Annotated in this window: 54 protein-coding genes, 1 tRNA gene and 1 pseudogene (1 of these 56 running past the window's edge); 44 read left to right on the forward strand and 12 right to left on the reverse strand. The window is 45.0% G+C overall.

Features of this window, described 5'->3' with window-relative positions; genetic code table 11:
• Positions 1–75 precede the first annotated feature (75 nt).
• The 9 genes and pseudogenes from ICN36_RS09085 (at position 76) to ICN36_RS09125 (ending at position 10491) form a co-directional block, all read left to right on the forward strand.
• Positions 76–1217: pseudogene (locus tag ICN36_RS09085) on the forward strand (IS3 family transposase).
• A gap of 398 nt (positions 1218–1615) precedes the next feature.
• Complete coding sequence (locus tag ICN36_RS09090) at positions 1616–2182, forward strand: phasin family protein (RefSeq protein ID WP_216228056.1); 567 nt, start codon at positions 1616–1618, stop codon at positions 2180–2182.
• A gap of 505 nt (positions 2183–2687) precedes the next feature.
• Positions 2688–3860 (forward strand): ABC transporter permease, encoded by a 1173-nt coding sequence (locus ICN36_RS09095; RefSeq protein WP_216228057.1) that lies wholly within the window; start codon positions 2688–2690, stop codon positions 3858–3860.
• Entirely contained in the window at positions 3860–4636 is a 777-nt protein-coding gene (locus ICN36_RS09100) for an ABC transporter ATP-binding protein (RefSeq protein WP_216228058.1), read from the forward strand. The genes ICN36_RS09095 and ICN36_RS09100 overlap by 1 nt, the downstream gene beginning before the upstream one ends.
• On the forward strand, positions 4633–5559 hold the full coding sequence (locus ICN36_RS09105) for an MlaD family protein (protein WP_216228059.1): 927 nt from the start codon (positions 4633–4635) through the stop codon (positions 5557–5559). Before ICN36_RS09100 ends, ICN36_RS09105 begins: the two co-directional genes overlap by 4 nt.
• Positions 5556–6182, forward strand: a complete 627-nt coding sequence (locus tag ICN36_RS09110; protein ID WP_216228060.1) for a membrane integrity-associated transporter subunit PqiC — start codon at positions 5556–5558, stop codon at positions 6180–6182. Before ICN36_RS09105 ends, ICN36_RS09110 begins: the two co-directional genes overlap by 4 nt.
• Positions 6183–6186: 4 nt before the next feature.
• Positions 6187–7188, forward strand: a complete 1002-nt coding sequence (locus ICN36_RS09115; protein WP_216228061.1) for a tripartite tricarboxylate transporter substrate binding protein BugE — start codon at positions 6187–6189, stop codon at positions 7186–7188.
• 34 nt (positions 7189–7222) lie between these two features.
• Complete coding sequence (locus ICN36_RS09120; protein ID WP_216228062.1) at positions 7223–8008, forward strand: SDR family oxidoreductase; 786 nt, start codon at positions 7223–7225, stop codon at positions 8006–8008.
• Complete coding sequence (locus tag ICN36_RS09125) at positions 8005–10491, forward strand: ABC transporter permease (protein WP_216228063.1); 2487 nt, start codon at positions 8005–8007, stop codon at positions 10489–10491. The genes ICN36_RS09120 and ICN36_RS09125 overlap by 4 nt, the downstream gene beginning before the upstream one ends.
• Before the next feature lie 23 nt (positions 10492–10514).
• Here ICN36_RS09125 and ICN36_RS09130 read toward each other — a convergent pair whose 3' ends face one another.
• The 4 genes from ICN36_RS09130 to ICN36_RS09145 are packed head-to-tail and all read right to left on the reverse strand — an operon-like array spanning position 10515 to position 12728.
• Entirely contained in the window at positions 10515–11051 is a 537-nt protein-coding gene (locus tag ICN36_RS09130) for an RDD family protein (protein WP_216228064.1), read from the reverse strand.
• Positions 11052–11059: 8 nt separating this feature from the next.
• A complete protein-coding gene (locus ICN36_RS09135) occupies positions 11060–11689 on the reverse strand; it encodes a DUF3106 domain-containing protein (RefSeq protein ID WP_216228065.1) in 630 nt (209 codons plus the stop codon).
• 14 nt (positions 11690–11703) lie between these two features.
• A complete protein-coding gene (locus tag ICN36_RS09140; RefSeq protein WP_216228066.1) occupies positions 11704–12162 on the reverse strand; it encodes a DUF3619 family protein in 459 nt (152 codons plus the stop codon).
• A complete protein-coding gene (locus tag ICN36_RS09145) occupies positions 12159–12728 on the reverse strand; it encodes an RNA polymerase sigma factor (RefSeq protein ID WP_216228067.1) in 570 nt (189 codons plus the stop codon). Before ICN36_RS09145 ends, ICN36_RS09140 begins: the two co-directional genes overlap by 4 nt.
• 193 nt (positions 12729–12921) lie before the next feature.
• Between ICN36_RS09145 and ICN36_RS09150 the strand changes: the two genes are divergently transcribed.
• The 6 genes from ICN36_RS09150 (at position 12922) to ICN36_RS09175 (ending at position 19639) form a co-directional block, all read left to right on the forward strand.
• Positions 12922–14709 carry an acetolactate synthase 3 catalytic subunit gene (locus ICN36_RS09150; RefSeq protein WP_216228068.1) on the forward strand — a complete coding sequence of 596 codons (1788 nt, stop codon included), beginning with the start codon at positions 12922–12924 and terminating at the stop codon, positions 14707–14709.
• Positions 14709–15200, forward strand: a complete 492-nt coding sequence (gene ilvN / locus ICN36_RS09155) for an acetolactate synthase small subunit (protein ID WP_216228069.1) — start codon at positions 14709–14711, stop codon at positions 15198–15200. Before ICN36_RS09150 ends, ilvN begins: the two co-directional genes overlap by 1 nt.
• 50 nt (positions 15201–15250) lie before the next feature.
• Positions 15251–16267 (forward strand): ketol-acid reductoisomerase, encoded by a 1017-nt coding sequence (gene ilvC, locus ICN36_RS09160; RefSeq protein WP_215358996.1) that lies wholly within the window; start codon positions 15251–15253, stop codon positions 16265–16267.
• 59 nt (positions 16268–16326) lie between these two features.
• Positions 16327–16974, forward strand: coding sequence for a phosphatidylserine decarboxylase (locus ICN36_RS09165; RefSeq protein WP_216228070.1), 648 nt, complete (start codon positions 16327–16329; stop codon positions 16972–16974).
• Positions 16975–16999: 25 nt separating this feature from the next.
• Positions 17000–17863 (forward strand): CDP-diacylglycerol--serine O-phosphatidyltransferase, encoded by an 864-nt coding sequence (gene pssA / locus ICN36_RS09170; RefSeq protein WP_216228071.1) that lies wholly within the window; start codon positions 17000–17002, stop codon positions 17861–17863.
• A gap of 228 nt (positions 17864–18091) precedes the next feature.
• Positions 18092–19639: a 2-isopropylmalate synthase gene (locus ICN36_RS09175; protein ID WP_216228072.1), complete on the forward strand. Its 1548-nt coding sequence runs from the start codon at positions 18092–18094 to the stop codon at positions 19637–19639.
• 35 nt (positions 19640–19674) lie between these two features.
• Here the strand turns inward: ICN36_RS09175 and ICN36_RS09180 are convergent, their stop codons facing one another.
• Positions 19675–20268 (reverse strand): YSC84-related protein, encoded by a 594-nt coding sequence (locus ICN36_RS09180; protein WP_216228073.1) that lies wholly within the window; start codon positions 20266–20268, stop codon positions 19675–19677.
• A 216-nt stretch (positions 20269–20484) separates the two neighbouring features.
• Here ICN36_RS09180 and rpsO point away from each other — a divergent pair, with 216 nt between their 5' ends.
• The 22 genes from rpsO (at position 20485) to ICN36_RS09290 (ending at position 41406) form a co-directional block, all read left to right on the forward strand.
• Positions 20485–20754, forward strand: coding sequence for a 30S ribosomal protein S15 (rpsO, locus tag ICN36_RS09185; protein WP_068323724.1), 270 nt, complete (start codon positions 20485–20487; stop codon positions 20752–20754).
• Positions 20755–21022: 268 nt separating this feature from the next.
• Positions 21023–23176, forward strand: a complete 2154-nt coding sequence (pnp, locus tag ICN36_RS09190) for a polyribonucleotide nucleotidyltransferase (protein ID WP_216228074.1) — start codon at positions 21023–21025, stop codon at positions 23174–23176.
• A gap of 24 nt (positions 23177–23200) precedes the next feature.
• Complete coding sequence (locus tag ICN36_RS09195) at positions 23201–24199, forward strand: NAD(P)H-quinone oxidoreductase (protein ID WP_216228075.1); 999 nt, start codon at positions 23201–23203, stop codon at positions 24197–24199.
• Positions 24200–24217: 18 nt separating this feature from the next.
• A complete protein-coding gene (gene tpiA, locus ICN36_RS09200; protein WP_216228076.1) occupies positions 24218–24976 on the forward strand; it encodes a triose-phosphate isomerase in 759 nt (252 codons plus the stop codon).
• A 21-nt stretch (positions 24977–24997) separates the two neighbouring features.
• Positions 24998–25342: a preprotein translocase subunit SecG gene (gene secG / locus ICN36_RS09205; protein ID WP_216228077.1), complete on the forward strand. Its 345-nt coding sequence runs from the start codon at positions 24998–25000 to the stop codon at positions 25340–25342.
• 98 nt (positions 25343–25440) lie between these two features.
• A tRNA-Leu gene (locus ICN36_RS09210) sits at positions 25441–25525 on the forward strand.
• A 109-nt stretch (positions 25526–25634) separates the two neighbouring features.
• Entirely contained in the window at positions 25635–25994 is a 360-nt protein-coding gene (locus ICN36_RS09215; protein ID WP_216228078.1) for an NADH-quinone oxidoreductase subunit A, read from the forward strand.
• A 5-nt stretch (positions 25995–25999) separates the two neighbouring features.
• The gene (locus ICN36_RS09220; RefSeq protein WP_011902891.1) at positions 26000–26482 is read left to right on the forward strand and encodes an NADH-quinone oxidoreductase subunit B family protein; all 483 of its coding nucleotides are present in this window, start codon (positions 26000–26002) and stop codon (positions 26480–26482) included.
• Positions 26483–26485: 3 nt separating this feature from the next.
• Complete coding sequence (locus ICN36_RS09225; protein WP_216228079.1) at positions 26486–27085, forward strand: NADH-quinone oxidoreductase subunit C; 600 nt, start codon at positions 26486–26488, stop codon at positions 27083–27085.
• A 3-nt stretch (positions 27086–27088) separates the two neighbouring features.
• The gene (locus ICN36_RS09230) at positions 27089–28342 is read left to right on the forward strand and encodes an NADH-quinone oxidoreductase subunit D (protein WP_216228080.1); all 1254 of its coding nucleotides are present in this window, start codon (positions 27089–27091) and stop codon (positions 28340–28342) included.
• A 23-nt stretch (positions 28343–28365) separates the two neighbouring features.
• Positions 28366–28872: an NADH-quinone oxidoreductase subunit NuoE gene (gene nuoE, locus ICN36_RS09235; protein WP_216228081.1), complete on the forward strand. Its 507-nt coding sequence runs from the start codon at positions 28366–28368 to the stop codon at positions 28870–28872.
• A complete protein-coding gene (gene nuoF, locus ICN36_RS09240; RefSeq protein ID WP_216228082.1) occupies positions 28869–30167 on the forward strand; it encodes an NADH-quinone oxidoreductase subunit NuoF in 1299 nt (432 codons plus the stop codon). Before nuoE ends, nuoF begins: the two co-directional genes overlap by 4 nt.
• 32 nt (positions 30168–30199) lie before the next feature.
• Positions 30200–32512 (forward strand): NADH-quinone oxidoreductase subunit NuoG, encoded by a 2313-nt coding sequence (gene nuoG / locus ICN36_RS09245; protein ID WP_216228083.1) that lies wholly within the window; start codon positions 30200–30202, stop codon positions 32510–32512.
• Between the two features lie 8 nt (positions 32513–32520).
• The gene (gene nuoH / locus ICN36_RS09250) at positions 32521–33594 is read left to right on the forward strand and encodes an NADH-quinone oxidoreductase subunit NuoH (protein ID WP_216190393.1); all 1074 of its coding nucleotides are present in this window, start codon (positions 32521–32523) and stop codon (positions 33592–33594) included.
• Positions 33595–33605: 11 nt separating this feature from the next.
• Positions 33606–34097, forward strand: a complete 492-nt coding sequence (gene nuoI, locus ICN36_RS09255; protein WP_215390996.1) for an NADH-quinone oxidoreductase subunit NuoI — start codon at positions 33606–33608, stop codon at positions 34095–34097.
• A 20-nt stretch (positions 34098–34117) separates the two neighbouring features.
• On the forward strand, positions 34118–34765 hold the full coding sequence (locus ICN36_RS09260; protein WP_216228084.1) for an NADH-quinone oxidoreductase subunit J: 648 nt from the start codon (positions 34118–34120) through the stop codon (positions 34763–34765).
• On the forward strand, positions 34762–35070 hold the full coding sequence (gene nuoK / locus ICN36_RS09265) for an NADH-quinone oxidoreductase subunit NuoK (RefSeq protein WP_216228085.1): 309 nt from the start codon (positions 34762–34764) through the stop codon (positions 35068–35070). The genes ICN36_RS09260 and nuoK overlap by 4 nt, the downstream gene beginning before the upstream one ends.
• Positions 35071–35072: 2 nt before the next feature.
• On the forward strand, positions 35073–37133 hold the full coding sequence (gene nuoL, locus ICN36_RS09270; RefSeq protein ID WP_216228086.1) for an NADH-quinone oxidoreductase subunit L: 2061 nt from the start codon (positions 35073–35075) through the stop codon (positions 37131–37133).
• Between the two features lie 24 nt (positions 37134–37157).
• Positions 37158–38624, forward strand: coding sequence for an NADH-quinone oxidoreductase subunit M (locus ICN36_RS09275; protein WP_216228087.1), 1467 nt, complete (start codon positions 37158–37160; stop codon positions 38622–38624).
• A 10-nt stretch (positions 38625–38634) separates the two neighbouring features.
• Positions 38635–40134, forward strand: a complete 1500-nt coding sequence (gene nuoN, locus ICN36_RS09280) for an NADH-quinone oxidoreductase subunit NuoN (protein WP_216228088.1) — start codon at positions 38635–38637, stop codon at positions 40132–40134.
• Between the two features lie 121 nt (positions 40135–40255).
• On the forward strand, positions 40256–40855 hold the full coding sequence (locus tag ICN36_RS09285; protein ID WP_216228089.1) for an NUDIX hydrolase: 600 nt from the start codon (positions 40256–40258) through the stop codon (positions 40853–40855).
• A gap of 65 nt (positions 40856–40920) precedes the next feature.
• Positions 40921–41406: a DUF1178 family protein gene (locus ICN36_RS09290; RefSeq protein ID WP_216228090.1), complete on the forward strand. Its 486-nt coding sequence runs from the start codon at positions 40921–40923 to the stop codon at positions 41404–41406.
• 70 nt (positions 41407–41476) lie between these two features.
• On the opposite strand, the gene ICN36_RS09295 is transcribed toward ICN36_RS09290, so the two are convergent.
• Entirely contained in the window at positions 41477–42997 is a 1521-nt protein-coding gene (locus tag ICN36_RS09295; protein WP_216228091.1) for a CoA-acylating methylmalonate-semialdehyde dehydrogenase, read from the reverse strand.
• Positions 42998–43153: 156 nt separating this feature from the next.
• Here ICN36_RS09295 and ICN36_RS09300 point away from each other — a divergent pair, with 156 nt between their 5' ends.
• Entirely contained in the window at positions 43154–44275 is a 1122-nt protein-coding gene (locus tag ICN36_RS09300; RefSeq protein WP_216228092.1) for an NADH:flavin oxidoreductase/NADH oxidase, read from the forward strand.
• A 75-nt stretch (positions 44276–44350) separates the two neighbouring features.
• Positions 44351–45292, forward strand: coding sequence for a tripartite tricarboxylate transporter substrate binding protein (locus ICN36_RS09305; RefSeq protein WP_216228287.1), 942 nt, complete (start codon positions 44351–44353; stop codon positions 45290–45292).
• Between the two features lie 7 nt (positions 45293–45299).
• Here ICN36_RS09305 and ICN36_RS09310 read toward each other — a convergent pair whose 3' ends face one another.
• A complete protein-coding gene (locus ICN36_RS09310; protein ID WP_216228093.1) occupies positions 45300–46610 on the reverse strand; it encodes an amidase in 1311 nt (436 codons plus the stop codon).
• Between the two features lie 78 nt (positions 46611–46688).
• Between ICN36_RS09310 and ICN36_RS09315 the strand changes: the two genes are divergently transcribed.
• On the forward strand, positions 46689–47351 hold the full coding sequence (locus tag ICN36_RS09315; protein WP_216228094.1) for a SprT family zinc-dependent metalloprotease: 663 nt from the start codon (positions 46689–46691) through the stop codon (positions 47349–47351).
• A 50-nt stretch (positions 47352–47401) separates the two neighbouring features.
• Positions 47402–48493, forward strand: a complete 1092-nt coding sequence (locus ICN36_RS09320; protein ID WP_216862075.1) for a tartrate dehydrogenase — start codon at positions 47402–47404, stop codon at positions 48491–48493.
• Positions 48494–48510: 17 nt separating this feature from the next.
• Here ICN36_RS09320 and dnaQ read toward each other — a convergent pair whose 3' ends face one another.
• The 5 genes from dnaQ to ICN36_RS09345 form a co-directional block, all read right to left on the reverse strand.
• Positions 48511–49221, reverse strand: a complete 711-nt coding sequence (gene dnaQ / locus ICN36_RS09325; protein ID WP_216228095.1) for a DNA polymerase III subunit epsilon — start codon at positions 49219–49221, stop codon at positions 48511–48513.
• Complete coding sequence (locus ICN36_RS09330; protein WP_216228096.1) at positions 49221–52319, reverse strand: efflux RND transporter permease subunit; 3099 nt, start codon at positions 52317–52319, stop codon at positions 49221–49223. The genes dnaQ and ICN36_RS09330 overlap by 1 nt, the downstream gene beginning before the upstream one ends.
• On the reverse strand, positions 52316–53626 hold the full coding sequence (locus tag ICN36_RS09335; RefSeq protein WP_216228097.1) for an efflux RND transporter periplasmic adaptor subunit: 1311 nt from the start codon (positions 53624–53626) through the stop codon (positions 52316–52318). Before ICN36_RS09335 ends, ICN36_RS09330 begins: the two co-directional genes overlap by 4 nt.
• A gap of 110 nt (positions 53627–53736) precedes the next feature.
• A complete protein-coding gene (rnhA, locus tag ICN36_RS09340; protein WP_216228098.1) occupies positions 53737–54210 on the reverse strand; it encodes a ribonuclease HI in 474 nt (157 codons plus the stop codon).
• Positions 54211–54240: 30 nt separating this feature from the next.
• Positions 54241–55065: a class I SAM-dependent methyltransferase gene (locus ICN36_RS09345; RefSeq protein ID WP_216228099.1), complete on the reverse strand. Its 825-nt coding sequence runs from the start codon at positions 55063–55065 to the stop codon at positions 54241–54243.
• A 6-nt stretch (positions 55066–55071) separates the two neighbouring features.
• On the opposite strand from ICN36_RS09345, the gene gloB reads away from it, so the two are divergent.
• The 3 genes in view from gloB to ICN36_RS09360 are tightly spaced (at most 32 nt apart) and all read left to right on the forward strand, a layout consistent with a single transcriptional unit that may run on beyond the window.
• Positions 55072–55881, forward strand: coding sequence for a hydroxyacylglutathione hydrolase (gloB, locus tag ICN36_RS09350; protein ID WP_216228100.1), 810 nt, complete (start codon positions 55072–55074; stop codon positions 55879–55881).
• Positions 55881–57317 carry a transglycosylase SLT domain-containing protein gene (locus tag ICN36_RS09355; protein WP_216228101.1) on the forward strand — a complete coding sequence of 479 codons (1437 nt, stop codon included), beginning with the start codon at positions 55881–55883 and terminating at the stop codon, positions 57315–57317. Before gloB ends, ICN36_RS09355 begins: the two co-directional genes overlap by 1 nt.
• A gap of 32 nt (positions 57318–57349) precedes the next feature.
• Positions 57350–57671, forward strand: partial view of a propionate--CoA ligase gene (locus ICN36_RS09360; protein WP_216228102.1) — the 5' end (the start) only. It continues 1562 nt past the right edge of the window; 322 of the gene's 1884 nt are visible here — the first part of the coding sequence; its start codon is at positions 57350–57352; the stop codon falls past the right edge of the window.

Below are 57671 nucleotides of genomic sequence, written 5' to 3' on the forward strand. Positions count from 1 at the left end.
TGAACTGACCTGATTTTTAGTACCACTCCAAAAGAGAGGATTTTTGATAATCTCTCACTTAAAGGAGTGCTAAATATGGCAAAAGGCCAACGTCTCAAACCCGAGCAAATCGTCACCTTATTGCGTCAAATCGATGTTCTTACAACGAATGGCAAAACCCTAGCCCAGGCCTGTAAAGAAGTGGGTACGGTTGAGCAAAGCTATTACCGTTAGCGCAAGATCTACGGCGGTATGAAAGTCGATCAGGCAAAGAAGTACAAAGATCTGGAAGTGGAAAATACCCGCTTAAAGAAGCTCGTAGCGGACTTATCGCTACGAGAGGTGATGCTCAAGGAAGTTATTAAGGGAAACTTCTAAGCCCTACTAAACGCAAAACAGCTGCTCAGGTGTTGCTGCAGAAATACTCAACATCAGAGCGCTTAGCTTGTGAATTAGTAGGGCTCTCCAGAGCAGCGTATCGCTATATGCCACTGCCTAAAGATGATGAAGAGCCCCTACGAGCTGAGGTCATCCGCATGGCGAGCACCTATGGCAGATATGGTTATCGATTGATTGCTGGGATGATGCGTAATAGCGGCTGGGGACAAGCGACTACTGCAAGGGTTGCTCGCATCTGGCGAGAGGAAGGCCTGAAGATCCCACAAAAGCAAGCTCCTAGGGGCAGACTCTGGTTTAACGATTGCAGTTGTATGAGGCTGCGAGCGACCCACCCCAATCATGTGTGGAGTTATGACTTTGTCTTTATCAGAGATGCTTATGGTGGCAAGATCCGCATGCTCACCCTGATTGATGAGTTCACCAGGAAATGCTTAACGATCCACTGTGCCAGAAGAATTGGCTCGATCCAAGTGATTGAACAACTGGCCAACGCCATGATTACTCACGGCATCCCCGAGCACATCCGAAGTGATAATGGCCCAGAATTTATTGCTAAAGAGCTGCGTAGTTGGTTATCTGGCATTGGAGTAAAGACAGCCTACATTGAACCGGGCAGCCCTTGGGAGAATGGCTTTTGTGAAAGCTTTAACGGCACCTTTAGAGATAACCTTTTGGATGGGGAGATCTTTTATAGCCTAAAAGAAGCCCAGATCATCGTGGGGAAGTGGGTCAAGCACTATAACCATGTCAGGCCCCATAGCGCTTTAGGTTACAGGCCACCAGCACCCCAAACCCAAGTACCCAAACTATTGCAGAATCAACCCATGTTGCTGCAATGATTTACTATAGAAAAACTCTCTTTGGTAGTGGATCTAAATTGACAGCAGTTCACCTCGCCTATGATGCAATGACAAAAAAGTGGCCATGTTCTTTTAAATAAGATTGATTTCTTAGCTTTGGTCTACTCTGTCCTCTAGTATCAAGGATCAGCAAACCCCACCATATAGGATTTCTTTAACTGACTCAATTAGGCCAAGAAGCACCTAATTGATCAAATTAACTCAGGCGTCTCCAATCGGCCATGATCCACCTACCCAAGATTACTTTGTTTGGCTACCTATGGGCTGTAAGTCTTCTGGTGGTCACACTAGTTGACTGTATTGCTATTGACTTAATATCACTCCAATATAAGCTCTCGTGACAAACGATTGGTTTTACTACCCCTTAGGAGGGTCTTATGTATCAAGCAAATGAAAAATTAGTTCAAGCCCATCATAAATCAATGGAATCAGTTCATGCTTTAAGTCAACACGCTTTTGAGAATAATCAAAGTTTGGCTCAAATTCACTATGATGTAACTAAAGAAATGCTTGCAATGGTTCAAGAAAAATCAGCAGAAATTCTCAAGCTAAAAGACCCTAAAGAAATTATGACCATGTTTAGTGCTCATGCTCTTCAAGAGGCATCCGCTGGTGTTGTTGCATATCAAGCTAAAGTGAATTCAGTATTGCGTAAAAGTCATCATGAGTTAGTTGAAATGACTGATTCTGCAATTGAGCATGCTAAAGAGCGATTAAATGACTTGGTGGACGAAGCTTCTGCTAAAGCTCCCACGGGCTCTGAGGCATTTACAGCCTCTTTTAAGGCTGTATTTGAGGCTGCGCTCCAAGGCTTTGATCAAGTTCGCTCATCTGTACATACTGCTTATGCTAATTTAGAGAAGAGTGCAGATGGCGCATTAAATTCGAATGAACATGTTGTTCAGACAGCCACTAAAGCTCGCAAAGCAATCACCGCTTCTTAATCTCAATATTGATAAATGAGATAGCCACCTTCGGGTGGTTTTTTTACTTTTGGGTGAACGACAGCAATGGGTCGGACTCAGTCATCCGTGATCAAGTAGGCCGACAGACCGCTTTGAGACTGAAAGGAGTCCAACACACCTGTGATTTGTCGAAGAGATTAATGGCGAGATTGAAGCTGAAAATTATTCTTAAATCCGGCAATCACTTACTCGAAGGCAGTGAGAAAATTCGACTCTAAATTTGTGCAATAGAACATATGCCAAACCAATATAAACAAGGGGTTACAAGCGATCAGTACTCAATTCTATTGCACAATCTCAAGTCTGTAACTCATTGATTTATATAGATATTATGCCACTCCGATGTAGGGGCTACGAACCAAGGGGTCGTGGGTTCAATTCCTGCCAGCCGCACCAACCTTTATAGGGCCTAGTTGAAAAACTGGGCCCTTTCTCTTTTTAGGCTTTTCTCAGTGCTTTCATAGAGATACCTTATAGTCTGCATATGAGCACTTCTGACGCCATTTCTACCGTTTCTGACGCTCCAGTGGCAGTTTGGTCACAGGTCGACGCCGATAGCGCCAAAGTGCTTATTAGCGGCAATGTCAACGTCTACTCCTTGGGCAATGTATGGACCCAAATCCGCAACTCTCAAGATGCATGGTTAAAACAGGGTGAAGGCAAAAGTAAGTCCCTTACTTTTGATGCAAGCAAAGTCACTTTTTTAGATGGTGCAGGCATTGCATTTTTAATTGGAGTTCAAGAGGCCCAAACAACAGTCGGTGCAAAGTTCGAGCTTGTGGGCTTGGATCAGCGTTATGAGCCTTTATTGAACGAATTCAACCCGATAAGTAATTTATTTCCCGTTCCCGCTGTTAAGCCCAAAAGAAGTTTTGTGGTGAGTACCGGAATGGCTGTTCAGAATTTAATTGATGATGCTGTTGGTCTCATTTCATTTACTGGACATCTTGCCTCTGATTTATTTTGGTCCATTCGCCACCCAAATCAAGTGCGCTGGGGTGATTTTGTGAATGCTGCAGTAGAGGCGGGTATTGCAGCACTACCCATTGTTGGCCTAGTAGCGTTTTTGATTGGTGTCATTCTTTCTTTCCAGGCGGCTATTGGTGTGCAGCAGTTTGGAGCCGTATCCTTCGTGGGTCCCTTGGCGGCCTTAGGAATTGTCCGGGAAATGGGCCCATTAATTACTGCCATTTTGTTGGCAGGACGTTCCTCAGCTGCCTTTGCTGCTGAAATTGGCACGATGACTGTTAATAGTGAAGTAGACGCACTTGTTTCTGGTGGTTTAAGTCCAATTCGTTTCTTAGTTGTGCCACGTGTTCTTGCAGGTATTTTGGTTGCGCCGATTTTGACTTTATTTGCTGATATCGTCAGTATTTTTTCTTCGATGTTGACGATGTTGATATATGGCGTCCCTTTTATTAATTTCTATAACGGCATGCTTTCAGCAGTAGATATTGAAGATATTGGGTCTGGATTAGTTAAAGCTACTCTTTTTGGAGTCGTTGTTTCTGCAGTCGGTTGCCTACGCGGCATGCAAACCGGAAATGGCGCGGCTGCGGTTGGTATTTCAGCTACGCGAGCTGTAGTAAGCAGTATCGTATTGATCGTGTTGGTCGACGGTATTTTTGCCTTCGTTTCCTACAAGACAGGTTTCTGATGGATACGCCAGAAAAATCCCCATACGCGATCGATGTTCAAAACCTCACCGTAGGTTATGGCTCCAATGTGCTTATGCAGAATCTGAATTTCTCAGTCAATTACGGTGAAATCTTTGTGATTCTGGGTGGTTCGGGTTGCGGTAAATCCAGCTTGTTAAAAAACTTATTCGGTCTTTACCAGCCTTTGTCTGGCAATGTTCTGATTGAAGGCCAAAATATTACGACCGCAATGGGGGCGCAGCGCCAGAAGATCATGACAAGCTTTGGCGTGATGTATCAACAGGGCGCCTTATTTGGTTCCATGAACTTGCTGGATAACGTTACCCTGTTTATGCAGGAATATACCCAGCTGACACAAGTCCAAATGGATTTATTGGCCCGCTGCAAGCTTGATCTTGTTGGTCTATTGCCTTATGAGTCTTATATGCCAAGCGAAATAAGCGGCGGTATGCAAAAGAGGGCGGCGATCGCTCGGGCGATGGCACTTGATCCCAAAATACTATTCTTAGATGAGCCATCTGCTGGCTTAGATCCAATCACCTCTGCTGATCTTGATAGCACCATTCAGGATTTATCAAAAAATCTCGGAATTACCTTTGTCATCGTTTCCCATGAGCTGGCGAGTATCTATGCTATCGCCGACAAGGTCATCATGCTTGATAAGGGCGCCAAAGGAATCATTGCCCAGGGTGACCCTAAAGTTTTGCGCGATACCAGTAAAGATCCACGAGTGCATCAATTCTTCAATCGTATTATGAGCAAGGACGCAGCATGAGTAATAACTCAAATCCCAATTATTTTCGCTTAGGCGTTTTTGTGCTTGCAGCAATTGGCGTACTGATTGCTGTGATTCTCATATTTGGTGGAGGCAAAATCTTCCAAAAATCGTTCATGGTTGAAACTTACATAAAACAGTCTGTAACCGGTTTAGATACTGGAGCAGCAGTTCGCTTTAGGGGAGTGAAGATTGGTCAGGTAACGATGATTGGCTTATCTGGGGATATTTATGAAAAGGACTTACCTTTTCATGATCGTCGCCAGTACGTTGTCGTGCGAATGCAAATTTTTGGTGATAAAGTTAATGAAGGCCAAATTAGTGAGTTTGTAAAAAATAATTTACGTGCACGCGTAAAGTCTATGGGTATTACGGGCGTGAATTACATCGAGTTTGATTTCGTTGCGCATGCATCTGATACTCCCGCGCTTTCTTATTCCTGGAAGCCCGAGTACCCAGTAATCCCATCTATGCCAAACCAAGCGGATGAAATTATTTCTGGAATACAGAAATTAATTAGCGCACTTAATGATATGAACATCGATGGTACACAGAAAAAATTGGATACATTGTTAGGTAATCTAAATGTACTCATGGCAGGTGATGGCAAGGGTAACGAGGGGGCGATTGAGTCTGTAAAACAGTTGAACCTCATCATGGCTCGTATTGCTAAGGCGACCGATGAGGAAGAGCTTGGGATTCTGATGCGTGAATTGGTGGCTGCCACCACCTCATTGCGTCAAACTATCACTAGTGTTCAAGGTGATACCGAGTTGACAATGACAAACATTAAGCAAGCTAGCGAAAATTTAAATGAATTTAGTCGCATTGCTAGCCAGTCGCCCTCAAGCCTGATTTGGAGCGATCCACCAGCAAAAATTACGCCTAATAGCGCTGCTGGCCAGTCGGGAGCGAATAAATGATTAGGCGTATTTTATTTTTCATTGCCGTGTTGGGCTTGGTGTCTTGCTCATTACCCACTAGGCCACCAGTAGGGCCAACTGCCTGGATGGTGTCCCCGGAACGAACAGCGGCTCCTCGAGTAGCTCGGACTGATATATGGCTAAAGATGGGCTCTGTATCTGTTACGCCACCGTTTGACGGTAGATCTTTGGTTTACCGTACTGGGGATCAGCGCTACGAAAAAGATTTTTATAACGTCTACACCACCATTCCGGCAGAAATGATTGGAAATGCTGAGCGTCAGTGGATGAATAAGGCAAATATTTTCTCTGCTACAGTAGGTCAAGGTAATAGCCTTTTCCCTTTCTATTTTTTACAGGCGACTGTTGAAGAGTTTTATGGGGACTATCGCAATAAACCTGAGGCTGTAGTTAGTGTTGAGTTTTTCCTAAGTGCCACTAGCGCTGGAAAAGCAAGCCCCTTGATTGGTGCGAATCGATATACGAAGCGCATCGCCCTTAAAGACAGCACACCAGAGGCTTTGGTATTGGGTCAGCAAGAAGCTTTGGCCCAGATCTTTAATGAATACGAGGCACAGCTCTACAAATATGCTGGCAATTTACCAAAACCTTTAGGACAGTAATTTTATGAAATTGTTTATATCTCAATTTGTGCTGAGAAAGATTGCCTCTACAACATTCCTCTCTTTGGCAGCTAGCTTTATTAGCATTGCAAGTGTCAGTGCGCAAAGCTTTCCAAATAGACCTATTAGGTTGGTTGTGCCATTTGCGCCAGGAGGCAGTACCGATATTATTGCTCGTGCGGTAGGCGATGCTTTAGGGCGTCAATTAGGTCAACCAGTCATTGTTGAGAACAAGGCGGGTGGTGGAGGTTCTGTAGGCGCCCTAGAGGTCATGCGCGCACCTAAAGATGGTTACACCATAGGTATGGCTACGGTTTCCACAACAGCAGCAAACCCAGCTATTAATCCTAAAATTGGCTACGATCCCATAACGGATTTCACGGCTATTAGTAATATTGCAGCAACACCAAACATCATCGCAGTAAATCCTTCTTTCCCGGCTAAGGACTTTAAGACCTTCATGGAGGTATTAAAGGCTAATCCTGGCAAGTATTCTTATTCAAGCTCCGGTACGGGTGGCATTGGCCATCTCCAAACTGAGTTGTTTAAAAGCTTGACAGGTGTTTTTATCGTCCACATCCCGTATCGCGGTGCCGGTCCTGCATTGGCCGACACAGTAGGCGGACAAGTTTCCATGATCTTTGATAATTTGCCATCTTCGTTGCCCTTTATTAAGGATGGAAAATTAGTTCCAATCGTAATTGCTGCTCCAAAGCGTTTAGCGCAATTACCAAATGTGCCAACTTTTGCTGAAGTTGGCTTAGCGCCTGTCAATCGAATGGCCTATTACGGTCTGCTAGGTCCAGCTGGTATGCCTAAGGATATTGTGGATAAGTACACCGCGGCTTTGCAAAAGGTAGTTACTGATCCCGCTGTTAAAAAGCGTATTGAAGATACAGGCTCACTTATTAACGTGAACGGCTCTGAGGCTTTTGCAAAAGAAATTAAGGCTGAGTACACCGTTTATAAAGAAGTAGTTGCTAAGCAAAAATTACAGTTAGATTAATAAAGATAAATAATTAGAGTCAATTGGAGACACAATGGATTTAGGATTAAAAGGTAAAGTGGCCTTAGTAATTGCTTCTAGTCGCGGCTTGGGGCAAGCAATGGCAGTTTCATTGGCTAAAGAAGGCGTCAAAGTTGCCGTCACCGGCCGCAATGCTGAAGGTTTGCAGCAATCTGTGCGGTTAATCGAAGCTGCTGGTGGACAAGCCCTTGCGCTCAATTGGGATCTTTCCGATGCATCCGTGATTGATGGATTGGTATCTAGGGTTGAAAAAGAATTAGGCCCCATTGATATTCTGATCAACAACACTGGTGGACCACCGCCAACACCAGCGGCCGGTCAAGACCCAGCACTCTGGCTAAAAAGCTTTAACGATATGGTGCTTTCACTTATTGCTATTACGGATCGCGTGTTGCCTGGCATGCGTCAGCGTAAATGGGGCCGCATTATTACTAGCACCACCTCAGGCGCTATTGCGCCTATTAAAAATTTAGCCATTTCTAATACCTTACGTGCAGCACTGCTTGGTTGGTCCAAAACCTTGGCGGCGGAAGTGGCTGCAGAGGGAATCACCGTGAACGTCATCATGCCTGGTCGAGTTGCTACTGACCGCCTGCGTCAGTTAGACGAGGCACGTGCAAAACGTGAAGGTATTGACTATGAAGCGGTAGTTAAAGCAAGCCTTAGCCAGATACCAATGGGAAGATACGGTGATCCTAAGGAGTATGGAGATGCTGCAACATTCCTAGCCAGTCAAAACGCATCTTTCATTACAGGTACTGTCATGCGTGTTGATGGCGGCCAAATTCAGGCAATTTGAGTCAGTTCATTCTTCGTCTATTGGGGGCTTTGCGGCGCGACGTCCGTTCAAGCGAGTTGGCTTGGTTGCTAGTTGCTTTAACGCTCTCAGTTACAGCGCTTTCTAGTGTTAGTTTTTTAGCGGACCGCATGCAAAGGGCATTTGCTTTTGATGCCCGCCAACTTCTAGCTTCAGATTTATTGATTGTTTCTGATCAACCATTGCCTAATCTATTTTTAGATGAAGCAAAGAGCAAAAATTTACAGCTAGCCCAGACGGTTGTATTTCCGAGTATGGCAACTGTCGGGTCGCATAGTAAATTAGCGTCACTAAAAGCGGTAAGTCCTCAATATCCTCTTCGTGGGGCTTTGCGGGTTCAAACAAATGACCTTGCCATGCCGCTCACCTCGGGCCCTGAATCAGGTTTTGTTTGGCTAGATCCGGCCATGTTGGCCAGCCTGCATGCGACAGTGGGGGAGTCTATTGCGCTAGGTAAAAAGACCTTTACTATCGGCGGCATCCTTGAGCGAGAGCTAGACCGCGGCGCTGGATTTATGAACTTTGCTCCCCGAGTCATGATGTCGCTTGCAGATTTAAGTGATACAGGTCTCATTGGTCTTGGCAGCAGAGTGACATACCGTCTTCTTTTGGCTGGTACTGACGAGCAAATCAGTGCTTATGGTTCTTGGGCAAATCAATCTATTGAAAAAGATGGCCTTAAAGGTATTCGGATCGAGACCCTAGAAAATGCACAGCCCATGATGCGCAAAACATTGGAACGTGCGGATCGATTCTTATCATTAATTGCTTTATTAACTGCTATGGTGGCAGCAGTGGCTATAGCGTTGTCTGCGCATCGCTACACACGCAAGCAGTCAGATGCTTGCGCAGTGCTTAAATGTCTGGGCGCAAGCTCTGGCATGATTTTGAAACGTCAGGCTCAGTCCCTAATTGGGCTGGGGCTTATTGCAGCCATCTTGGGATCTCTTTTGGGGTACTTTGGGCAGTACATATTGACACTCCTTTTAGGTAATTTAGTCTTAGCAGAATTACCACCAGTATCTTTTTGGCCTGTGTTGTGGAGTGTTCTTGTGGCTTGGTGCTTACTACTTGGTTTTGCAGGCCCTGCAATCTTTAGCTTAGTCAAAGTTTCACCAATCAGACTCATTAGAAAAGAATTTGACGGCATTAGTATTTCCAATTTTTGGACTGCTTTGTGTGGTTTGGGTGCTGGAGCATTCTTAATTATGTTTGCGGCACGCGATTGGAAATTGGCTTTGTGGACTTGCCTCAGTTTTAGCGCTGCCATTGCAATCTTTGCATTTGTATCTTGGGGGGCACTACGCATTCTGAGTAGGATACGTACCCAGCGCTTTGCATTTGGCTTTGTTATCCTTTCTCAAGGGCGAAGGACAGGGTTAGCGGTAGTGCAAATTACAGCTCTTGGCATAGCGCTGATGGCACTCATACTCGTTCTACTATTGCGATCAGACTTTTTAAGTGCGTGGCAGGGCAATATACCCACTGATGCACCCAATCGCTTCATGATTAATATTCAGGCCGATCAAAAACGGGGGCTTACACAGTCACTTGAGAATGCTGGTATTTCAAGTCCAGAGTTTTATCCGATGGTGCGTGGCCGCTTGATAGACATTAATGGTAAGGATGTAACGCCCAATGATTTTTCTGAGGAAAGCGCCAAGCGTTTAATTGATCGTGAGTTTAATTTGTCCTACACAGATCAATTGCCACCTGGTAATCAGATTATTTCAGGCAAATGGATTGAGGGGGATGCACCTCAAATCTCGATGGAAACTGGGATAGCTAAAACCCTGAAACTGAAACTAGGTGATCAGCTCGGTTTCGAAGTTGCGGGAGAAAAAATTACCGCCCCCATTACTTCCTTGCGTAAATTGGATTGGGGCTCTATGCGAGTGAACTTTTTTGTCATCATGCCGCCAGCTCAGTTGCAATCATTACCTCAGTCTTGGATTACTTCTTATTATCAGCCTCCCAAGCAAGAATCTTTAGATTTTCAATTAAGCCAAACGTATCCTAATTTGACTATCGTGGATGTCTCAGCATCTTTGCAACAAATACAGGAAGTCTTGAATAAGCTTTCATCAGTATTAGGCTTGCTATTGGGCTTTACGATCGCTGCGGCAATGTTGGTATTAATGTCTGCAATTGCGGCCACCCAAGATGAGCGCTATAAAAATGCTGCCTTATTAAAAGCATTGGGAGCTTCTCGTCTGACATTGGCAAAGATTGCGAATATCGAATTGGTTCTGATTGGCCTAATGGCGGGACTCTTGGCTGGTCTTGCTTCAGGTATTGCTGCTTGGGCTTTAGGCCGCTATGTGATGGAGATTGCCTTTAATGCTTTTGGCGAGGCACTCTTCATGGGGGTTGTATTTGGAGTAGGCGCCTGTCTTGTCTCTGGATATCGCTTCCAAAGAAGGATTCAGAAAGCAACAGCGGTGGAATGTCTAAAGGAAGCCTAGCTTAAACAACTGGGGCAGGCTTATTAAGATATTTTCACGCGATTTTTTGGTAGCTCAACTAAGCGGGTTCCAGCTAAGCGGTCAGGAACGCTTTGTCGGTGCAAAACGTTCTGGCGATCTAAATAAATACTTAAGGGCCAAATGAGTAGGGCTACTGTAAAGAGCATTTCAATAATCTGCCACTTCTCAAGGTGAAAAGCCCATTGCAGTAGAACGCAAGGAATTAGCCAGAGAGAGCCATAAATGTAACGCAAAAAGGCTTGTCGTTTCGATAGGTCATAGCCACCTTTTCCAATAAGGCGAACGCGCCAAGTTTGCATAGCGAGCGTTTGACCAGACTTGGTCCAGTACCAGACAAAATAAATCCCTAGGACAGCGTAAAGATACAAAAAAGTAAGCCAGCTTGGCAGCGATATTCCAAATAGGAGTCCAAGACCAAGATTGGGGACTAAAAAGGTGAAAGCAATAACTCCAAGCAATACTAATTGCTCATAGAGGCAACATGACACTCGCCGCCAAAAATGGGGTGAAGGCAATACATCTAGTTCAGCAGGCGTCATGGAGCTGCTTAATTGGAGGATGAATTACTTGCAGGACTACTTTCTGTGCCAGATCCAGAGTTCTCTACTGGCGCAGTCATGCTTGGGGCTAAGACAGTATTTGGTAGAGCGGCTTTTGGTGAAATGGCGTGCTGCTGAAGTGTTGGAGCATTGGCTGCAGTAGGTTTTTTCTTCGCCTCAGATTCAGCCAACCTCTTCTTTTGCTCATCGCTCAGCTTTTGGTACGCATACCATGCCTCTGCTTTTTTCTCGGCAGGAAATTTGAGGCTAGTAAGGTAATTTTCGCGAGCAACGCGACGATCTTTCTGGGAAAGATTTGACCAGCTCGTCATGCGCGACTGAAGACGCTCTTGATCTTGAGCGCTCATCTTAGGATAAATATTGGCAACCTGAATCCATTTTTTGCGACTATCCGGAAGCATGTAATCCCAATCGCTTTCCAGGGGCGCAAGAATTTGTTGTTGGGCTGGTTTGAGACCTTCCCAGGTGCCGTCAGGTTTTTTCTCAGGAATGGCTGTGGCCTTTCCATGAGTAGCGCTTGATGCCGATTGTGCTTGCACTGTGCCAACTTGTGTTGCGCAAACAAGGATAAACAGCGCTAGGCTGCAAGCTTTTTGCGTTCTAGTTGTCGGCGACATCAAGCGAGTGAGAATTATTTACTTTGAACGGAATCGGAGGAGCTATCAGATTCGGAAAGGGGGCCATTTTTTAGGAATGCCATAAATCCGTTATCGGCGTATGCATCTGGAGGTACGTCATCAGAGAGCAATGCCGCATCAACTTCTGCAATGTCATTGATGCGTGAGTCATCTTGCCATTGGGCAATGCCAATCAGACCAAAAACAAGAACAACCAAAGGCGCAATCCAGCCTACTGTGTCCCATAATCCATTGGAGCTTGAAGTCCAGTTGCGAGCGGTTCCAGCTAAAACCTGCTTCTGAATGCGAACTTTTTCAGGTTTCCTAACGGAAAGGGCCTTCATGCGCGCTGCATAAAGGCGATCCTTAATATTCTGAGGGATGCTCTGTGTACCTTGACGAAGCAGGGCAGCGCTAGCCTGGCCAAACTGGTCGACTTGGGTCTGGGTAAATTGATCATCAAAGTTTTTCACAGCGTAATTCCTTTTAATTTCAATGCTTTAGCTAAAGTTTGAGTGGCTCTAGAACAATGGGTTTTGACGCTACCTTCACTGCAACCCATTGATTTGGCCGTCTCAGCAATGCTTAGCTCATCCCAATAACGCATCAGGAAGGCTTCTCGTTGACGTACGGGTAATTTAGATATTTCTGACTCTAAAGCCTGTAAAAGCTGACTCTTTTCAAGTTTAAAAGCCCCATCTTGGTATATTTCACTGTCATCTGGGGCTGCAAGGGACTCCAAGGGGTCAAAATCATCACTTTCATCACTCTTTTTGCCCATATTGGAAAAGAGGGTGACCCAGGTATTTCGGACTTTTTGCCTTCTAAACCAGTCGTGAATGCGATTTTGCAGAATTCTGGTGAATACTAGCGGGAGCTCTGCAGGGGGTCTATCCCCATATTTTTCGGCCAATTTAATCATGGCATCTTGAACAATATCTAACGCAGCATCATCATCACGCACGGCGTAGACCGCCTGCTTAAAAGCGCGCTGTTCGACACTACTCAGAAAGTCAGATAGTTCTTGGGCTGATGCCATGCAATGGATTAGACCTGATTCTGTAAGAATTGATCCATTTTAGGTGATTGCTATAGAATATAGGGCTTACTACCTAGAATCTCATTCAAGAAGTGGTTTTTTCCGGTAGCAGCGCCGTTCGAACTCAGGCCATAAGCAGGAGATAGAACAGACCAATCAATTTTTTGCCGAAAATTGCAAAGGACGAAAGAAAATGAATACAAGCAGCGCCGAATTCTTAGCTACTAAAGCTAACAAAGACTCAACAAATACAAACAATGATGCAGCACCTCCAGAAATGATTGGTGCTGAAATGCTCGTGCATGCATTGCACAAAGAGGGCGTTGAATTTGTCTGGGGTTACCCAGGCGGCTCCGTTCTCTTTATCTATGATGAAATTTTTAAACAAGATAAGTTTGAACATATCTTGGTTCGCCATGAGCAAGCAGCAGTTCATGCTGCCGATGGCTACGCTCGCGCAACCGGTAAGGTTGGCGTTGCATTAGTCACCTCAGGCCCCGGCGTTACTAATGCCGTTACTGGTATCGCAACTGCGTATACAGACTCCATTCCATTGGTGATTATTAGCGGTAACGTTCCAACATACGCTATTGGTGAAGATGCATTCCAAGAGGCTGATACGGTTGGTATTACTCGCCCAGTGGTTAAACACAACTTCCTGGTTAAGGATGTTAAAGATCTTCCTTTGGTGCTGAAGAAGGCTTTCCATATTGCGCAAACAGGTCGACCAGGCCCAGTATTGATTGATATTCCGAAGGATGTATCAGCGGCTAAAGGCCCATTTGTTTATCCAGAAACCCTGGAGATGCGTTCCTATAACCCTGTTGTTAAGGGTCATAGTGGTCAGACTCGTAAGGCGGTAGCTTTATTGCAAGAGGCTGAGCGTCCATATATCTACACCGGTGGTGGCGTCATTCTTTCAGATGCCGCCCCAGAGCTTAAAGAGTTCGCTGATTTACTTGGTTATCCAGTTACCAATACTCTGATGGGTTTGGGTGGATTTCCTGGAACAAGCCCTCAGTTCTTGGGCATGCTGGGTATGCACGGAACCTATGAAGCTAATATGGCGATGCAGCACAGTGATGTATTGATCGCGATTGGCGCTCGTTTTGATGACCGCGTGATTGGCAATACATCCCACTTTGCAAGCCATCCGCGCAAGATTATTCATATCGACATTGATCCCTCAGTAATTTCAAAACGTGTGAAGGTAGATGTTCCAATCGTTGGCAATCTCAAAGAAGTATTAGTTGAGATGACTGCGCAATTAAAAGCTGCCGGTCCACGCAAGAATGGCGACAAAGTTGCTGCTTGGTGGGATCAAATTAATGAGTGGCGCAAAAAAGATTGCTTGAAGTACGACGAAGCCTCTCAAATTGTGAAGCCTCAATATGTCGTTCAAAAGTTGTGGGAGCTCACCGGTGGTGATGCATTCATCACATCTGACGTTGGTCAGCATCAAATGTGGGCTGCTCAGTTCTACAAGTTTGATCAGCCACGTCGTTGGATTAACTCCGGTGGTCTGGGTACCATGGGCGTAGGCTTGCCTTATGCCATGGGTATCAAGAAGGCTTTCCCTGATAAGGATGTATTTGCTATTACTGGTGAAGGCTCCATTCAGATGTGTATTCAGGAGCTTTCCACCTGCAAGCAATACAACACCCCAGTTAAAATCGTGTCTTTGAATAACCGTTACTTAGGTATGGTCCGTCAATGGCAAGAGTTAACCTACAACAAACGTTATTCCAGTTCGTACATGGATTCCTTGCCTGACTTTGTGAAGTTGGCAGAGGCCTATGGCCACGTGGGTATGCGTATTGAGAAAAAATCAGATGTTGAGGGCGCGCTCAAAGAGGCTATTCGTTTAAAAGATCGTACGGTGTTTATGGATTTCCAGACAGACCCAGAAGAAAACGTTTGGCCTATGGTTCAAGCGGGTAAGGGTATTACTGAAATGCTTTTGGGTAGTGAGGATCTCTGATGCGACATATTATTTCTGTACTCATTGAGAACGAGCCGGGTGCTTTATCACGCGTTGTGGGATTATTTTCTGCACGCGGTTACAACATTGATACTTTGAGTGTTGCACCTACGGAAGATCCATCCCTATCTCGTATGACTATCGTGACCTTTGGTTCTGATGATGTCATTGAGCAAATTACTAAACACTTAAACCGCCTGGTTGAGGTAGTTAAAGTATTTGATTTAAGCGAAGGACCTCATATTGAGCGTGAGCTCATGATGATTAAAGTACGCGCAGTAGGTAAAGAGCGCGAAGAGCTCAAACGCACTACTGATATCTTCCGCGGTCGCATCATTGATGTGACTGACAAGAGTTACACCATTGAGTTAACGGGTGATGGTACCAAGTTGGATGCCTTTATTGATTCGATCGATCGTGCATCGATTCTGGAAACTGTCCGTTCGGGCGGCTCTGGAATTGGTCGTGGCGAACGTATCCTTAAGGTTTAATTTTTTAACTGATTACTGCATTAATTACATTTTCAATACAAGGAAAGAGCATGAAAGTTTTTTACGATAAAGACGCTGATTTGTCCCTCATCAAGGGCAAGAAAGTCACCATCATTGGTTATGGTTCACAAGGACACGCACACGCATTGAACCTCAAAGACTCTGGTGTTAATGTTACTGTTGGTTTGCGTAAAGACGGCGCTTCCTGGAGCAAGGCAGCAAATGCTGGCTTGACAGTTAAAGAAGTTGGCGAAGCAGTTAAAGATGCTGACGTAGTCATGATGTTGTTGCCTGACGAACAAATCGCTGATGTTTACAGCAAAGAAGTTCACGGCAATATCAAGCAGGGCGCTGCATTGGCTTTTGCTCACGGCTTTAATGTTCACTACGGTCAAGTTCAGCCGCGCGCTGACTTAGATGTAATCATGATCGCTCCTAAAGCTCCTGGCCATACAGTACGTGGCACATATGCTCAAGGCGGCGGTGTTCCTCATTTGATCGCTGTTTACCAAGATAAATCCGGCTCCGCACGTGATGTTGCTTTGTCATACGCAACGGCAAACGGCGGTGGTCGTGCCGGCATCATTGAAACAAACTTCCGCGAAGAGACTGAAACTGACTTGTTCGGTGAGCAAGCTGTTCTTTGTGGCGGCGCAGTTGAGTTGATCAAAGCTGGTTTTGAAACTTTGGTTGAGGCTGGTTACGCTCCTGAAATGGCTTACTTTGAGTGTTTGCATGAACTTAAGTTGATCGTTGATTTGATCTACGAAGGCGGCATTGCCAATATGAACTACTCCATCTCCAATAATGCTGAATACGGTGAGTATGTCACTGGCCCACGTGTTGTTACGGAAGATACTAAGAATGCAATGCGTCAGTGCTTGAAAGATATTCAAACTGGTGAATACGCGAAGAGCTTCATCTTGGAAAACAAAGCAGGCGCGCCTACTTTGATTTCTCGTCGTCGTTTGAATGCTGAGCATGACATCGAAGTTGTTGGCGCTAAATTGCGCGCGATGATGCCTTGGATTGCGAAGAATAAGTTAGTGGATCAAACCAAGAACTAAGCAGGTTTAAGAAGTACGCATCAAATTAATAGCAGTTCATTAAAAGGCTCAGAACAAAGATGATGTATCCACACCCCATTATTGCGAAAGAAGGCTGGCCGTATTTAGCGTTAGTGGGGGCTTTGACTTTGCTGGTTCACTTTTTAGGTGGCATAGCTTGGTCTTGGCCTTTTTGGATCATTTTTATCTTTGTTCTGCAGTTCTTCCGTGACCCACAGCGTATTGCTGCAATGGGTCGTGATCTTGTTTTATCTCCAGCTGATGGTCGCATTGTTGTGGTTGAAAAAACTAATGATCCCTATGCTGGACGTGAAGCGCTCAAAATTAGCGTATTCATGAATGTATTTAACGTCCACTCTAACCGTAGCGCAGTCAACGGCTTGGTTAAGGATATTCAGTATTTCCCTGGCAAATTTGTGAACGCTGATTTAGATAAGGCATCAACAGAGAATGAACGTAATGCCGTTGTAATAGATGCTAATGGCCAAGTAGTCACTCTGGTGCAAGTAGCTGGCCTGATTGCGCGTCGTATTCTTTGTTATATCCATGTTGGCGATCGTCTTAAAGCGGGTGAGCGCTATGGGTTTATTCGCTTTGGATCACGCGTTGATGTGTATTTACCTTTGACTGCGGAGCCTTTGGTTTCTGTTGGTGATAAAGTATTTGCAACAAATACAGCCTTGGCTCGTTTGCCTGGCTTGGATTGATTCGAATCTTTTACCGGGATACGCTTTGAGTACATTTCGCCGTCGTGGTCGTATTGATCGTAGCCGTCTATCTTCTCGTCACACTCCATCTACCGAGCGGCAGTGGGCAGAGGAATTGGGTGATGGGATTGATTACGAAGTAGAGGAGCTAGATCCTCATAAGCCACGCTTACGTAGCAAGGGCATTTACCTTTTACCTAATGCATTTACAACCGCAGCTTTGTTTTGTGGTTTCTTCGCCATCGTGAATGCGATGAATCACCAGTTCGAAATTGCAGCAATTGCTATCTTTGCTTCGTTGGTGCTTGATGGCATGGACGGTCGTGTAGCGCGTATGACCAATACGCAAAGTGCTTTTGGTGAACAATATGATTCACTCGCTGACATGGTTTCCTTTGGCGTTGCACCTGCTTTAGTTGCTTACGAATGGGCTTTAAAAGATTTAGGTAAGTGGGGCTGGTTAGCTGCATTTACTTACTGTGCTGGTGCGGCTTTGCGTTTAGCGCGCTTTAACGTGAACACTAGTGTTGTTGATAAGAAGTTTTTTCAAGGTCTGCCTAGTCCAGCCGCAGGTGCGTTAATGGCCGGATTTATCTGGTTGGCTGACGACAACAAGATTCCAGTGCGCGATACCGCCATTCCTTGGATTACCTTCTTTATAGCGGTTTATGCTGGCCTTACGATGGTTTCCAATGCCCGTTTTTATAGTGGTAAAGCCCTTGATGTTCGCTACCGCGTGCCATTTGGGGTGATGGTATTGATGATTCTGACCTTTGTTTTGATCTCATCTAACCCACCCTTAACCTTATTTGGTTTATTCGTTGTTTACTCAATCTCCGGTTATGTCATTTGGGCCTGGGAAAGACTCGGTGGTAAGCGTTTTAGCTAATTCACAAATTTTGGGGTATATTTAATCCATGTTGATGAACTTTTCACCTTTAACTGGTCTTCTTCTACCAGCACTAAGCCTAAAGCTTGGGGCGGGTAAGGCCTGAGTTAATGAGATAAAGAAAATCATTAGCCACCACATACCAGCCCCAGCACATTGCTGGGGTTTTTGTTTTATCAGATTGAATAAATTAATTAGTACAGAAGTATTTAAAACCGGAGAGTAGTGATGAGCGACAAAGTAATCATTTTTGACACCACCTTACGTGATGGTGAGCAATCCCCTGGTGCATCGATGACTAAGGATGAGAAGGTTCGTATTGCCCGTCAATTGGAGCGCCTCAAGGTAGATGTGATTGAAGCGGGTTTTGCCGCTAGCTCTGAGGGTGACTTTCAAGCAATCTCCGCGGTGGCTTCTGCAGTCAAAGACTCGATAGTTTGTTCATTGGCTAGAGCAAATGACAAAGACATCACGCGTGCTGCCGATGCGTTGAAGACAGCCAATGCTAAGCGTATTCATGCCTTCTTGGCAACGAGCCCATTGCACATGGCTGTGAAGTTACGTATGTCTCCAGAAGAAGTGTTAGAGCAAGCTAAGCGCTCGATTCGTTTTGCACGCAACTTGGCATCAGATATTGAGTTCTCTGCAGAAGATGGTTATCGCTCAGAAATGGATTTTTTGTGTAGAGTCGTTGAGGCTGTTATTGATGAGGGTGCCTCTACGATTAATATTCCAGATACAGTAGGGTACGCAACGCCCGAGTTGTATGGTGAATTTATTAAAACTTTGCGCACCCGTGTACCTAACTCCGATAAAGCCGTTTGGTCAGTACATTGTCATAATGACTTGGGTATGGCAGTTGCAAACTCTTTGGCTGGTGTAAAGATCGGCGGAGCACGTCAAATTGAGTGCACGATTAATGGCTTAGGTGAGCGCGCCGGCAACACTGCATTAGAAGAAATTGTGATGTCCTTGCGTACACGTAAGGATTATTTTGATATGGTTTGCGGCATTGATGCAACTCAAATCGTTCCTGCATCTAAATTGGTTTCTCAGATCACTGGCTTTGTAGTACAGCCGAATAAAGCTGTGGTTGGTGCAAATGCATTTGCTCATACTTCCGGCATTCATCAAGACGGTATTTTGAAGAACCGCGATACCTATGAAATCATGCGCGCAGAAGATGTGGGTTGGTCAGCCAATAAGATTGTTTTGGGTAAATTATCCGGTCGTAACGCATTTAAACAACGCTTGCAAGAGTTGGGTATTACTGTTGAAGCTGAGGCTGATTTGAATGAGGCATTTGTCCGATTTAAAACGCTTGCCGATCAAAAGTCTGAGATTTTTGATGAAGATATTATCGCCATCATGTCTGATTCAGCGGCGGCTGAAGAGGGGGAGCATTACAAATTTATTTCATTAAGCCAACATTCAGAAACTGGTGAGCGCCCTAAGTCACGTGTGACATTCCGCATGGGGGATAAAGAGATTAGCTCTGAAGCCGAAGGTAATGGTCCAGTAGATGCGAGCTTGAATGCAATCGAGGAAATTGCAAAAAGTGGAGCAGAGCAGTTACTCTATTCAGTAAATGCAATCACCTCAGGAACGCAATCTCAAGGAGAGGTTACTGTGCGCTTGGCAAAAGGTGGACGTATCGTCAATGGCGTAGGTACCGATCCAGACATCATTGCTGCTTCCGCAAAAGCATATTTATCTGCTTTGAATAAATTGCACGACCCGAGTCAGGCAAAGCTTAATGCACAGATGACCCCTTAATCATTGGGTCATCTGTAGCGATTGTTATTGATGCTTTACTTATTTAAATCAGTATTCTTATAGTACTTCGTACCTTTGCCGGTGATTTCAGCAGCAAGGCCGGAGTCGGTGAGTTGATACATTAATACGCCTGGAGAAACCACGGTCGCATCTTGTAATGCGCCGCCATCTTTCTCATATTTGGCTGCAGCTGTTACTTGCCCGCCAAATGTCCAGCCTGAGTTAATAAAGTCATTCATGGCTGCTTCAGTTTGAAAAACAAATATGTTCTGGAAAGATTTAATTCCCAGTCCAAGTCCAGCCTGTACTTCAGCCATACTCATGTAAACCGGCTTTTTATCTTTAGCTATCACAACACCGCTGCCCGTGCCACCGCCTGCGATCAGGATTTTCATGCCGAAGTTACTAAAGGTGGCATAGCCTACTGATTTTTCAATCAGCTCCTTGGCCTTAGGTTGAGCTTCGTAAAGCCGCTTCAAGGTGGCTTGATTCTTGGCTAAAACATCCTGACGTTGTTCAGCAATGGTTTTTTCTGGGCCAAAAAGAGAGCCAAACTGAGCATAAGCAGGTTGCAACAGGCCAAATCCGAGGCAAAGAATGGCAATAGTGGAGTGACAAATGGGGCGCATAATATGTAAGTCTTTGTTTTTAAAGGGATTATGGTAAATATGTATTAGATTTTGATAATACAGGATGTCCATTCAAGCTTGCGATTACATAAACAGGCGCTGGCTCTGCTACAATTCGAGGGCTTTGATTTGTAAAGCTTTTTTGTTTAGTTTGTTAATCATGCACGACACGGATTGGGTAAAAGCTCAAGTGTTCGCAAGTAAGGAGTATTAAAAATGGCAGTTGCTGATATTAAAACGGCGGAAATCGTCAAAGAAAACGCGCGCAGCGCAAACGATACGGGTAGCCCTGAAGTTCAAGTTTCATTGCTTACAGCCCGCATCAATGAATTAACCCCCCATTTCAAGGCTAACGCTAAAGATCATCACAGCCGTCGTGGTTTGTTGAAGATGGTTTCACGTCGCCGTCGCCTCTTGGATTACCTCAAAGGCAAAGATTTGGATCGCTATCGCGCATTGATTGAGAAATTAGGTCTCCGTAAGTAATTCTTATTGGTATGCAATGCCATCTTTCTTAGGGTTGTTTCTTCACGGAATCAGTCTTAAGCAGATGGCATGTTTTTTGGGCGCTTCAAGATTATTTGTGTAGGGGATTGTGTCATTCCAATGAGCTTCTGAAGCTTGATTCAGAGTCTCCCTGGAATGGCATCCCTTGTGATCTTAAATCGCTCCAGTGTTGTCGTGACACTGCTTTATCCCACGACAAGCGCATTTCTCATGTGAGCTTTGCGTGAACAATTTGGAGAAGATCAGAATGACTATGTTTAAAAAAGCAGTAAAGAGTTTTCAATGGGGTAATCATCAGGTAACTATGGAAACGGGCGAGATTGCTCGTCAATCTGGTGGTGCCGTAATCGTTAACGTCGATGACACAGTAGTAATGGGTACAGTTGTCGCTTCTAAGTCTGCAAAGCCAGGCCAATCTTTTTTCCCATTGACTGTTGATTACTTAGAAAAAACTTACGCAGCCGGCAAGATCCCTGGTGGCTTCTTTCGCCGCGAAGGTCGTCCATCAGAAGGCGAGACATTAATCTCCCGTTTGATCGACCGTCCATTACGTCCTTTATTCCCAGAAGGTTTCTTGAACGAAGTTCAAGTAGTTGTTCATGTGTTGTCTATCAACCCAGACGTTCCTTCTGATATTCCTGCTTTGATCGCTGCTTCTGCAGCATTGGCTATTTCAGGCATTCCATTTGCTGGCCCAGTTGGCGCAGCACGTGTTGGTTACGCTAACGGTCAATATTTATTGAACCCAACTCGCACAGAGCAAGCTACAAGCGAACTTGATTTAATCGTTGCTGGTACACAAGCTGCAGTGTTGATGGTTGAATCTGAAGCGAATCAACTTTCTGAAGAAATTATGTTGGGCGCAGTTGTATATGGTCACGACCAAATGCAAACTGCAATTAACGCAATTAACGAATTAGTTTCTGAGGCTGGCAAGCCGGAGTGGGATTGGACTGCTGCGCCTAAGGATGAGCCATTCATCGCTAAGGTTACTGCTTTGGCTGAAGCACCATTGCGTGAGGCTTATCAGATTCGTCAAAAAGGCGCTCGTTCAGACAAGCTCAAAGAAATTACTAAAGAAGTAATGGCTAAGTTGCAAGAAGAGGGTGATGTTGATGCTGTTGCTGTGAACGATATCCTGTTTGAAATCGAAGCGAAGATTGTTCGTAGCCAGATTTTGAACGGTGAGCCCCGCATCGATGGTCGCGATACACGTACTGTTCGCCCGATTGAAATTCGTAACGGCGTATTGCCACGTACACACGGTTCTGCATTGTTTACTCGTGGTGAAACGCAAGCTCTTGTTGTAGCTACTTTGGGTACTGCACGTGACGAGCAAATTATTGATGCGCTCGAAGGTGAGTACCGTGATCGCTTCATGTTCCACTACAACATGCCTCCATTCGCTACTGGCGAAACTGGCCGTGTAGGTAGCCCAAAGCGTCGTGAAATTGGTCACGGCCGTTTAGCTAAGCGCGCATTGATTCCAGTATTGCCAAGTGCAGAAGATTTTGCATACAGCATTCGTGTTGTTTCAGAAATCACTGAGTCCAATGGTTCATCTTCAATGGCTTCTGTTTGCGGCGGCTGTTTAGCAATGATGGACGCTGGTGTTCCAGTTAAAGCCCACGTTGCTGGCGTAGCAATGGGTTTGATCCTTGACGGCAATCGTTTTGCTGTGCTGACAGATATCTTGGGTGATGAAGATCACTTAGGCGATATGGACTTTAAAGTAGCAGGTACTGCTAACGGTATCACTGCACTCCAGATGGACATTAAAGTTCAAGGTATTACAAAAGAAATTATGCAAGTTGCTTTAGCGCAAGCTAAAGAAGGTCGTTTGCATATTTTGAGCAAGATGCAAGAAGCAATGGGTTCAGTTCGTACAGAATTGTCCGCTCATGCCCCACGCATGGTTTCATTTAAGATTCACCCAGACAAGATTCGTGAAGTAATCGGTAAGGGTGGCGCAACTATTCAAGCCTTGACCAAGGAAACAGGTTGCAGCATTGATATCAAAGATGATGGCACTGTGACAATCGCGTCTACTTCTGCTGAAGGTATGGCTGAAGCTAAAGCGCGCATCGAAGGCATCACTGCTGAAGCTGAAGTAGGTAAGATCTACGAAGGCCCAGTTGTGAAGTTGCTCGAATTCGGCGCTTTGGTAAACATTCTTCCTGGTAAAGATGGCCTCTTGCACATCTCTGAGATCTCTAATGAGCGTGTAAAAGAAGTTAAAGATTATTTGGCAGAGGGCCAAGTGGTTCGCGTGAAATTGTTAGCTGCTGATGAGCGTGGTCGTTTACGTTTGTCATTGAAAGCTGCAATGGCTGATGAAGGTGGCGCGATTGCTCCTTTGGCGGGTGTTACTGATACTCCAGCTACAGACGAACAGGCTTAAGCCTAAAGATTGCAGGAGTCTCTTATGCGCGTTATCGAGATCAAAGAATTTGGCGCCCCAGAAATGCTGGTGCCATCCACTCGTCCTGATCCAGTAGCTCCTGCTGCTGGGTCTGGCGAAATTTTGATCAAGGTTTTAGCTGCCGGAATTAATCGTCCAGATGTTTTACAGCGTAAAGGACATTACCCGGTTCCAGCGGGCGCATCGGATATTCCTGGTCTTGAAGTTGCCGGAAAAATCGTTGGTGGAGATTTGACTCATGCTGACAATGTATTTGGTTTAAAGGTGGGCGATAAAGTCTGTGCATTGGTTCAAGGTGGTGGTTACGCTGATCTGTGTACCGCCCCTGTTGCACAGTGCTTGCCATACCCAAAGGGTTTTACTGACCAAGAAGCAGCAGCTTTGCCTGAAACTTTCTACACCGTATGGAGCAATGTCTTCATGCGCGGCCAGTTAGTTGAAGGTGAAACATTATTGGTTCAAGGTGGCTCTAGTGGTATTGGGGTTACAGCGATTTTGATTGCTAAAGCCTTAGGTCATAAAGTATTTGTTACTGCTGGTACGGATGAAAAATGCGCTGCATGTGTCGCATTAGGTGCTGATCTCGCCATTAACTACAAGACACAAGACTTTGTAGAAGAGGTGAAGAAGGCCACTGATGGCAAAGGCGTTAACGTCATTCTTGATATGGTGACTGGCGCTTATGTGCAAAAAGAAATTGATTGCTTGGCTGATGATGGCCGCATTGTGATTATTGCAATTCAGGGTGGATCAAAAGCAGAGGTAAGCACCAATCAGATTTTGCGTCGTCGCTTAACGATTACCGGCTCTACACTACGTCCACGCCCAGTGTCATTTAAGAAGCAAATTACAAAACAGCTTTTTGAAAATGTTTGGCCTTTGCTCTACGCAGGCAAACTGAAGCCTGTCATCTATAAGACATTTACATTAGATCATGCAGCAGATGCTCATGCATTGATGGAGTCATCTGAGCATGTTGGCAAAATTGTTTTAACTGTATAGAAATATTCATTACCCCCTATGCGACCACTCATCGTTATCGGCAACTGGAAAATGAATGGCAGTCTTGTAAGTAATCAAGACTGGATCAAAACCGTTGCTCGTGGCATGGAGAGTGGAATGCCATCAGGACGTAAATATGCGGTATGTCCTCCTTTTCCGTATTTAGCTCAATGTGCGCAGTTAATCAAAGAGCATTCATTGGCCTTTTTGAATCTGGGTGCTCAAGATGCTTCGGCCCATAGTTCAGGCGCCTATACCGGTGAAGTTTCGGCGTCCATGCTCAAAGAACTCGGATGCACGTATGTCATCGTTGGTCACTCTGAGCGCCGTCAAATGCATCAAGAGGTGGATGAGTTAGTCGCTGCTAAAGCCCTTCAGGTGCTAGACAATGGCATGACTCCGGTGATTTGTGTTGGCGAGACTGCTGATGAGAGAAATTCAGGTAGGGCGGAAGAGATAGTTTGCGCTCAGATTGCAAAGCAAGTAGGGGTATTGCAAGATCGTCTTGCGGACTGCTTAATTGCCTATGAGCCAGTTTGGGCCATCGGCACTGGTAAAGTTGCCAGCGTCCAGGTTGCGCAAGATATGCATCGTGCTATTCGCCTTCAATTGGCCGAATTTAATGAGGATGTAGCTTCTCACGTTGGAATTTTGTATGGTGGCAGTGTCAAACCTGACAATGCTGTTGAATTGTTTGCAATGCCTGATATTGATGGTGGATTAGTTGGGGGTGCTTCATTAAGTCCCCAAGATTTTCTAGCTATTTGTCAGGCATAGATTTTTATTTGGAGATGAGCTGTGGAATGGTTTAAGACTTTATTAATCGTGTTACAAGTAATTTCGGCTTTGGCTGTCATTCTTTTGGTTCTTTTGCAGCAGGGTAAAGGCGCCGATATGGGCGCAGCCTTTGGCTCCGGAGCTTCTGGAAGCCTATTTGGCGCCAGCGGTTCAGCAAACTTTCTGTCTCACGCTACTGCAGTATTTGCTGCTGCTTTCTTCATTTGCACTTTAGGTATTACCTGGATTGGCAATAAGAAGGAAGTTAGCCCTGGAGTCCTCTCTGGCACGGTTGCACCCGCTGTAGCGCCGGCTGCTCCAACGGCGCCAGTTCAGGACCCAAGCAAGCCAGCGGTTCCGAAGTAAGTTCCTAAGTAAAAAAGTAGGCTTTTACAGATAAAGCTGCCTCAAAAGTGGGGTAGTGTAGTTGTGCAATGCAGTAGAATTAGGTGGTTTTACAAGATGCCGACGTGGTGAAATTGGTAGACACGCTATCTTGAGGGGGTAGTGGCTTAGGCTGTGCGAGTTCGAGTCTCGCCGTCGGCACCAGTAAAGAAGTATTGATATGTTTTTTTGCTCTAAATCAATGCTTTGTGTAGTGGAACAATGAATAATTTGCTTCTTATAGGATTTATCAGACAAACGAATCAGGGCTATTTTGAATCTCGCTAATTACTTTCCTGTTCTGCTTTTTATCCTCGTAGGCGTTGGGGTGGGTTTAGTCCCCATGTTCCTCGGAAAAATTTTGGCTCCCTCGAAGCCTGACGTAGAAAAACTCTCTCCTTATGAGTGCGGTTTTGAAGCTTTCGAAGATGCACGTATGAAGTTCGACGTGCGTTATTACTTAGTCGCCATTCTCTTCATCCTGTTTGATCTTGAAACTGCATTCCTATTTCCATGGGGTGTGGCATTACGTGATATTGGATGGCTTGGTTACGCCTCTATGGTGATATTCCTCTTGGAATTCATTGTTGGCTTTGTATATATCTGGAAAAAGGGCGCTCTCGACTGGGAGTGATAGATATGGCATTAGAAGGCGTACTTAAAGAAGGTTTTGTGACCACTACTGCGGATCAGTTGATTAACTGGACGCGTAATGGTTCCTTATGGCCTATGACCTTTGGACTGGCTTGTTGTGCCGTGGAGATGATGCATGCGGGCGCTTCCCGTTATGACTTAGACCGATTTGGTGTGGTCTTTCGCCCATCGCCACGCCAATCAGATTTAATGATTGTTGCAGGTACTTTGTGCAATAAAATGGCACCAGCATTACGCAAGGTTTATGACCAAATGCCCGAGCCACGCTGGGTAATTTCTATGGGTTCCTGCGCTAATGGCGGTGGCTACTACCATAACTCTTATTCAGTAGTGCGCGGTTGTGACCGCATCGTTCCAGTTGATATTTATGTACCTGGTTGCCCTCCAACAGCAGAGGCGTTGATCTACGGAATCATTCAGTTGCAATCCAAGATCGCTCGCACCAGCACGATTGCGCGGAAGGCTTAAGCTATGTCAGATCGTTTGAATCAGTTAGCCGCCAACTTAGAAAAAGTTTTAGGTAAGCGCGCGAAGTCCATTGAAATTGCATTAGGTGAAGTGACTGTAGTTGTAAATGCAGATACTTATTTTGAATCAGCTTTGTTGTTGCGTGATGATCCATCGCTTGCATTTGAGCAGTTAATAGATTTATGCGGTGTTGATTACCAGGACTTTCGTGATGGCGCATGGAGTGGCCAACGCTTCGGGGTTATAAGCCACTTGTTATCTTTGCAGCACAACTGGCGTTTGCGTGTACGCGTATTTGCACCAGATGATAGCTACCCATTGGTTGCTTCGATTACTCCAGTCTGGAATTGTGCTAACTGGTTTGAGCGTGAAGCATTTGACCTCTACGGTATTTTGTTTGACGGTCACGATGACTTGCGTCGTATCCTCACGGATTACGGCTTCATTGGGCATCCATTCAGAAAAGATTTCCCAATCAGCGGCAACGTCGAGATGCGTTATGACCCAGAGTTGAAACGTGTTGTCTATCAGCCCGTCACGATTGAGGCTCGAGAAATTACTCCACGCATTGTTCGTGAAGAGCAGTATGGAGGTCCGGTTTAAGTCATGGCACAGATTAAGAACTACACACTCAACTTTGGTCCTCAGCATCCTGCGGCACATGGCGTATTACGTTTAGTGCTTGAGCTTGATGGCGAAGTGATTCAACGCGCAGACCCACATATTGGTCTATTGCATCGCGCCACAGAAAAATTAGCTGAAACACGTACATGGATTCAGAACGTCCCTTACATGGATCGTTTGGATTATGTATCCATGATGTCCAATGAACATGCTTACGTCATGGCCATTGAAAAGTTATTGCAAGTAGATGTTCCACTGCGAGCTCAATACATCCGTGTGATGTATGACGAGTTAACTCGTTTATTGAACCACTTACTCTGGATTGGCTGTCATGGTCTAGACGTTGGTGCAATGGCTGTTTTCTTGTACGCATTCCGCGATCGCGAAGATATCTTTGATATGTATGAAGCTGTATCAGGTGCCCGTATGCATGCTGCTTACTATCGACCTGGTGGCGTATATCGTGATTTGCCAGATCACATGGCTCAGTACAGCAAGAACAAAATTCGTAGTGACTCTGCTATCAAGCGCTTGAATGAAAACCGTAGCGGTACTTTATTGGATTTCATTGAGCAATTTACGAACGGCTTTGATGCCAACGTAGACGAGTACTGCAACCTCTTAACTGATAACCGTATCTGGAAGCAACGTCTAGTCAATATTGGCATCGTCACTCCAGAGCGTGCATTGCAGCTCGGTTTCACTGGCCCTATGTTGCGTGGTTCAGGCATTGAATGGGATTTGCGTAAGAAGCAACCATATGAAGTCTATGACCGTTTGGATTTTGATATCCCGGTTGGCGTTAATGGCGATTCTTATGATCGTTATTTGGTGCGCATGGAAGAGATGCGTCAATCCAATCGCATCATCAAGCAGTGCGTCGCTTGGTTAAGGGCAAACCCAGGCCCTGTGATGAGTGACAACCATAAGGTTTCTCCGCCCAAGCGCGTGCATATGAAAACCAATATGGAAGAATTGATTCACCATTTCAAACTCTTTACTGAAGGTATTCATGTGCCTGATGGCGAGGCTTATTCAGCTGTTGAGCATCCAAAAGGTGAGTTCGGAATTTACTTAATTTCAGATGGTGCTAACAAACCCTACCGCATGAAGATTCGTGCGCCAGGATTCGTTCACCTGTCAGCAATGGATGAGATGTCACGTGGCCACATGTTGGCTGATGCGGTAACTATTATTGGTACCCAAGATATTGTGTTCGGGGAGATTGACCGCTAATTGAGCGTGCCAAGGATTATTTAATGACTACAACTCTTCAACTTTCCGATAAAACACTGGCTGATATTCATCGCAATATCGCTAAGTACCCGCCAGAGCACAAGCAGTCTGCCGTGATGGCCTGTTTGATTGCAGCCCAAACAGAGGTAGGTTGGGTTTCTCCAGAAGTGATCGAAACGATTGCTCAAATTTTAGAGATGCCAAGTATTGCTGTTGATGAAGTGGCAACTTTTTACAACATGTACAACACCAAGAAAATTGGTAAATACAAGCTGGTAATTTGCACCAATTTGCCATGCCAGTTAACCCATGGTGAAACAGCCGCAACCTATTTAAAAGAAACCCTAGGCATTGGTTACAACGAAACAACGCCTTGTGGAACCTTCACTTTAAAAGAAGGCGAATGTATGGGTGCTTGCGGTGATTCACCAGTAATGCTTGTGAACGATAAGCGTATGTGTAGCTTTATGAGCAAAGAAAAGATTGATGCTTTGTTAAATGAATTACGTGCAGAAGGGAAAGCAGCATGACCAGCTTGCACGATCGCCACATTAAGCCTTTAATTCTTGCTGGATTAAATGGCGACAACTGGCGTTTAAAAGATTACGAAAGTCGTGGTGGTTATCAACAGCTTCGTCGTTTAATTAACGATAAAGTATCACCCGATAGCATCATCGCAGAATTAAAAGCTTCATCATTACGTGGCCGTGGTGGTGCAGGCTTTCCAACTGGCTTGAAGTGGAGCTTCATGCCACGCCAATTTCCAGGACAAAAATATTTAGTTTGTAATAGTGACGAAGGTGAGCCGGGTACATTTAAAGACCGTGACATCATGCGTTACAACCCACATGCCTTGATTGAGGGCATGATTATTGGTGCTTACACCATGGGTATCACTACTGGCTACAACTACATCCACGGTGAAATCTGGGAAGTATATTCACGTTTTGAAGAAGCTCTTGAAGAAGCGCGTGCTGCGGGATATTTAGGCGATAAGATTTTAGGAAGTGATTTCTCCTTCCAGTTGCACGCTTCTCCAGGTTGGGGTGCATATATTTGTGGCGAAGAGACTGCATTACTTGAGTCATTAGAGGGCAAAAAAGGTCAACCCCGCTTTAAGCCGCCATTCCCCGCAAGCTTTGGCTTGTATGGCAAACCAACCACGATTAACAACACTGAAACATTTGCTGCTGTGCCATTTATTTTGGCAATTGGTGGTCAGGCCTATTTAGAGCTTGGTAAACCTAATAACGGCGGAACAAAAATTTATTCTGTTTCGGGTGATGTTGTACATCCAGGTAATTACGAAATTCCGTTGGGCACTCCCTTTGCAGAGCTTCTAAAGCTAGCTGGTGGTATGCGTGATGGCATAGCTTTGAAGGCGGTGATTCCTGGTGGATCTTCTGCACCAGTAATTCCTGGAGCGCAGATGATGGATCTGACTATGGATTACGACAGCATTGCTAAGGCCGGCTCTATGTTGGGTTCGGGTGCAGTGATTGTGATGAATGAAACACGTTGCATGGTGCGTGCCTTAGAGCGTTTATCTTATTTCTATCACGAAGAATCATGTGGTCAGTGCACTCCATGTCGTGAAGGTACCGGCTGGTTGTGGCGCATTGTTCACCGTATTGAGCATGGCGAAGGGCAACCAGAGGATTTGGATTTACTCAATGACGTAGCTGCCAATATTCAAGGTCGCACGATTTGCGCTTTAGGTGATGCAGCAGCAATGCCAGTTCGTGGCATGTTGAAGCATTACATGGATGAATTTGTGTATCACGTAGAACATAAGCGCTGCTTAGATTCTGCGAAACCTTTATAAAGATTTAGAGCACGGGATATCTAAAATTGAGCATGGTAGAAATCGAATTAGATGGCAAGACTGTAGAAGTTCCGCAAGGTTCGATGGTGATGCACGCCGCGAACAAGATCGGCACCTACGTTCCTCACTTCTGCTATCACAAGAAGTTATCGATTGCAGCTAACTGCCGTATGTGCCTGGTTGAAGTCGAAAAAGCACCTAAACCATTGCCTGCCTGTGCAACTCCTGTTACTCAAGGCATGAAGGTATTTACACACTCCGCTAAGGCGGTTGAAGCCCAGCGTTCAGTAATGGAATTCCTGCTAATTAACCACCCATTGGATTGCCCAATTTGTGACCAAGGTGGCGAGTGCCAGTTGCAAGACTTAGCAGTTGGTTATGGCAAGTCTAATTCACGCTATGACGAAGAGAAGCGTGTTGTTTTTCATAAGAATGTCGGTCCATTGATCTCTATGCAAGAGATGACCCGTTGTATCCATTGCACACGCTGCGTACGTTTTGGCCAAGAAGTGGCTGGCGTTATGGAGCTGGGCATGGTCAACCGTGGCGAGCATTCAGAAATTACCACCTTTGTTGGCCAGACTGTAGATTCAGAGTTATCTGGAAACATGATTGATTTGTGTCCAGTTGGTGCATTAACCAGCAAGCCATTCCGCTATGCTGCGCGTACATGGGAACTGGGACGCAAGCGTTCAGTAAGTCCACACGATAGCTTAGGTGCAAATACTACGGTTCAGACTAAAGCCAATAAAGTAATGCGCGTAGTTGCATTGGAAAATGAATCAATTAATGAATGTTGGATTAGTGATCGTGACCGCTTCTCTTACGAGGGTTTAAATAGCTCTGATCGTGTAACAACGCCAATGGTGAAGCAGGGCGGTCAATGGCTAGAAACAGATTGGCAATCAGCATTAGACTATGTTGCACATTCCCTGAAAACGATTTCAGCTGAAAGTGGCCCGGAGTCCATTGGCGCGTTAGCGCACCCAATATCTAGCACAGAAGAATTACACCTCTTGCAAAAGATGGTTCGTGGTTTGGGTTCTATGCAGATTGAAACGCGTTTGCGCCAGACGGATGTGAATGCTGCTGCAGCTGCGCCTTGGTTGGGTATGCCAATTGCAAAGATTAATGAATTAGATCGCGTATTAGTGATTGGTAGCTTCTTACGCAAAGATCAGCCTGTACTAGCAGCGCGTATCCGTACTGCCAATAAGCGTGGCTTACAAGTAACTCGTATAGATGCCGGCGGTGATGACTGGTTAATTCCAAGTAGTGGTGTTGTTGCTGCACCAAGCGCATGGCTCAATGCATTAAGTGAAGTTGCTCTTGCCGTTGCTAAAGCTAAATCAGTAAGCGCGCCAGCTGGTACACCCAACTTATCTATTTCTCCTGCAGCGCAAAAAATTGCGGATAGTCTGCTCTCAGGTGAGTCAAAATCTGTATTGCTCGGTTCTGCTGCTATTGCACACCACCATGCTTCAGACTTGCATGTCATGGCGCAATTTATTGCTGAGCAGACTGGTGCTACCTTAGGATTCCTGCCAGTTGGCGGTAATGCAGTGGGCGCATCCTTGGTTAGCGCCAATGGTGCTGGTGTTGAGTCAGTTCTCTCTGGTGATCGTCGTGCAGTAATCTTGATGAACATCGAGCCTGATTCAGATCTGCCTAATCCAGTAGCTGCTCGTGAGGCATTGGCAAAAGCAAATACAGTAATTGCTTTAAGCGCCTATAAGAGTGCTGACTTAATGGAAGTTGCTGATGTCATTCTCCCAATCTCTACATTCTCAGAATCAGTTTCTACCTTCGTCAATCTAGAGGGCAGAGTTCAAACGGTTCAGCCTTCAGTCAAGCCTTTGGGTGATTCACGTCCATCATGGAAAGTATTGCGTGTTTTGGGCGGGCTGTTGAGCTTAGAGGGCTTCTTGTTTAATGCACCCGAGGAAGTTTTAGGTGAGGCATTGGATGAGGGTTATTGCACTCGTTTGGATAACAAGACCTCTGGTACATCTATTAATGGCAATCAAGCCCCATTGAATGGTCTTGAGCGTTTAGCTGATGTCAATATCTATGCTGGCGACCAAATCGTACGTCGCTCATCAGCACTGCAATTAACTCGCGATGCTAAGCGCGGCAATCAGGTCGGCTTGAGTAAAAGTATATTTGCTGAGTTGAGTCTTAAAGAGGGTGATGCCGTTCGAGTTACTCAAGGAACTCAATCCGTTGATATGCCGGCAACACTAGAAGTAAATTTAGCGCCAAGTGCTGTCAGAATCTCTGCTGGAACTATGGCTAGTGCGAAATTAGGATCTATGTTTGGTCTAGTCACTGTTAGTAAGGCATAAGGTTAGAGATGGATAATTTCTTGAACCTCGTTACCACTCAAGGCGAAGCCATTTTTGGTTCTTTATGGCCGTTGGTTTGGGCTTTAGTACGCATCGTCATCATCGTGTTGCCAATGTTTGGTTGCGTAGCCTACTTAACCCTCTGGGAAAGAAAGCTAATTGGCTGGATGCACATTCGCCTTGGACCAAATCGCGTGGGGCCTTTAGGTTTACTGCAACCGATTGCTGATGCATTAAAGCTTTTGATGAAGGAGATCATTGCTCCTGCACAAGCTAGCAAGGTTCTCTACTTCATTGCACCAATTATGGTGATCATGCCTGCATTTGCTGCATGGGCTGTTATTCCATTCCAAGCGAAGATGGTTTTGGCTGATGTGAACGCTGGACTTTTGTACATCATGGCAATTTCATCCATCGGCGTTTATGGTGTGATCTTGGCTGGTTGGTCTTCAAACTCAAAATATCCATTCCTTGGCGCTATGCGTGCATCAGCACAAATGATCTCTTATGAGATTGCGATGGGCTTTGCATTGGTTACTGTCTTATTGACATCCGGCTCATTAAATCTGAGCACGATTGTTGCCTCGCAAGAGCAGGGTTACTTTGCCAACATGGGCTTGAACTTCCTTTCTTGGAATTGGCTCCCATTGTTGCCAATGTTCTTGATCTACTTTATCTCCGGTGTTGCTGAAACAAACCGCCATCCATTTGACGTTGTTGAGGGTGAGTCTGAGATTGTTGCTGGACACATGGTTGAGTACTCAGGCATGTCTTTTGCTATGTTCTTCTTAGCTGAATACGCCAATATGATTTTGATTGCAGCCGTTGCTTCAATCATGTTCTTGGGCGGTTGGTTGCCAATTGTTGATTTACCAATCTTGCGCGATATTCCAGGATTCTTCTGGTTATTTGGCAAGACTTTCTTCCTGTTGTCCTGCGTAATCTGGTTGCGTGCTACATTGCCTCGCTACCGCTATGACCAAATCATGCGTTTAGGTTGGAAGATCTTTATTCCCATCTCAGTGTTCTGGGTGGTTGTTATCGGCGCGTGGGTTGTATCCCCATGGAATATTTGGAAATAAGTTGATTAATCATGTTTAAGAAAATTTCCCAATTCCTCGATAGCTTGATGCTTAAAGACATCTTGACTGGTATGTCCATTACTGGACGCTACCTCTTTAAGCCTAAGATCACGGTTCAGTATCCTGAAGAGAAAACTCCATTGTCGAATCGCTTCCGCGGTTTACATGCACTACGTCGTTATGAGAACGGTGAAGAGCGTTGCATTGGCTGCAAACTGTGTGAAGCGGTCTGCCCAGCATACGCAATTACCATTGAAACTGCTGAGCGCGATGATGGCACTCGCCGTACTAGCCGTTATGACATCGACCTTACAAAATGTATTTTCTGTGGCTTCTGTGAAGAGGCGTGTCCCGTAGATGCCATTGTAGAAACCAATATTTTTGAATACTTTGGCGATAAGCGTGGTGATCTGTATTTCACTAAAGACATGCTTTTGGCTGTAGGCGATAAGTACGAAAAAGATATTGCCGCTAACCGTGCAGCTGATGCACCTTACCGTTAATCGAATCGAGCTGAACTAATATGACATTCGATCCATCTACTTTATTTGCTGTTTTCTTTTACGGCTTTGCAGGCCTGTTAGTTATCTCTGCAGTACGAGTGATCACAGCTCGTAATCCAGTTCATGCAGCACTATTTCTGGTGTTGGCATTCTTTTGTGCATCCGGACTCTGGATGTTGCTCAAGGCTGAATTTTTGAGCTTAGCTCTAATTCTGGTTTATGTAGGCGCTGTAATGGTGTTGTTCCTATTCGTGGTCATGATGTTGGATCTAGACATAGAGCATTTACGCAGAGATTTTAAAAAGTATTTGCCGGTAGCCTTTTTGATGGGCGCAGTGATTGTTCTTGAACTATCGATTGTGATTATTCGTAGCTTCATTGGTACCAATGTACCCGTGCAGCCTATGCCTGAAGAAATGATGGCAAATAATACTCAAGCCTTAGGCATGTTGATCTTTGTTGATTATGTTTATGCGTTTGAAGTTGCTGGCGTGATTTTGTTAGTGGCAATTATTGCTGCTGTTGCTTTGACATTGCGCAATCGCAAAGACTCTAAAGCGCAAAACATCCATGAGCAGGTTAATGTGGTTGCCGCAGATCGTATGCGTATTGTGAAGATGGGTTCTGACATGGCGGCAAAACAAGATGTAAGAGGAGAGAAGAAATGAGTATCACTCTCGCTCATTACTTGGTTCTTGGTGCGATTTTGTTCGCAGCCAGTGTTATCGGTATTTTCTTAAACCGTAAGAATGTCATCGTATTGCTCATGGCTATTGAGTTGATGCTTCTCTCGGTCAATATGAACTTTGTTGCCTTCTCCCATTATTTGGGTGACATGGCAGGTCAAGTATTCGTATTCTTTATTTTGACTGTGGCAGCTGCTGAGGCGGCTATCGGCTTGGCAATTTTGGTGGTGCTCTTCCGTAAGGTCGACACCATTAATGCCGAAGATCTTGACCACCTAAAAGGCTAGTCATGCAATTGACCTTAAATATTCCCGTACTTTGCGCTATTCCACTGGCGCCATTAGTTGGCTCCATCATTGCTGGTTTCCTTGGTACAAAGCTAGGTGGTAACCGCATTGGTCATGGCGCAAGTCAGTTTGTGACTATCTTGGGCGTAACAATTGCTTTCGTGCTTTCTTGCAATGTTTTAGTCCAAGTAATGGACGGTTTCTATTTCAACGGTACTGTGTATCGTTGGATGCAGTTGGGTGAGCTCAATTTAGATATTGGCTTCTTAATTGATCCTTTAACTGCAACCATGATGTGTGTAGTGACCTTTGTGTCATTGATGGTTCATATCTACACCATTGGATACATGAATGGTGAAGAGGGTTACAACCGCTTCTTCTCCTATATCTCTTTGTTTACTTTTGCCATGTTGATGTTGGTAATGAGTAATAACCTATTGCAGCTCTTCTTCGGCTGGGAAGCAGTGGGTGTGGTTTCTTATTTGTTGATTGGCTTCTACTTTGAGCGCCAGTCTGCAGTATTTGCCAATATGAAGGCTTTCTTGGTAAACCGCGTAGGTGACTTTGGCTTCATCCTTGGCATTGGCATCTTGCTAGCGAGCACAGGTTCGATGCAATATGACGTGATCTTTTCGCAGAACTCAGCATTGGCTGCTCAAACTCTCCCAGGAACAAGCTGGAACTTGATGACAGTAGCTTGTATCTGTTTATTCATTGGTGCCATGGGTAAATCCGCACAATTCCCACTGCATGTTTGGTTGCCTGATTCAATGGAAGGTCCAACCCCTATCTCTGCATTGATTCACGCGGCGACCATGGTTACCGCAGGCATCTTCATGGTGTCACGTATGTCACCATTGTTTGAGCTTTCAGATACAGCGTTGAGCTTTATTTTAGTCATTGGAGCTATCACGGCACTCTTCATGGGTTTCCTCGGAATTGTGCAAAACGATATCAAGCGAGTTGTTGCGTATTCCACTTTGTCTCAGCTTGGGTATATGACAGTAGCTTTGGGCGTTTCTGCATACCCAGTTGCCATCTTCCATTTGATGACCCATGCATTCTTTAAAGCACTATTGTTCCTCGCTGCAGGTAGTGTGATTCTTGGTATGCACCACGAACAAGACATGCGCAAGATGGGCGGCCTCTGGAAATACATGCCAATTACTTGCCTCATGATGTTATTGGGTAATCTTGCTCTAGTTGGCACACCATTCTTCTCAGGCTTCTACTCAAAAGATTCCATTATTGAAGCGGTTGCTGCCAGCCATATTCCAGGCTCTGGATTTGCTTACTTTGCCGTTATGGCAAGCGTATTTGTTACTGCTTTGTATTCATTCCGCTTGTACTTTTATGTATTTCATGGAAAAGCCCGTTGGGGTCATGATGATGCGCATGCACATGAGCACCACAATGATCATGCAGAGCAGGGTGATGATCACGCTCACCATGGTTTGGCACCGGGCCAAAAACCGCATGAATCTCCATTTGTTGTTACATTACCTTTGATTCTCCTTGCCATTCCATCCGTAATCATTGGTTTTTACACAATTTCTCCATTGTTATTTGGAACATACTTCGGTGACTCCATCTTTATTGATTTGGCGCGCCATCCTGTAATGAAGGAATTGGAAGATGAATTCCATGGCCCAATTGCGATGGCCATTCATGCATTCACATCCCCGGTACTGTTGTTAGTAGTTCTCGGTGTATTGACTGCAGCCATTGGATATTTATGGGCTCCTAAGTTGCCTGGCAAAGTTGCCCAGACATTCGCGCCTATCAAGAAATTATTTGATAACAAGTACTACCTTGATGAAATCAACCAGGCTGTATTTGCTAAGGGCCTTATTTGGATCGGTAGCTTTTTGTGGCACCGTGGCGATCAAAAGATCATCGATGGTTTCTTTGTTAATGGCAGTGCGCATGCAGTAGGGCGCTTTGCTGGAGTTATCCGTCATTTGCAATCCGGTTATCTATATCACTATGCCTTCGCTATGATCGCAGGCTTAGCGGTATTGCTTGCTTGGGTTTTGTACGCTTACCTGCCTTTTGTTCGCTAGGCCTTTGTTACTTAAGTAGCCACTATGATCCTTTCTTACGCCATTTGGACCCCGATTGTCTTTGGACTCATTATTTTGTTTTATGGGTCTGAGAAGCCTTCTGCCGGCGTTCGCTGGTTAGCTTTGGTTGGTGCGGTACTCGGATTTATTGCAACTCTTCCATTGGTGATTCATTTTGATGTCGCCAATCCAGGGATGCAGTTTGTTGAAAAAGTCAGCTGGATCCCGCGCTACGACATCAACTATCACCTAGGTATTGATGGTATCTCCGTTTGGTTTATTGTGCTGACCGCGTTTATTAACATTATTGTAGTCATCGCAGCATGGGAAGTTATTCAAACCAAAGTGTCGCAATACTTTGCATCCTTCATGATTCTTTCTGGATTAATGATTGGTGTATTTAGTGCGCTTGATGCCTTATTGTTTTATGTCTTCTTTGAGGCAACACTGATTCCGATGTACATCATTATTGGTGTATGGGGTGGTCATAATCGTATTTACGCAGCATTTAAATTCTTCTTGTATACATTGCTAGGATCTTTGCTGACTTTAGTTGCGATGCTGTATCTTTATAACGTAACAAATACTTTTGATATCTTGGCTTGGCAAAATGCGCACTTAGATATTGTTGAGCAAATTATGTTGTTTGCGGCGTTCTTTATTGCATTTGCTGTGAAGGTCCCAATGTGGCCATTACATACTTGGTTGCCAGACGTCCACGTTGAGGCGCCAACAGGCGGTTCAGTTGTCTTGGCTGCAATCATGCTAAAGCTTGGCGCTTACGGATTTCTGCGTTTCTCATTGCCAATTGCACCAGATGCAAGCCAGTATTTAGGCCCATTTGTTATTTTCTTATCCTTAGTTGCTGTCATTTATGTTGGCGCGGTTGCTTTAGTCCAAAAAGACATGAAAAAGCTGGTTGCGTACTCATCAGTAGCGCATATGGGCTTTGTAACCTTGGGCTTCTTCCTCTTTAGCCCATTGGGTATCGAGGGTGGCATCGTGCAAATGATTTCTCATGGTTTTGTTGCTGGTGCTATGTTCCTTTCTATTGGTGTGCTTTATGACCGCATGCATACCCGTCAGATTGCTGATTACGGCGGCGTAGTACACCGTATGCCAGCCTTTACTGCTTTTGCAGTATTGATGGCGATGGCTAACTGCGGCTTACCGGCAACCTCTGGTTTTGTTGGTGAGTTCATGGTGATATTGGCTGCTGTTGATTATGATTTTGTCATTGGTATCCTCGCAGCAACTGCATTGATATTGGGTGCTGCCTATTCTTTGTGGATGGTAAAGCGGGTATTTTTTGGCACCATCAATAATGCTCATGTAGAGGAGTTAAAAGACTTGAACGGTCGTGAATATTTCCTAATGGCAGTACTTTCTATCTGCGTGATCGGTATGGGGGTTTATCCAAAGCCGTTTACTGACATCATTCATCCAGCTGTGATTAATCTGCTTCAGCATGTTGCTGTTAGCAAACTCTGAGTAGGCACAAATGCAAGCATTCGATCTATACGCCATCCTGCCAGAACTTGTTTTACTCGTAGCAACCTGCTTATTGCTTGTTGTTAGCGTGTATGTTCCGGAGAGGGTGGCATCTACCCCTGGTGTAGAGCAAGACATCTTCCATACTCCACGCGGAGTTGGCTTTGTGTATTTCTTCTCTCTAATCCTGTTGGCATATCTCATTTTCATGTTCATTGGTCGTATGGGTGATCCAGCTTTGGTAGCAATGAATGGTTTATTTCAGTCTGATCCATTTTCAAATCTACTCAAAGCTTGTTCTTGTATCGCTGTATTCGTGAGCCTTGTTTATTCCAAACAATATTTAAAGGATCGCTCCTTATTCCGCCCAGACTTTATTGTTTTGGCTTTACTCGCTTTGCTTGGTCAGTTTGTGTTGATCTCAGGCGCTAATTTATTAACTCTTTACCTGGGTCTAGAGCTGATGGCTTTGCCAACTTATGCTTTGGTTGCTATGCGCCACAGCAGCGAGAAGAGTGTTGAGGCTGGTATTAAGTATTTCATCTTAGGTGCATTAGCCTCTGGTTTCTTGCTTTACGGTATGTCGATGTTGTACGGCGTAACAGGATCGCTAGATTTGATCGAAATCTTTAAAACTGTTGCCGATCCTCGTGTGAATCATTTGGTCATGGCTTTTGGATTGGTTTTCATTGTTGCTGGCTTGGCATTTAAATTAGGCGTTGTGCCGTTTCATATGTGGGTGCCAGATGTTTATCAAGGAGCACCAACTGCGGTGACATTGATGATTGCTGCAGCTCCAAAACTGGCTGCCTTTGCGTTGTTATTCCGTTTATTGGTTAATACCTTGTTGCCATTGCTTGGTGACTGGCAGCCCATGCTGGTATTGCTAGCTGTGTTATCTCTCGTTGTTGGTAACGTCACTGCGATTGCACAAACTAATCTCAAGCGTATGCTGGCATATTCAGCTATTGCGCAGATGGGCTTTGTGCTCTTAGGCATGTTATCCGTATTTGATGATCATGCGTTTAGTGCAGCCATGTTCTACGCTATTACTTATGTTTTAACTACGCTGGGTACTTTCGGTTTATTGATGGTTCTATCACGCAAAGGTTATGACTGCGAAACCTTGGATGGTCTTAAGGGTTTAAATAAGAAACACCCCTGGTTTGCATTTATCGGCCTAGTGATGATGTTCTCCTTGGCTGGTATTCCACCTACAGTAGGCTTTGCTGCCAAGTTGGGTGTATTGGAGGCTTTGGTTGATGCGGAGCATACATTCTTAGCAGTGATCGCTGTATTGGCCTCTTTGGTTGGAGCCTTCTACTACCTAAGAGTTGTGAAGGTGATGTACTTTGATGAGCCTGAGCATGAGATTACTGTTTCTGGTTCTGGCTTTGCCAAAGGAATTCTCAGCCTCAATAGTATTCTGGTTCTTGTTATCGGCATTGTTCCTGCTGGTCTGATGAGCCTATGCCTGGATGCGATGCGCAGGACTCTTTTGGGTTCCTAAGCTAATTACTTAAGTGATAAAGGCTCCGTAAGGGGCCTTTATTGTTTTGTAGCAGTCAAAATGTCATCTGGACTACTTAAGATGTTTTAATAAAACCTATATAAATTACTTATTAAAAACGATGACTGAAAAATCATTTAAAGATCTACCGGCCGGTGATAAACATTTGCGTGAAGAGCGTCTATCGGGTGAAGACATTTACGGCGGCATCTTCTTAAAGATGAAGCGAGATAGAGTTTCCTTGCCCGATGGAGAGGAGGCTATACGCGAGTACTTAACGCATCCAGGTGCGGTAGCAATTGTTGCCATTTTGGATGATGGCAGGATACTTCTTGAAAGACAGTATCGCTATCCGATTGCAAAAGCTTGCATTGAAATTCCGGCAGGCAAGTTAGATCCGAGTGAGGATCATTTAGTTTGCGCGCAACGCGAACTTGAGGAAGAAACTGGATATACTGCAAAAAAATGGAGCTATATAAGACGCATCCATCCAGTCATCTCGTATTCAACAGAATTCATTGACATCTATTTGGCTGAAGAACTTGTGCCTGGGAAAAGCCATCTGGATGATGAAGAGTTTTTGGATGTATTTGCTGCACCATTGGAGCAATTAATTGACTGGGTTGAGAGTGGCGAGATTACAGACGTTAAGACCACTATTTCCGCCTATTGGCTAGACCGTTACCGTAGGGGCTTAGTAAAGCCGATCTCAATCAAATAGGCAATCTTTAAACCCGATTAAAATGGGGGTATTGAATTTATCGTTTCTGCCCATATATACGTTTTATGAAAGTTTATAACTTAGCTTGCCCCTTAGACCATCGATTTGAAGGCTGGTTTGCCTCCGAAGAGGATTGCCTTGCTCAGCAAGACAATGGAATGCTTGCATGTCCTGTATGCGACAGTACAGAAATCACCCGCATGCCTTCAGCTCCGCATATTGGTAAATCCTCCTCGACGGAGTTGGCATTACCCACGGCTCAAGCTGAAAATTTAAGTGGCGGTGTTGTTGCCCTTACTGGAAGTGATCATTCTCAGTTAGAGGCGCAAGTTCAGGCCGCCTTTTTAAAAGGTATGCGTGAAATAATGGGTCGCTCAGAAGATGTAGGCAATTCTTTTGCTGATGAAGCTCGTAAGATTCACTATAAAGAATCTCCAGAGAGAAGTATTCGGGGTCAGACCACCATAGATGAAGCAGAGTCTTTAAGAGAAGAGGGCATTGATATCTTGTCTATGCCCATGATTCCTGCTTTGAAAAACACGCTCCAATAATTATCCTCGTTAAATTCAGTAAATAAAAAAGCGATCCGAAGATCGCTTTTTTGCTGTTTACATCCAGTTATTACTTGGAAGTAGGCATTACAAACTCTGCACCTTTAGCAATACTTTCAGGCCAGCGCTGCATAACACTCTTTTGCTTTGTATAGAAGCGAACACCTTCTTTGCCATATGCATGCATATCACCAAAGATTGACTTCTTCCAGCCACCAAAACCATGCCATGCCATTGGCACCGGAATAGGTACGTTAATGCCAACCATTCCCACCTGAACGCGGCGGGCAAATTCACGGGCGATATTGCCATCACTTGTAAAGCAGGCAACACCATTGCCGAACTCACAAGAGTTAACCAAATTAAGGGCTTCGGTAAAGTTGGCTACACGCAAGCAAGATAAAACTGGTCCGAAGATTTCTTCTAAATAGATCTTCATATCTGGGGTGACATTGTCAAACAATGTGCCGCCGATAAAGAAGCCGTTTTCATAGCCAGGAACTTGATGTCCGCGACCATCAACGAGTAGTTTTGCGCCTGAAGCTACACCACTCTCAATATAACCAGTAATGCGCTCAAGGGCTGCTTTAGAAACGATTGGGCCCATCTCGGCATCGAGTTCCATACCGTTTTTAACTTTTAGAGTCTTGGTGCGCTCAATCAACTTAGGCATGATTTTTTCTGCCACATCACCAACCAATACCGCTACAGAAATTGCCATACAACGTTCACCAGCAGAGCCATAAGCCGCACCAACCAAAGCATCAATTGCTTTATCGATATCGGCATCAGGCATGATGACCATATGGTTTTTGGCGCCACCTAAAGCTTGCGAACGTTTACCAAAATGAGCGCAACGCTCATAGATATAATTGGCAATTGGAGTTGATCCTACAAAGCTTACCGCTTTAACGTCTGGATTTTCAATTAAGGCATCAACAGCCTCTTTGTCGCCTTGAACTACGTTAAATACGCCATCAGGAAGGCCAGCCTCTTTAAGGAGCTTGGCCATAAATAAAGATGCGGAAGGATCTGTAGGGCTAGGCTTGAGAATGAAAGTGTTACCGCAAGCAATCGCAACCGGGAACATCCACATAGGAACCATTACTGGGAAATTAAATGGAGTAATTCCGGTAACCACGCCTAGAGGCTGACGCATTACCCAGTTATCAATACCTGTAGAGACTTGTTCAGTGTAGTCACCTTTAAGTAGCTCAGGAATACCAGTAGCAAATTCAACGATCTCAATACCGCGTGTAACTTCGCCTTGGGCATCCGTAAACACCTTGCCGTGCTCCGCCGTAATGATGGCAGCCAATTCATCGCGATTGGCATTTAAGAGCTCTAAATACTTAAACATGATGCGCGAACGACGCAGAGGGCTTGTTTGGCTCCAGGTCTCAAAAGCTTTTTCAGCGACTGCAACAGCGGCATCGACTTCCTTGCGACTAGCAAGGGCAACACGGCGGGCTACTGAGCCTTTAGTTGGGTTGTAAACATCAGCAAAACGACCGTCTTTAGGGGTAACAATACTGCCGTCAACAAAATGGCCGATATCTTCTTTTGATTCAAAGGCTTGAGGTGCGTTCATAGTCTCTTGTAGTAAGTATTTGGGTAATAAAAGGTCGCTTGGCTGGATAGCCTGCACGACTACACTGTCTCGCATATTCTGCTTTTTGAGTATTCTATCGCTTTACGGCTATTTTCGTATTTTTTTGACCCATTTTTGGGCTTTTAGAGGTATTTCATGAGTCTTTTATTTTCAAGCTACACCCTTGGCTCCCCACGGGGGCCTTTGGAGCTGGCCAATCGCATTGTGGTGGCCCCTATGTGCCAATATTCAGCAAATAATGGCGAGGCAACTGACTGGCATTTGATGCACTGGGGTAATTTACTCAATAGTGGTGCCTCCTTATTCATTATTGAAGCTACCGGGGTAAGTCCGGAAGCCCGTATTACGCCAGCCTGTTTGGGGCTTTGGGATGACCGTACAGAGGCGGCACTAAAAGATAAATTAAGTCGTGCACGTGCTTTAGCCCCTGCAGTACCTGTTTTTATTCAGCTAGCTCATGCCGGTCGCAAAGCTTCCAGTGCCACCCCTTGGGATGGCGGTCAATTGCTTGCGCAAGATAAGGGCGGTTGGGAAACCTTAGCTCCTTCAGCGATTCCGCAATTGGACGGCGAGCGGCCTCCCCATGAATTAACTAAAGCCGAATTGAAAAACCTGATCGATGATTTCGTTGCAGCAGCAAAGAGAGCGGATCGTATTGGAATAGACGGTATTGAGTTGCATGGTGCTCATGGTTATTTGTTGCATCAATTTTTATCCCCAATCTCCAATCGACGTACTGATGAATACGGTGGATCATTTGAAAATCGAATTCGCTTTCCTTTAGAGCTTTTTGCAGCCGTGCGAGCTGCCTATCAAGGCGTGCTTGGTATCCGCATTTCGGCAAGTGATTGGATAGAGGGTGGATGGACTCCAGAAGAAACGGCTAATTTCGCAAAAAAACTCAAACCATTAGGGTGTGATTTTGTACACATCTCTTCTGGTGGTATCTCGCCTAAACAGAAGATTGCGATTGGACCAAATTATCAAGTGCCATTTGCAAAGATTGTGAAAGAGCAATCTGGCTTGCCAACAATGACGGTAGGTTTGATCACAGAACCTCAGCAAGCAGAAGATATTTTGCAGGCTGGTGATGCGGACCTTATTGCTCTAGCGAGAGCATTTTTATACAAACCACGTTGGGGCTGGGAAGCTGCGGCAGCATTGAAGGGCACTGTTACTGCAAATGAACGTTATTGGCGTTGCTTGCCGCGAGAGGCTCAGGCAGTCTTTGGTGATGTAAAAGTAGGGCAGCGATAAACTTTAAAAAATAATAGCTTGGAGACAGTAATGAAAAAAATTTCAGTTATTCGATGTGCGCTTACCGTTTTGAGTATGGCTATAGGTATTGGTATGGCAGGTATAGTTTTTGCTCAAGCATTTCCTGATCGACCTATTACACTGGTGGTGCCAAATCCTCCTGGCGGTCTAGTGGATACCTCTGCCCGTCTATTAAGTGAGCCTCTAACGCGTGTCATCGGTCAACCAGTGATTGTTGATAACAAGCCAGGAGCAAGCGGTAACACCGCTTATCAATATGTTGCTAAAGCAAAACCTGACGGCTATACATTGTTAATTTCCTACTCTGGATATCACGTTGGTAACCCATCTCTATTTGACAAATTGCCTTGGGATCCTATTAAAGACTTTTCACCGATAGCTTTGCTAACAGTTTCAACTAATGTCATCGCAGTGCATCCATCAGTACCAGTAAATAATCTCAAAGAATTTATTGCGTACGCAAAAGCAAATCCAGGTAAATTAAATTACGCATCACAGGGCAATGGCTCTGTATCCCATATCGGTACAGAAATTTTCAAGCAAACTACCGGTGTAGATATGGTCCATGTTCCCTATAAAGGTTCTGGTCCGGCTATTCAGGATGTTTTGGCCGGCCAAGTACAGGTCTTTATCAGCACTCCACCTTCATTAATGCAGCATGTTCAAAGTGGCAAGCTAAAAGGCCTGGCTGTAACAGGTAAATACCGCCACCCTGGTATGCCCAATGTACCAACCACGGCTGAGGCTGGTCTACCATCGTTTCAGTTAGAGTCCTGGGTTGCTTTGTACGCTCCGGCAGGGACGCCAGCCCCTGTTGTTGCCAAGCTAACAAATTCTGTTAAGCAAAGCTTGGCGTTGCCTGAAATCAAGGAACGCGCTGATGCTGCTGGAGTTGAGCTTCGGTACTTGGGTCCAACTCAAACAGATGCTTTGGTGAAGAAAGAGTTACCTTTCTGGAATAAAGCAATTAAGGCATCAAATATTACCCTTGACTGAGTAGTGTTTAAGCCTGATCTCGCAATGTGGGGTCAGGCAATGCCAGTGCAAATGCTCGTGCAGCACTGAGTAAGAAGTGATCTTTTCCCGGCCCAGCAATTAACTGAATACCAACAGGCAATCCATTAGGTCCGCTGGTGACATTGATGTTGATGCATGGTAAGCCTAATAAAGTCCATTCACGGCAGAAAATAGGATCTCCCGTTCCGTCTTTGATGTTGGGGGCTTCTCCAGTAGCGCTAGGTGCTATTAAGATATCAATTTCATTGCTGAACAAGTCTTCTACAGATGCTTTTGCCATACTGGCATGCCGCAGGTCTTTTGTATATTGCTCGTAACCAATTTCCGCGCCTTCGCTAAGTTGCTTACTTAGCTGTGGACTTAATTTCTTTGCAAAGTGAACGCGTTCAAATAACAAACTACGCGACATCTCAGAGAGCATGATTCGACTTTGAGCTTGTGTCAGTCCATCAAAATCTTTGGATAACTTAATGTCTCCAACCGTGCCTTTGGAAATAGCTTCTGCTGCATGCCGTGCTACTGCAAGCGCTGTAGCTGTCTCTTTTTGTGCCGCTGACCAGTTCGATGTTTTGCAAATTGCAATACGAGGTTTGTTGTGCAGGGCTTCAATTTTTGCAAGACGATGATCTCCGCTCATAGCGGCAACACCTAGGCCTACATCTTCAATAGTTCTGCCAAAGCAGCCTAAAGTATCTAAAGTTACAGAAAGACTTTTTACGCCAGCAATACTGACTTTGCCTAGACTGGGCTTAAATCCCACCACGCCGCAAAATGAGGCAGGACGGATGATTGACCCAGCGGTCTGACTGCCTGTAGCTAGCGGCACCATAAAGTCCGCAACTGCTGCAGCTGAGCCACTTGAAGAGCCTCCAGGGGTATGTTTTGACTGATGGGGATTGGTGGTGACACCGCTCTTAAATGAAGCAAATTCGGTTGTGACGGTCTTTCCCAAAATAATGCCGCCAGCCTGACGTATCAAGGCTACGGAAACGGCATCTGTAATGGGATAGTGATCGGCGTAGATAGGGGAGCCATAGGAGGTAGGTAGATCAAAGGTGTCATATAGATCCTTTACGCCGATAGGTAAGCCATGCAGAATGCCCTGAAATGCCCCTTTATCAAGCTGTTTGGCACGTGATAGGGCATTTTCCTTACCAAGGCTAGTCCAAGCTCGTACAGCGCTCTCCTTTTGCCCAATGCGGTCTAAGCAGCTAAGCAATAAATCGGTAGCCCGAATTTCTCTCTTGGAGAGGGCTTTAATGGCTTGGGAGGCGCTAAGGCTTTCTAGGTCTTTCATTTTTCCATTCTACTTATGGTGGCGTATGATCGCAATTTACAGTTTTTTGTTCCAGAATTTCGATAGAAGATACGCTAGATGAAGCAACATACAGTACGTGAAGCATGGCTAGAAGACGCAGTAAGACACCTAGAGCCCGTTTTTTCTAAGGCAGGTTATGCCATTCCCCCTGTCAGGGTTTCATGCGGTTTTCCAGCCTCTAGTAGCCCTAGAACAACCCTTGGCCAATGTTGGCCACGTGAACGCTCAGGCGGCGGGGTTAATGAGATATTTATCTCTCCTAAATTGGATGAGCCCGTGCAACTACTTGACACCCTCGTTCATGAGCTCTGTCATGCGGTAGACGACTGTTTTAGTGGTCATGGCGAGGATTTCAAGGGAATAGCCCAAACAGTGGGTTTGGAAGGTCCGGCCCGAATGGCGCATGCCACCGAGGAGTTAGTAGTGAAGCTAATGATGATCAGCCAGGAGCTTGGCCCATATCCCCATCAAGCGATTGTTTTTCCACCCCCAAGGCCCAGTAACGCCAGTAGAAGCAAGGCAAAATGCGGCCAATGTGGATACGAGGTGACCTTGCTCAAAAAATGGGCTAGCTATGGTGCACCAATTTGCCCTAAGGACAATATTCGGATGTTGGAGGATGTGCCTGAGACTATCGAGAATACAAGCGATTACGATAGTGAATCCGTTGAAAAAGGTAGTAAGAAGGCTCCTGACGAAATCCGTCGCGCAATTAGCTAGACATTTGTAAAATTATTTTTTCAACAAAAATATAAAGAGACGCATAACTTATGAACGCAAAGAAAATTTTTAAGAACCCAAAGATTGCTGTTATTCCAGGTGATGGCATTGGTAAAGAAGTGATGCCAGAGGGCGTTCGCGCTTTAGAGGCTGCCAATCGTAAATTTAATTTGGGTATGCAGTTCGATCATTTTGACTTTGCAAGTTGTGATTACTACCTTAAGCACGGCAAGATGATGCCGGATGATTGGTTTGATACGCTCATGAAGTACGACGCCATTTTCTTTGGCGCCGTAGGTATGCCAGATATCCTGCCTGACCATGTTTCTTTATGGGGTAGCTTGATTCAATTCCGCCGCGGCTTTGATCAATACGTCAATTTACGTCCAGTACGTTTACTTCCTGGGGTGCCTTGTCCATTAGCTAATCGCAAGCCTGGCGATATTGACTTCTTCGTGGTGCGCGAGAATACCGAAGGTGAATACTCTAGTGTTGGTGGAAAAATGTTCCCTGATACTGACCGTGAAATCGTGATTCAAGAGTCTATTTTTACAAGACAGGGCGTTGATCGAATTTTGCAATATGCATTTGATTTAGCGCAAAGCCGCCCTAAGAAACATTTAACCTCGGCAACAAAGTCAAACGGCATTGCCATCACCATGCCTTACTGGGATGAACGTGTTGAAGCGATGTCTAAGAAATTTGCTGACGTGAGAGCAGATAAGTACCACATTGATATCTTGGCAGCTCATTTCGTAATGAATCCTGATCGCTTCGACGTTGTTGTAGCAAGTAATTTATTCGGAGACATTTTGTCTGACTTGGGTCCTGCATGTACCGGTACGATTGCTGTAGCGCCATCAGGCAGCATTAATCCCGAGGGCAAATTCCCATCATTATTTGAGCCAGTACATGGTTCAGCGCCAGATATCTTTGGCAAAATGATCGCTAATCCGATTGGGCAAATATGGAGTGGTGCGATGATGCTTGATCATCTCGGTTATCCAGAGGCTGGTAAAGCGATCTTTACTGCAATTGAAAAAGTATTGTCGTCTGGCCCAGGGCATGCGCCATTAACGCCGGATCTAGGTGGCACTGCAAAAACGGATGATCTAGGTAAGGCAATTGCTGCAGCCATCTAATGAACTGCTAATTCTTTTTACCCAGCAACACTTAAAGGACTCCATACGGGGTCCTTTTTACTTGCCTTAGCGATTTCGGCCAAGATTTTTTCATGACACTGCAAGTCATCATCCGAAGCAGTTAATACCTTGAGGCTAGTTGGCAATGCTTTGGTGTGTCCAGTAGAGTCTGTGCCAACCGTATAGTCAATGAGATCAATAGATAAATCTTCCTGACCTCTGGTCATTGATACATAGACTTCAGCTAATAATTGGGCATCCAATAAAGCGCCGTGCAAAGTTCGGTGTTTATTACTGATAGAAAAACGTTCGCATAGTGCATCCAAAGAATTTCTCTTGCCCGGAAACATTTGGCGCGCATCTAGTAAGGTATCGGTAACCTTTGCTGCGAGGTTGCGAAAGGGTGGACGCTTGAGCAACGCAAATTCATTATCCAAAAATCCTAAGTCAAATGCTGCGTTATGAATGACAATTTCAGCGCCATCTACAAACTCAATCAGCTGCTCAACGATATTGGCAAAAACTGGTTTATCAGATAAAAATTCTCTAGATAATCCGTGTACTGCATAAGCGCCTGCATCAATGTCACGCTCTGGATTAATGTAGTAATGAAAGGTTCTATCGGTTAAGCGGCGACCAACCATTTCGACGCAACCAATTTCAATAATGCGGTCGCCCGTGGCTGGATTTAGACCAGTAGTTTCAGTATCGAGAATGACTTGACGCATTAGGTTCCCTCAAGAACGGAAGGTGGAATTTCCATCGGACCATTACCGGCGTATTTATCGAGATAAAGGTAGATTACTGGAGTAATGATCAGCGTGACGAATTGTGAAAAGATCAACCCGCCAGCAACGCTAATACCTAATGGTTGACGTAACTCTGCACCAGCACCAAGTCCGAATGCAATGGGTAGTGCTCCCATTAAAGCGGCAATGGTTGTCATCATAATAGGACGGAAACGCAAAATGCATGCTTCACGAATGGCTTTTTCAGGAGACATGCCATGGTTGCGTTGAGCATCTAAAGCAAAGTCAATCATTAAAATCGCATTTTTCTTAACAATGCCGATTAATAATAGGATGCCGATCGAGGCGACGATGGTTAGCTCAAAACCAAAGATGCGCAAAGCAAGGATGGCGCCAATGGCAGCAGATGGCAAGCCGGCCAAAATAGTCAGTGGATGAATGTAACTCTCGTAAAGCACGCCAAGTAATATATAAATTACACCCAGAGCCGAAAGAATTAGGATCAACTGACCTGATTGGTTGCTTTTAAATACTGCTGCATCCCCGCCGTAACTCGTAATGATGGAAGCGGGTAAGCTAATTTCTTTTGTATATTCCTCTATCTTCTTAGTTGCGTCACCAAGAAAAACATCGGGAGCCAAATTAAATGACAGGGTTACAGCCGGAATTTGGCCTTGATGGTTCACGGCGGTTGGACCAATTGCACGAGTGAAGCTAGCTACGCTAGATAGTGGAATAAGTTTATCCGTTGCGCGACCTCTCACAAAAATCTTATTGAGATCAGCCTCGTATTGACGATCTTCTTCAGCAGCTTCTAGGATGACGTAATAGGTATTAACCGGTGTGTAGATAGTGGATACCTGCTTCTCACCATAGGCAGAGTAGAGAGCTGTACGAATATCGGCAATCGTAACGCCGGCACTAGCGGCTTTTTCACGATCAATATTGATCTCAACGTTAAGTCCTTTTAACTGTGAGTCGCTTGTTACGTCGCGAAAAAGGGGGTCAGCTCGCATCTTTTGCATCAGCTTATCCGCCCATTCATTCACACCCTCGAAGCCAACGCTTTGCAATGTAAATTGGTAGCGACTTTTACTATTTTTGCCGCCTAGCTGTAAGTTTTGAACGGGACGCATATAGACCTGAAGCCCAGGGATCTCTTTGAATTTATTTCTTAAGCCCTCCATCACCTGAGCCATCTTAGCGCGATCACCCTTAGGCTTTAGGATGATAAAAATCCTGCCAGTGTTGTAGCCTGAGCTTGCGCCACCGCCGATGACTGAAATAGAGCTATCCACATTCGGATCGTTATTCACCAGCTCTGCAGCTCTATCTTGAAGGGCCAACATCGCTTTAAAGGAAATATCTTCAGAAGCCTCAGTGGTTGCTTGAATTTGCCCAATATCTTCTTCAGGAAAGAAACCCTTTGGACTATAGACAAACATCAACACAGTAATAACAAAGGTGGAAAGGGCGCCCCATAACACCTTTTTGCGATTATTGAGGGCAAGATCAAGATAGTGAATATAGGTTTTCAGTGCCCAATCAAAGATGCGATCAAACTTCTTATTGATAGCGTATTCCTTGGCATGCCGACCTGGTTTTGGCAGGAAGCGACTACAAAGCATTGGGACAACCGTAAGCGATACAACTGCTGACACCAGAATAGAAAGTGAAACGACTACCGCAAATTCTCTAAAGAGAAGACCAATAGGGCCGGCCATAAAGAAGAGCGGGATAAATACAGCCACTAAAGAAATGGAAATGGAGATGATCGTAAAGCCAACTTCTTTACTGCCTTTAAGGGATGCCTTCAGAGGGTCCATGCCTTCTTCAACATAGCGCATGATATTTTCAAGCACCACAATTGCATCATCAACCACCAAGCCCACAGCAAGCGTAATGCCTAGAAGGGAGATGTTGTCTAAGCTATACCCCAAAAAATAGAGCAAAAAGAACGCCCCGATCAGGGAGATTGGAAGACTAATAGAAGGAATAATCGTCGCTGAAACATGTTTCAGGAATAAGAAAATCACCATGACAACCAACAAGATTGTTAAAGCCAATGTGAGATTAACGTCATGTATCGCTTCCAGAATAGAAAGCGAGCGGTCATTCAACAATTGCATGCGGACCGATTCAGGCATCTGTTTTTGCAATTGCGGCAACAGTGCCTTAACTGAGTTCACTACATCGACCGTATTTGCACTTGGTTGACGCAAAACTGCAATCGCAATAGAGCGTTCACCATTTGAGCTAGCTAATGTCTTAACGTCCTCATAACTTTCAATGACGTCGGCAACATCCTTAAGATAGATCGGAAGACCATTTTTTTGACTAACAATTAAATTGGCAAACTCTTCAGGCCTTACTAGCTGAGGATTGGCATAAATAGTAATTGCCTGACGGGGCCCATCTAAAACTCCAACAGGACTATTGGAATTTGCTTTGTTAATCGCAACCGCGAGATCGTCAATTGTGAGATTGCGGTTAGCAAGGGCATCTGGATGAACGCGCACGCGAACGGCATAGCGCTTTGCACCATATACGAGAACTTGCGCTACACCACTAATAGTTGATAGGTTTGGTGAAAGTAAATTTTCTGCGTATTGATTGAGGTCTGAGAGGCTAATGGATGGCGAACTCATTCTCACGACTAGAACAGGGGTATCTGCTGGATTAATCTTTCGGTAGGACGGTGGTACCGTCATTTCAATCGGCAAGCGCTTTTGGGCTCTCAACAAGGCTGCTTGTACATCAACTGCTGCTTTATCAATATCGCGGTCGTTATTGAATTCCAGTGTAATGCTGGTGCTTCCCAAGGAATTGGTGGAGCTGATAACAGTGATGCCATCAATCGTCGAAAATTCTTTTTCAAGCGGCAGGGCCACCGAGGCTGCCATATTTTCCGGTGATGCACCTGGCAAAGATGCGCTTACCGAAATAACGGGTGTATTAAAACTGGGTAGCGCAGCTACCGGAATTTTCATGTAGGCAACAGCACCTGCGATGACTGTTGCTATCGAGAGCAACACCGTCATTACAGGGCGCCGAATACATAATTCGGAGAGTGTCATTTTTTTTCTGGGGCGGTTGTAGTTGTTGAGGCGGCGCTTGTTTGTGGGGCAGCAGATTTATCTTCCCGGACTTTGCTTCCCGGACGCAAATTCTGCTTACCTTCAACCACCACTCTATCGCCGGCTTCTATACCGGTAACGACTGACGATCCTTGATAGTCATAAACGACTTTCACTGGTTTGGCGACTGCTTTGCCATCTTTATCGATGACATAGACGAGTTTTCCGCGGGGATTAATTACTACTGCTTGTGATGGAATAGCTAACGCATCCTTCAGAGTATTGGCTACAAGAGATACTCGAGCAAATTCACCTGGCAAGAGTGTTTTTGAGTCATTTGGAATTTGTGCTTTTACGCGCACTGCTGCAATCGAAGGATCAACTTGGTTATCAACAACCAGTACTTTTCCTTCGTAAGCTCTTTTGCCGCTGTCGCCTACAGTTACTGTAACGCTCATCGCATCACCATCCAATTGATTCTCTAAGATGATGGGAATATCTTTTTCTGGAATTACAAATTGAACATTAATTGGATTCAATTGAGTAATGGTCACCATAGATCCAACACTTGAGGTTGCAGTTGAGCTGGTCGCGGTGGAAACAATATTGCTGGCTTGAACTAATGAACCAGGGAACACATTGACGATACCCGCACGACCATCAATGGGAGACTTAATGTAATCAAAAGAAAGCTGCACCTCTGCCGCTCGTGCTGCCGCTTGTGCTGATTTAGCGTTAGCCAATGTAGTTTCTAGAGCGGCTGTAGAAATAAAGTTTTTAGAGACTAATTCTTTGGCACGCAAATATTGCTTTTGAGCATCATCTGCAAGGGCTTTAAGCTTCTCGTAGTTCGCTTTGTCATTGCGGTCATCTAGGGTGAACAGTAGGTCACCGGCTTTAACCTCTTGACCATCTTTAACTTCAATCTTGGCTACGGTATTGGTAACCATTGGACGAATATCAACAATACTGTTGGAGACGATCGTGCCAGTGGCCTCAATGATGAGAGGAATATCTTTCTTCTCAACTACAACGGAGGTAATGGTTACTGGACCGCCTGATTTTTCAGAAGCGGGGAAGAAATAATCGTAAGCCTTAGAACCAGTGTAAAGAACAATCAGCACCAATAAGATGCGCCACTTAAATTTCACTACAAATGATTTAACGGTTGGGTAGTCCAACTGCTTAAGCTTATTAAATCGAGGAGAGTGTTGCTGCCATAGTGCACATAGGCGGGCTTTGCCGCTACTTTTGAATTGCACGAGTTTTGCAACGGCCTTGTCGAGTGAAGATTCTATTTTTGACACAGTCTCGTTTTTCTTGGTTTTATGTTGGTTTTAGATGTTTCTAAGCTATTTAGGGCTGAACCATTCTCTCATAAGATGGCTAAAAAGGAGGGCATCGACGTGCGTGCGCCCTATGGCAAAAACTCCTCAACACCCTTATTTGCCAACTGGTCGGCCAGCTCATTGCCGGGGTGTCCGTTATGACCTCTAACCCAATGCCAGGAGATTTCATGGTCTGGGAGGAGGGCGTCTAGCTCTTGCCAAAGATCGGCATTTTTAACCGGATCTTTGCTGGCCGTTTTCCAACCCCTTTTTTTCCAGCCCTCAAGCCATTCGGTTACGCCTTTTTGAACATATTGGGAGTCAGTCCAGAGCTCTACGGTACTACGCTGTTTTAGGGCTTTTAAGGCAAAAATGACCGCGCAAATCTCCATACGGTTGTTGGTGGTGAGCTTTTCACCCCCATGAATATGCTTTTCGTGACCTCCAGATCGCAAAACAGCCCCCCAACCCCCAGGCCCAGGATTGCCTTTACAGGCCCCGTCGGTATAAATCACGATGTGGGGGTGGTTTGGTTGGTTAATGTGGGCTTTTGAATGCGACATGGTGATAATTTACTTGGTTGCTTGGTGTAGTTACTTAGGGTTTAGAGTTGCTACTTTTGAGGTTTTTTGAATATTGCTTCGCTCAGCGGCAGGAGTTAATTGCTGAATAGCTGGAATTCTCACTAATGAAGCGGGACCAATGAGGCGCATGCCTTTTTGCCTTTTTATAGCCGAAACTAAAAAAACTGCACCAAATATAGGCCACCAACGATTTCCCATCTTTTCGAGAAAGTTCATTCTCCCCATGACAGATTCGCCTTGCAATGGGAATTTATAACAACCAAAGTGGCCGCGATCTAAAGAAAAGTTGAGTAACTCGAGCCAGTCTTTAATGCGAATAAGACTGATGAATTGACCATCCCTGGGAAGGTAGGGATTGCCTATCAATCTACTGAGGTACTGTCTTGCGCCCCATAGACTTGCAGGATTAAAACCAGAAATGATTAAGCGGCCCTCAGGTCTAAGCACTCGATCTACTTCACGCAATATTTGATGTGGGTCAGCAGCAAACTCTAAAACGTGGGGCAAGACAATTAAATCTAGGCTCTCATTTGCAAACGGAAGTTCAGTGGGGTTGCCTTCAATCAAGTGCCAGTTGTAACGAGCGGCGTTAGTAAGGCTATCGTTTGAATGAATCAAGATGGCGTGCAAAGGCATCCGATTTTCAACTAAGGTGTTTATTTGAGGTAGCCCAATTTGGACAGCATGAAAGCCAAAGACGTCAGCCACAATTTGGTCAAAACAGTGCTGCTCCCAGGCCAGAACATAGCGTCCAGGGGGTGATTGAAGCCATTTTTCCCATGAGCTCCAGGGAGGTGCAGGCATCTGAGAGGGGATGGGTGGGGTTGGTATCATCGGTGTATGGATAAGAATACTTTATTGCAGGTCTGGCCAATACCGGCTTTTGATGATAACTATATTTGGTGCATCCACGATGGCATTTCTGCTTTAGTAGTTGATCCAGGCGATTCTGCGCCAGTCCTTGAATATTTAAAGTCAAGCAAATTGACTCTCAAGGGAATTTTAATAACCCATCACCACGCCGATCACACTGGCGGCATTCTCAATCTGTTGCAAAACCTGGGGACTGATATTCCCGTATGGGGTCCAGTAGGGGACAACATCCCCGGTAGAACTGTTGTTGTTATGCAGGATGACAAGGTAGAAATTCCTGAGCCTCGTATAAGTTTTAAAGTGTTTGAAGTGCCTGGGCACACCTTAAGTCACATTTCCTATTTTGCAAATATGCAGGCTAATGTTGTTGAACCTATACTTTTTTGTGGCGACACTCTTTTTGCATCGGGCTGTGGCAGATTATTTGAGGGCACTCCAACACAAATGTCAGAGTCGCTCGGAAAGTTTGCGGCATTACCAAAAAATACCTTGGTTTACTGCACTCATGAATACACCTTGTCGAATATTCGTTTTGCCCTAGCGGTAGAACCAAATAATCTCAACCTGATTTCATGGTCGGAGCAAGCCAAATCCCTTCGTGAGCAAGGTCTACCAACCCTCCCAACAACCATTGGTCAGGAGCTTCAAGTCAACCCCTTTATGCGTTGCGATCAACCAGAAGTTATTGCAATGGCTAAAGAGGTTTCAGGTCAAACTACTTTGCCGAGTCCTGCACATGTACTAGCGGTTATTCGCGCCTGGAAAGATCGTTTCTGATGCGAATGATGTATGCAGCAATATTCATTGCTGCCTTCTTAAGCGGATGTGCGAGCACTGGAGATTGGTCTTCGGACACTCCAACGAAAGCAAATACAAAGGCTTCCAGGGCTACAAGAGTTAATCTCAAAAATCAATCCGTTAGCAAGGTTTATGCACCTTCTGACAATCTATGGATTCGTATACGTGATGGTTTTCAAATGGAGCCACTGAATACTCCGCTGGAAATAGAGCAGGTACGCTGGTTGGCTGCCAGACCAGATTACGTCAATCGCTCCATGACGCGCTCTTCTCGCTACTTGTTTTACATTGTTCAGGAAGTAAATGCCCGCAATATGCCAACAGAAATTGCACTGCTGCCATTTGTTGAGAGTGCTTTTGTAACGAATGCTAAATCTAGTGCTAAGGCAGTTGGACTATGGCAATTTATGCCCGCTACAGGAAAAGACTTTCGCTTAACTCAAAATGTTTTTAGGGATGAGCGTCGAGATATTGTGCAGTCGACTGATGCAGCATTAGATTACTTGCAGCGCCTTAATAACCAATTTGGCAGCTGGGAGCTTGCGCTCGCTGCCTATAACTGGGGTGCTGGAAATATTTCCAAGGCTCAAAAGCGTAATATTGCTGCAGGCTTGCCAACGGATTATGAGAGTTTGACCTTGCCGCGCGAGACCCGTAATTACGTTCCTAAGTTGATGGCTTATCGACAAATTGTTTTGGATCCTCAGGCTTACGGAATTGTTTTGCCTGAACTTGAAAATCACCCATACTTTGTTGCGGTGGATGTTGGTAGTGATATTGATGTGGCATTGGTAATTAAGTTAGCCGAAATACCTACAGATGAATTTCATAGCCTAAATCCATCTTTTAATAAGCCCGTAATTTTGAGTAATGCTAATCAGCAAATTCTGTTGCCGTTCGCCCATGCAGAAATCTTTCAAGACAATCTAAAGCAATACACCAAGCCACTATCTTCATGGACGGCCGTGCAGGTTGCTAAAACAGAAAGCGTTGACCAGGCAGCAAAAACCTTAGGTGTCGATGTCGAAACGTTAAGAGAGGTAAATGGCATACCTAGGGGCATGCGCATTCGGTCAGGCTCAACGGTTTTGATACCTAAAACAAGTCGCCGACCAGGGGATGTATCGTCTGCCATGGCTGAAAACGCAAGTCTGAGTCTGGAAAAACCAGCACCACCCACGCCAAAGTGTCCAAAGCCTGTTAAGGGGGCTAAAGGTACTAAACCTGCTAAGTGTGCTCCAGCGAGTGCCTCAAAAACTGCCGAAAAGGGCGCTTCTAAGGGTAATTCTTCAGACAAAAATGCTGCATCTCAGCATAAATCCGCATCGACAGGGCTTGCAAAATCTGCGAGAAATGGTAGTTCAGCCACCTCTAGCGCTAATAGCAGCAGTAAAGGGGCGAACAAAGGCCAGTAATTCAAGTAACTTTTTAAGAAATCAGGTTGACCATGTCCTATAAAGCACACCACGAACGCTCAATTAAAGACCCAGACGGGTTTTGGGGTGAGCAAGCGCAATTGATTCATTGGGAAAAGCCCTTCGACAAAGTTCTAAATTACGATAACCCACCATTTGCAAAATGGTTTGAGGGTGGTTTGACGAATCTTTGCTACAACGCAGTTGACCGCCACCTAAAAGATCGCCCCGATCAAATCGCCTTAGTAGCGGTATCCACGGAAACCAATCAAGAGAAGGCCTATACATTTAAAGAGTTATACGAAGAAGTAAATCGTATGGCGGCAATTTATAAAGCAGCAGGCGTTAAAAAGG

The sequence above is a fragment of the Polynucleobacter sp. UK-Gri1-W3 genome, assembly GCF_018881595.1.
In the GTDB taxonomy this organism is placed as follows: Bacteria; Pseudomonadota; Gammaproteobacteria; order Burkholderiales; family Burkholderiaceae; genus Polynucleobacter.

Bases quoted from the DNA above. Each gene is read 5' to 3' on its own strand.
- ICN36_RS09090 (WP_216228056.1), top strand. From the start codon at position 1,616: ATGTATCAAGCAAATGAAAAATTAGTTCAAGCCCATCATAAATCAATG.
- ICN36_RS09095 (WP_216228057.1), top strand. From the start codon at position 2,688: ATGAGCACTTCTGACGCCATTTCTACCGTTTCTGACGCTCCAGTGGCA.
- ICN36_RS09100 (WP_216228058.1), top strand. From the start codon at position 3,860: ATGGATACGCCAGAAAAATCCCCATACGCGATCGATGTTCAAAACCTC.
- ICN36_RS09105 (WP_216228059.1), top strand. From the start codon at position 4,633: ATGAGTAATAACTCAAATCCCAATTATTTTCGCTTAGGCGTTTTTGTG.
- ICN36_RS09110 (WP_216228060.1), top strand. From the start codon at position 5,556: ATGATTAGGCGTATTTTATTTTTCATTGCCGTGTTGGGCTTGGTGTCT.
- ICN36_RS09115 (WP_216228061.1), top strand. From the start codon at position 6,187: ATGAAATTGTTTATATCTCAATTTGTGCTGAGAAAGATTGCCTCTACA.
- ICN36_RS09120 (WP_216228062.1), top strand. From the start codon at position 7,223: ATGGATTTAGGATTAAAAGGTAAAGTGGCCTTAGTAATTGCTTCTAGT.
- ICN36_RS09130 (WP_216228064.1), bottom strand. From the start codon at position 11,051: ATGACGCCTGCTGAACTAGATGTATTGCCTTCACCCCATTTTTGGCGG.
- ICN36_RS09135 (WP_216228065.1), bottom strand. From the start codon at position 11,689: ATGTCGCCGACAACTAGAACGCAAAAAGCTTGCAGCCTAGCGCTGTTT.
- ICN36_RS09145 (WP_216228067.1), bottom strand. From the start codon at position 12,728: ATGGCATCAGCCCAAGAACTATCTGACTTTCTGAGTAGTGTCGAACAG.
- ICN36_RS09150 (WP_216228068.1), top strand. From the start codon at position 12,922: ATGAATACAAGCAGCGCCGAATTCTTAGCTACTAAAGCTAACAAAGAC.
- ilvN (WP_216228069.1), top strand. From the start codon at position 14,709: ATGCGACATATTATTTCTGTACTCATTGAGAACGAGCCGGGTGCTTTA.
- ilvC (WP_215358996.1), top strand. From the start codon at position 15,251: ATGAAAGTTTTTTACGATAAAGACGCTGATTTGTCCCTCATCAAGGGC.
- ICN36_RS09165 (WP_216228070.1), top strand. From the start codon at position 16,327: ATGATGTATCCACACCCCATTATTGCGAAAGAAGGCTGGCCGTATTTA.
- ICN36_RS09175 (WP_216228072.1), top strand. From the start codon at position 18,092: ATGAGCGACAAAGTAATCATTTTTGACACCACCTTACGTGATGGTGAG.
- ICN36_RS09180 (WP_216228073.1), bottom strand. From the start codon at position 20,268: ATGCGCCCCATTTGTCACTCCACTATTGCCATTCTTTGCCTCGGATTT.
- rpsO (WP_068323724.1), top strand. From the start codon at position 20,485: ATGGCAGTTGCTGATATTAAAACGGCGGAAATCGTCAAAGAAAACGCG.
- pnp (WP_216228074.1), top strand. From the start codon at position 21,023: ATGACTATGTTTAAAAAAGCAGTAAAGAGTTTTCAATGGGGTAATCAT.
- ICN36_RS09195 (WP_216228075.1), top strand. From the start codon at position 23,201: ATGCGCGTTATCGAGATCAAAGAATTTGGCGCCCCAGAAATGCTGGTG.
- tpiA (WP_216228076.1), top strand. From the start codon at position 24,218: ATGCGACCACTCATCGTTATCGGCAACTGGAAAATGAATGGCAGTCTT.
- ICN36_RS09220 (WP_011902891.1), top strand. From the start codon at position 26,000: ATGGCATTAGAAGGCGTACTTAAAGAAGGTTTTGTGACCACTACTGCG.
- ICN36_RS09225 (WP_216228079.1), top strand. From the start codon at position 26,486: ATGTCAGATCGTTTGAATCAGTTAGCCGCCAACTTAGAAAAAGTTTTA.
- ICN36_RS09230 (WP_216228080.1), top strand. From the start codon at position 27,089: ATGGCACAGATTAAGAACTACACACTCAACTTTGGTCCTCAGCATCCT.
- nuoE (WP_216228081.1), top strand. From the start codon at position 28,366: ATGACTACAACTCTTCAACTTTCCGATAAAACACTGGCTGATATTCAT.
- nuoF (WP_216228082.1), top strand. From the start codon at position 28,869: ATGACCAGCTTGCACGATCGCCACATTAAGCCTTTAATTCTTGCTGGA.
- nuoG (WP_216228083.1), top strand. From the start codon at position 30,200: ATGGTAGAAATCGAATTAGATGGCAAGACTGTAGAAGTTCCGCAAGGT.
- nuoH (WP_216190393.1), top strand. From the start codon at position 32,521: ATGGATAATTTCTTGAACCTCGTTACCACTCAAGGCGAAGCCATTTTT.
- nuoI (WP_215390996.1), top strand. From the start codon at position 33,606: ATGTTTAAGAAAATTTCCCAATTCCTCGATAGCTTGATGCTTAAAGAC.
- ICN36_RS09260 (WP_216228084.1), top strand. From the start codon at position 34,118: ATGACATTCGATCCATCTACTTTATTTGCTGTTTTCTTTTACGGCTTT.
- nuoK (WP_216228085.1), top strand. From the start codon at position 34,762: ATGAGTATCACTCTCGCTCATTACTTGGTTCTTGGTGCGATTTTGTTC.
- nuoL (WP_216228086.1), top strand. From the start codon at position 35,073: ATGCAATTGACCTTAAATATTCCCGTACTTTGCGCTATTCCACTGGCG.
- ICN36_RS09275 (WP_216228087.1), top strand. From the start codon at position 37,158: ATGATCCTTTCTTACGCCATTTGGACCCCGATTGTCTTTGGACTCATT.
- nuoN (WP_216228088.1), top strand. From the start codon at position 38,635: ATGCAAGCATTCGATCTATACGCCATCCTGCCAGAACTTGTTTTACTC.
- ICN36_RS09285 (WP_216228089.1), top strand. From the start codon at position 40,256: ATGACTGAAAAATCATTTAAAGATCTACCGGCCGGTGATAAACATTTG.
- ICN36_RS09290 (WP_216228090.1), top strand. From the start codon at position 40,921: ATGAAAGTTTATAACTTAGCTTGCCCCTTAGACCATCGATTTGAAGGC.
- ICN36_RS09295 (WP_216228091.1), bottom strand. From the start codon at position 42,997: ATGAACGCACCTCAAGCCTTTGAATCAAAAGAAGATATCGGCCATTTT.
- ICN36_RS09300 (WP_216228092.1), top strand. From the start codon at position 43,154: ATGAGTCTTTTATTTTCAAGCTACACCCTTGGCTCCCCACGGGGGCCT.
- ICN36_RS09305 (WP_216228287.1), top strand. From the start codon at position 44,351: ATGGCTATAGGTATTGGTATGGCAGGTATAGTTTTTGCTCAAGCATTT.
- ICN36_RS09310 (WP_216228093.1), bottom strand. From the start codon at position 46,610: ATGAAAGACCTAGAAAGCCTTAGCGCCTCCCAAGCCATTAAAGCCCTC.
- ICN36_RS09315 (WP_216228094.1), top strand. From the start codon at position 46,689: ATGAAGCAACATACAGTACGTGAAGCATGGCTAGAAGACGCAGTAAGA.
- ICN36_RS09320 (WP_216862075.1), top strand. From the start codon at position 47,402: ATGAACGCAAAGAAAATTTTTAAGAACCCAAAGATTGCTGTTATTCCA.
- dnaQ (WP_216228095.1), bottom strand. From the start codon at position 49,221: ATGCGTCAAGTCATTCTCGATACTGAAACTACTGGTCTAAATCCAGCC.
- ICN36_RS09330 (WP_216228096.1), bottom strand. From the start codon at position 52,319: ATGACACTCTCCGAATTATGTATTCGGCGCCCTGTAATGACGGTGTTG.
- rnhA (WP_216228098.1), bottom strand. From the start codon at position 54,210: ATGTCGCATTCAAAAGCCCACATTAACCAACCAAACCACCCCCACATC.
- ICN36_RS09345 (WP_216228099.1), bottom strand. From the start codon at position 55,065: ATGATACCAACCCCACCCATCCCCTCTCAGATGCCTGCACCTCCCTGG.
- gloB (WP_216228100.1), top strand. From the start codon at position 55,072: ATGGATAAGAATACTTTATTGCAGGTCTGGCCAATACCGGCTTTTGAT.
- ICN36_RS09355 (WP_216228101.1), top strand. From the start codon at position 55,881: ATGCGAATGATGTATGCAGCAATATTCATTGCTGCCTTCTTAAGCGGA.